This window comes from Metapseudomonas resinovorans (genome assembly GCF_002003485.1).
GTDB classification, from domain to species: domain Bacteria; phylum Pseudomonadota; class Gammaproteobacteria; order Pseudomonadales; family Pseudomonadaceae; genus Metapseudomonas; species Metapseudomonas resinovorans_D.
The window spans coordinates 55,217-98,660 of the sequence record NZ_BDMA01000081.1; the positions used below are offsets into that span (position 1 = coordinate 55,217).

The 43,444-nt window shown below is 62.7% G+C and carries 46 protein-coding genes (1 of these 46 only partly in view); 22 read left to right on the forward strand and 24 right to left on the reverse strand.

Going from position 1 to position 43,444, the window contains the following annotated elements; genetic code table 11:
- Window positions 1–906, reverse strand: the 5' end (the start) of a protein-coding gene (locus tag MnOB_RS22220) for an LTA synthase family protein (RefSeq protein WP_077526395.1). The gene continues 1,428 nt to the left of window position 1, outside the view; only the first 906 of its 2,334 coding nucleotides appear in the window; its start codon is at window positions 904–906; its stop codon lies beyond the left edge, outside the window.
- Between the two features lie 269 nt (window positions 907–1,175).
- On the opposite strand from MnOB_RS22220, the gene MnOB_RS22225 reads away from it, so the two are divergent.
- Complete coding sequence (locus MnOB_RS22225; protein ID WP_077526396.1) at window positions 1,176–2,012, forward strand: CvfB family protein; 837 nt, start codon at window positions 1,176–1,178, stop codon at window positions 2,010–2,012.
- Between the two features lie 256 nt (window positions 2,013–2,268).
- Window positions 2,269–2,529, forward strand: coding sequence for a DUF3509 domain-containing protein (locus tag MnOB_RS22230; RefSeq protein WP_077526397.1), 261 nt, complete (start codon window positions 2,269–2,271; stop codon window positions 2,527–2,529).
- A 46-nt stretch (window positions 2,530–2,575) separates the two neighbouring features.
- On the opposite strand, the gene MnOB_RS22235 is transcribed toward MnOB_RS22230, so the two are convergent.
- Entirely contained in the window at window positions 2,576–2,899 is a 324-nt protein-coding gene (locus tag MnOB_RS22235; protein WP_077526398.1) for a hypothetical protein, read from the reverse strand.
- A 284-nt stretch (window positions 2,900–3,183) separates the two neighbouring features.
- Here MnOB_RS22235 and MnOB_RS22240 point away from each other — a divergent pair, with 284 nt between their 5' ends.
- Complete coding sequence (locus MnOB_RS22240; RefSeq protein ID WP_077526399.1) at window positions 3,184–4,098, forward strand: c-type cytochrome domain-containing protein; 915 nt, start codon at window positions 3,184–3,186, stop codon at window positions 4,096–4,098.
- 34 nt (window positions 4,099–4,132) lie between these two features.
- Here MnOB_RS22240 and MnOB_RS22245 read toward each other — a convergent pair whose 3' ends face one another.
- Complete coding sequence (locus MnOB_RS22245; protein ID WP_077526401.1) at window positions 4,133–5,068, reverse strand: DMT family transporter; 936 nt, start codon at window positions 5,066–5,068, stop codon at window positions 4,133–4,135.
- 127 nt (window positions 5,069–5,195) lie between these two features.
- Here MnOB_RS22245 and MnOB_RS22250 point away from each other — a divergent pair, with 127 nt between their 5' ends.
- Window positions 5,196–6,119, forward strand: a complete 924-nt coding sequence (locus tag MnOB_RS22250) for a LysR substrate-binding domain-containing protein (RefSeq protein ID WP_077526403.1) — start codon at window positions 5,196–5,198, stop codon at window positions 6,117–6,119.
- A 61-nt stretch (window positions 6,120–6,180) separates the two neighbouring features.
- Here MnOB_RS22250 and MnOB_RS22255 read toward each other — a convergent pair whose 3' ends face one another.
- The 3 genes from MnOB_RS22255 to MnOB_RS22265 all read right to left on the reverse strand — a co-directional run bounded on the left by MnOB_RS22255 (window position 6,181) and on the right by MnOB_RS22265 (window position 7,408).
- Window positions 6,181–6,735, reverse strand: coding sequence for an NAD/FAD-utilizing enzyme apparently involved in cell division (locus tag MnOB_RS22255; protein ID WP_077526405.1), 555 nt, complete (start codon window positions 6,733–6,735; stop codon window positions 6,181–6,183).
- Between the two features lie 190 nt (window positions 6,736–6,925).
- Window positions 6,926–7,105 (reverse strand): hypothetical protein, encoded by a 180-nt coding sequence (locus MnOB_RS22260; RefSeq protein ID WP_028626729.1) that lies wholly within the window; start codon window positions 7,103–7,105, stop codon window positions 6,926–6,928.
- 93 nt (window positions 7,106–7,198) lie between these two features.
- Window positions 7,199–7,408: a cold-shock protein gene (locus MnOB_RS22265; protein WP_069082902.1), complete on the reverse strand. Its 210-nt coding sequence runs from the start codon at window positions 7,406–7,408 to the stop codon at window positions 7,199–7,201.
- A 637-nt stretch (window positions 7,409–8,045) separates the two neighbouring features.
- Between MnOB_RS22265 and MnOB_RS22270 the strand changes: the two genes are divergently transcribed.
- Window positions 8,046–9,119 (forward strand): GGDEF domain-containing protein, encoded by a 1,074-nt coding sequence (locus MnOB_RS22270; RefSeq protein WP_077526407.1) that lies wholly within the window; start codon window positions 8,046–8,048, stop codon window positions 9,117–9,119.
- Here the strand turns inward: MnOB_RS22270 and MnOB_RS22275 are convergent.
- On the reverse strand, window positions 9,107–10,021 hold the full coding sequence (locus MnOB_RS22275) for a LysR family transcriptional regulator (RefSeq protein ID WP_077526409.1): 915 nt from the start codon (window positions 10,019–10,021) through the stop codon (window positions 9,107–9,109). The genes MnOB_RS22270 and MnOB_RS22275 overlap by 13 nt on opposite strands.
- 129 nt (window positions 10,022–10,150) lie before the next feature.
- Between MnOB_RS22275 and MnOB_RS22280 the strand changes: the two genes are divergently transcribed.
- Both MnOB_RS22280 and MnOB_RS22285 read left to right on the forward strand, forming a co-directional pair.
- Window positions 10,151–10,909 (forward strand): SDR family NAD(P)-dependent oxidoreductase, encoded by a 759-nt coding sequence (locus MnOB_RS22280; protein WP_077526411.1) that lies wholly within the window; start codon window positions 10,151–10,153, stop codon window positions 10,907–10,909.
- A gap of 236 nt (window positions 10,910–11,145) precedes the next feature.
- A complete protein-coding gene (locus MnOB_RS22285; protein ID WP_158713846.1) occupies window positions 11,146–12,018 on the forward strand; it encodes a universal stress protein in 873 nt (290 codons plus the stop codon).
- Window positions 12,019–12,077: 59 nt separating this feature from the next.
- On the opposite strand, the gene MnOB_RS29390 is transcribed toward MnOB_RS22285, so the two are convergent.
- Window positions 12,078–12,209, reverse strand: a complete 132-nt coding sequence (locus MnOB_RS29390; RefSeq protein ID WP_265093694.1) for a hypothetical protein — start codon at window positions 12,207–12,209, stop codon at window positions 12,078–12,080.
- Between the two features lie 251 nt (window positions 12,210–12,460).
- On the opposite strand from MnOB_RS29390, the gene MnOB_RS22290 reads away from it, so the two are divergent.
- The 3 genes from MnOB_RS22290 (at window position 12,461) to MnOB_RS22300 (ending at window position 15,678) form a co-directional block, all read left to right on the forward strand.
- Window positions 12,461–13,228, forward strand: a complete 768-nt coding sequence (locus MnOB_RS22290; protein ID WP_077526415.1) for a PP2C family protein-serine/threonine phosphatase — start codon at window positions 12,461–12,463, stop codon at window positions 13,226–13,228.
- A gap of 2 nt (window positions 13,229–13,230) precedes the next feature.
- Window positions 13,231–14,760 (forward strand): serine/threonine-protein kinase, encoded by a 1,530-nt coding sequence (locus tag MnOB_RS22295; RefSeq protein ID WP_077526416.1) that lies wholly within the window; start codon window positions 13,231–13,233, stop codon window positions 14,758–14,760.
- A gap of 75 nt (window positions 14,761–14,835) precedes the next feature.
- The gene (locus tag MnOB_RS22300; protein WP_077526417.1) at window positions 14,836–15,678 is read left to right on the forward strand and encodes an FHA domain-containing protein; all 843 of its coding nucleotides are present in this window, start codon (window positions 14,836–14,838) and stop codon (window positions 15,676–15,678) included.
- A gap of 181 nt (window positions 15,679–15,859) precedes the next feature.
- Here MnOB_RS22300 and mdaB read toward each other — a convergent pair whose 3' ends face one another.
- Window positions 15,860–16,450 (reverse strand): NADPH:quinone oxidoreductase MdaB, encoded by a 591-nt coding sequence (gene mdaB / locus MnOB_RS22305; protein ID WP_077526418.1) that lies wholly within the window; start codon window positions 16,448–16,450, stop codon window positions 15,860–15,862.
- A gap of 159 nt (window positions 16,451–16,609) precedes the next feature.
- Here mdaB and MnOB_RS22310 point away from each other — a divergent pair, with 159 nt between their 5' ends.
- Window positions 16,610–16,924, forward strand: a complete 315-nt coding sequence (locus MnOB_RS22310; RefSeq protein WP_077526419.1) for a putative quinol monooxygenase — start codon at window positions 16,610–16,612, stop codon at window positions 16,922–16,924.
- Window positions 16,925–17,063: 139 nt separating this feature from the next.
- Here MnOB_RS22310 and MnOB_RS22320 read toward each other — a convergent pair whose 3' ends face one another.
- Window positions 17,064–17,828 (reverse strand): alpha/beta hydrolase, encoded by a 765-nt coding sequence (locus MnOB_RS22320; RefSeq protein ID WP_077526461.1) that lies wholly within the window; start codon window positions 17,826–17,828, stop codon window positions 17,064–17,066.
- Between the two features lie 135 nt (window positions 17,829–17,963).
- Between MnOB_RS22320 and MnOB_RS22325 the strand changes: the two genes are divergently transcribed.
- Entirely contained in the window at window positions 17,964–18,287 is a 324-nt protein-coding gene (locus MnOB_RS22325) for a carboxymuconolactone decarboxylase family protein (RefSeq protein WP_077526420.1), read from the forward strand.
- Window positions 18,288–18,446: 159 nt separating this feature from the next.
- On the opposite strand, the gene MnOB_RS22330 is transcribed toward MnOB_RS22325, so the two are convergent.
- Complete coding sequence (locus MnOB_RS22330; protein WP_077526421.1) at window positions 18,447–20,294, reverse strand: ABCB family ABC transporter ATP-binding protein/permease; 1,848 nt, start codon at window positions 20,292–20,294, stop codon at window positions 18,447–18,449.
- 124 nt (window positions 20,295–20,418) lie between these two features.
- The gene (locus MnOB_RS22335) at window positions 20,419–20,856 is read right to left on the reverse strand and encodes an Lrp/AsnC family transcriptional regulator (RefSeq protein ID WP_077526422.1); all 438 of its coding nucleotides are present in this window, start codon (window positions 20,854–20,856) and stop codon (window positions 20,419–20,421) included.
- 175 nt (window positions 20,857–21,031) lie between these two features.
- On the opposite strand from MnOB_RS22335, the gene MnOB_RS22340 reads away from it, so the two are divergent.
- Window positions 21,032–21,886, forward strand: coding sequence for a DMT family transporter (locus MnOB_RS22340; protein ID WP_234358314.1), 855 nt, complete (start codon window positions 21,032–21,034; stop codon window positions 21,884–21,886).
- Window positions 21,887–21,981: 95 nt separating this feature from the next.
- Here MnOB_RS22340 and MnOB_RS22345 read toward each other — a convergent pair whose 3' ends face one another.
- Together MnOB_RS22345 and MnOB_RS22350 are read right to left on the reverse strand one after the other, a co-directional pair.
- Complete coding sequence (locus MnOB_RS22345; protein WP_077526424.1) at window positions 21,982–22,233, reverse strand: hypothetical protein; 252 nt, start codon at window positions 22,231–22,233, stop codon at window positions 21,982–21,984.
- Window positions 22,211–22,915 carry a YebC/PmpR family DNA-binding transcriptional regulator gene (locus MnOB_RS22350; protein WP_077526425.1) on the reverse strand — a complete coding sequence of 235 codons (705 nt, stop codon included), beginning with the start codon at window positions 22,913–22,915 and terminating at the stop codon, window positions 22,211–22,213. The genes MnOB_RS22345 and MnOB_RS22350 overlap by 23 nt, the downstream gene beginning before the upstream one ends.
- A gap of 194 nt (window positions 22,916–23,109) precedes the next feature.
- Here MnOB_RS22350 and MnOB_RS22355 point away from each other — a divergent pair, with 194 nt between their 5' ends.
- Window positions 23,110–24,870 carry a sensor domain-containing diguanylate cyclase gene (locus MnOB_RS22355; RefSeq protein WP_077526427.1) on the forward strand — a complete coding sequence of 587 codons (1,761 nt, stop codon included), beginning with the start codon at window positions 23,110–23,112 and terminating at the stop codon, window positions 24,868–24,870.
- Between the two features lie 295 nt (window positions 24,871–25,165).
- Entirely contained in the window at window positions 25,166–26,017 is an 852-nt protein-coding gene (locus MnOB_RS22360; RefSeq protein WP_077526428.1) for a CAP domain-containing protein, read from the forward strand.
- Window positions 26,018–26,028: 11 nt separating this feature from the next.
- Here the strand turns inward: MnOB_RS22360 and MnOB_RS22365 are convergent, their stop codons facing one another.
- Entirely contained in the window at window positions 26,029–27,351 is a 1,323-nt protein-coding gene (locus MnOB_RS22365) for a hypothetical protein (protein WP_077526429.1), read from the reverse strand.
- 120 nt (window positions 27,352–27,471) lie between these two features.
- Complete coding sequence (locus MnOB_RS22370) at window positions 27,472–28,254, reverse strand: NAD(P)H-dependent oxidoreductase (protein ID WP_077526430.1); 783 nt, start codon at window positions 28,252–28,254, stop codon at window positions 27,472–27,474.
- Window positions 28,255–28,340: 86 nt separating this feature from the next.
- Between MnOB_RS22370 and MnOB_RS22375 the strand changes: the two genes are divergently transcribed.
- Window positions 28,341–29,234: a LysR family transcriptional regulator gene (locus MnOB_RS22375; RefSeq protein ID WP_077526431.1), complete on the forward strand. Its 894-nt coding sequence runs from the start codon at window positions 28,341–28,343 to the stop codon at window positions 29,232–29,234.
- Window positions 29,235–29,490: 256 nt separating this feature from the next.
- On the opposite strand, the gene MnOB_RS22380 is transcribed toward MnOB_RS22375, so the two are convergent.
- The 3 genes from MnOB_RS22380 to MnOB_RS22390 form a co-directional block, all read right to left on the reverse strand.
- Window positions 29,491–30,327 carry a bifunctional allantoicase/(S)-ureidoglycine aminohydrolase gene (locus MnOB_RS22380; protein WP_077526432.1) on the reverse strand — a complete coding sequence of 279 codons (837 nt, stop codon included), beginning with the start codon at window positions 30,325–30,327 and terminating at the stop codon, window positions 29,491–29,493.
- Between the two features lie 189 nt (window positions 30,328–30,516).
- Window positions 30,517–31,401: a LysR family transcriptional regulator gene (locus MnOB_RS22385; protein WP_077526433.1), complete on the reverse strand. Its 885-nt coding sequence runs from the start codon at window positions 31,399–31,401 to the stop codon at window positions 30,517–30,519.
- 134 nt (window positions 31,402–31,535) lie between these two features.
- The gene (locus MnOB_RS22390; RefSeq protein WP_077526434.1) at window positions 31,536–32,045 is read right to left on the reverse strand and encodes a YkgB family protein; all 510 of its coding nucleotides are present in this window, start codon (window positions 32,043–32,045) and stop codon (window positions 31,536–31,538) included.
- A gap of 365 nt (window positions 32,046–32,410) precedes the next feature.
- Here MnOB_RS22390 and MnOB_RS22395 point away from each other — a divergent pair, with 365 nt between their 5' ends.
- On the forward strand, window positions 32,411–33,142 hold the full coding sequence (locus MnOB_RS22395; protein WP_077526436.1) for a hypothetical protein: 732 nt from the start codon (window positions 32,411–32,413) through the stop codon (window positions 33,140–33,142).
- Here the strand turns inward: MnOB_RS22395 and MnOB_RS22400 are convergent.
- A complete protein-coding gene (locus tag MnOB_RS22400; protein ID WP_077526438.1) occupies window positions 33,137–33,367 on the reverse strand; it encodes a hypothetical protein in 231 nt (76 codons plus the stop codon). The two genes, MnOB_RS22395 and MnOB_RS22400, sit on opposite strands and share 6 nt — an antisense overlap.
- 102 nt (window positions 33,368–33,469) lie before the next feature.
- On the reverse strand, window positions 33,470–35,236 hold the full coding sequence (locus tag MnOB_RS22405; protein WP_077526440.1) for a SulP family inorganic anion transporter: 1,767 nt from the start codon (window positions 35,234–35,236) through the stop codon (window positions 33,470–33,472).
- A 201-nt stretch (window positions 35,237–35,437) separates the two neighbouring features.
- Between MnOB_RS22405 and MnOB_RS22410 the strand changes: the two genes are divergently transcribed.
- From MnOB_RS22410 to MnOB_RS22430, 5 genes are all read left to right on the forward strand, one after another.
- Window positions 35,438–36,097 (forward strand): dioxygenase family protein, encoded by a 660-nt coding sequence (locus tag MnOB_RS22410; protein WP_077526442.1) that lies wholly within the window; start codon window positions 35,438–35,440, stop codon window positions 36,095–36,097.
- A 3-nt stretch (window positions 36,098–36,100) separates the two neighbouring features.
- The gene (locus tag MnOB_RS22415; RefSeq protein WP_077526444.1) at window positions 36,101–36,856 is read left to right on the forward strand and encodes a TIGR01458 family HAD-type hydrolase; all 756 of its coding nucleotides are present in this window, start codon (window positions 36,101–36,103) and stop codon (window positions 36,854–36,856) included.
- A 414-nt stretch (window positions 36,857–37,270) separates the two neighbouring features.
- Window positions 37,271–38,149, forward strand: a complete 879-nt coding sequence (locus MnOB_RS22420; protein WP_077526446.1) for an alpha/beta hydrolase family protein — start codon at window positions 37,271–37,273, stop codon at window positions 38,147–38,149.
- 483 nt (window positions 38,150–38,632) lie between these two features.
- A complete protein-coding gene (gene tenA, locus MnOB_RS22425; RefSeq protein ID WP_077526447.1) occupies window positions 38,633–39,298 on the forward strand; it encodes a thiaminase II in 666 nt (221 codons plus the stop codon).
- 272 nt (window positions 39,299–39,570) lie between these two features.
- Window positions 39,571–41,136 (forward strand): methyl-accepting chemotaxis protein, encoded by a 1,566-nt coding sequence (locus MnOB_RS22430; RefSeq protein ID WP_077526449.1) that lies wholly within the window; start codon window positions 39,571–39,573, stop codon window positions 41,134–41,136.
- A 231-nt stretch (window positions 41,137–41,367) separates the two neighbouring features.
- On the opposite strand, the gene MnOB_RS22435 is transcribed toward MnOB_RS22430, so the two are convergent.
- The 3 genes from MnOB_RS22435 to MnOB_RS22445 form a co-directional block, all read right to left on the reverse strand.
- Window positions 41,368–41,901: an REP-associated tyrosine transposase gene (locus MnOB_RS22435; RefSeq protein ID WP_077526451.1), complete on the reverse strand. Its 534-nt coding sequence runs from the start codon at window positions 41,899–41,901 to the stop codon at window positions 41,368–41,370.
- A 157-nt stretch (window positions 41,902–42,058) separates the two neighbouring features.
- On the reverse strand, window positions 42,059–42,655 hold the full coding sequence (locus MnOB_RS22440) for a Swt1 family HEPN domain-containing protein (RefSeq protein WP_077526453.1): 597 nt from the start codon (window positions 42,653–42,655) through the stop codon (window positions 42,059–42,061).
- On the reverse strand, window positions 42,656–43,297 hold the full coding sequence (locus tag MnOB_RS22445) for a DUF5343 domain-containing protein (protein WP_077526455.1): 642 nt from the start codon (window positions 43,295–43,297) through the stop codon (window positions 42,656–42,658).
- Window positions 43,298–43,444 lie beyond the last annotated feature (147 nt).

Consider the following 43,444-nt stretch of genomic DNA (forward strand, 5'->3'; position numbering starts at 1 on the left):
CAGTTCCAGGCCCTTGGGCGTGCCCGAGTCCAGCTTGCTGTAGTCACCGCAGAGCATGGCGTACAGGCCGCGGATGGTCTGGTGACTGTGCAGCACGTAGTCGGGCGTGGTCATGGCGCGCTCGGCCCAGGCACTGAGCTTGGGCATCAGCGAATCCTGGTAGCTGCTGTTGATCGCGGCGCGGTTGGCAGCGATGTAGGCACCGGGGATGCCTTCCAGGGTGATCACCAGGACGTTGCGCGCACGGCCGGGGCCCGAGAGCAGCGGCGTGCCGTCGAGGTCCAGGCGCGCCAGTCCGGCAATGTCCGGCGGAACGTCGGGCTTGTCGCCGTCGAGCCAGTCCTCGACGGCCAACTGGCCGACATTCACTGCGCTGGCCATCAGCTTGTGCGGCAGGTTGAATTGTTTCCACTGGTCGGCGTCGCTGGGCTGCACGGACTGCAGGGTGACGTGCCCCATCAGCAAGGCGGCCGGCGTGGCGAACCACTTCCAGTTCAGCGGACGGTGCCGGCGCCGCCAGCACAGCAAGCAGGCCAGCAGGCTGGCACCCAGCGCCAGGCCCAGGTACGGGTGGGTGATGCCGCCACCCTGGGTCGAGTGGCTGACGAACTGCGGGTCGAGCAGGTATTTGAGGTCACTGGTTTCCGGCATGCGCCCCACGGCGCCGATCAGCTCGGCATTGCCGAGGATCATCGCGCTCCAGAGCAGCATCAGCGGGAGTGCCAGCAACAGCGAGCGACCGTAAAGCAGCACGATCAGGAAACTGCCGAATGCGAGGTCGGAGAGGTAGCCGAAGGGATTGGACCAGCCCAGCCAGTAGCGGCTGGTGAGGGGAATCACCAGGAAAAGCACGCCAAGTGTTGCGAGCGAAAGGGACTGCGACAGCCAACGGCTGAATGGGCGCACAGGAACTCCTGAGATGTGACAGTGAGAATCCATCGATTGATGCCGGAATACATGGATCGCGCTTGCGAAGACATGATTCTGAAACATCGTTGTGCTAGCGACCAGTAGACAGTTTTGCAGAATGAAAATTCAGGACGCCCTCTACAATGCATCGGGCGATGAAAGGCTGTGTTCCCGAGCTTCGTGGTATCTGCTCCAGGCTGCGGCACTCGTGGTCCGCAGGTCAGCCAGCAGGTAGAATGCCGCCTCGACTTACAGAGGTTGCGAAGATGGCACTTATCGGGCGTTTCAATTCACTTCAGGTGGCCAAGCACACCGACTTCGGTTTGTACCTGGACGGCGGCCCGGACGGCGAAATCCTCCTGCCCAAACGCTACGTGCCCAAGGACGAACCCACCGAGGTGGGCGACTGGCTGAATGTCTTCCTCTATCTGGACAGCGAAGACCGCCCGGTGGCGACCACCCTCAAACCCAAGGTGCAGGTCGGCGGTTTCGCCAGCCTCAAGGTGGTGGAGATCAATCGCGTCGGCCTGTTCCTCGACTGGGGCCTGCCCAAGGACCTGCTGCTGCCCCACTCGGAAGAGAAGCGCCCGCTGCAAGTCGGCGACTACGCGGTGGTGCACGTCTACCTCGATAAACGTACCCGCCGCGTCACTGCCACCGCGCGCCTGGATCGCTACCTGGACACCACGCCACCCCACTACAAGCCGGGCCAGGAAGTGGACCTGCTGGTGGTTGAGAAGACCGATCTGGGCTTCAAGGCCATCATCGATGGCAAGCACTGGGGTCTGCTGCACAAGAACGAGGTCTTCAAGTTCGTGCGCAACGGCATGCGTGAAAAGGGCTACATCCGGGAGATTCGCCCGGATGGCAAGATCAGCCTGAGCTTGCAACCGGTGGGGGTGGAGGCTGTCAGCGGCCTTGGTGAGCAGATCATCGCGGCATTGCGCGCCGAAGGCGGGGTCCTGAAGCTTTCCGACAAGAGCCCGCCGGAACTGATCAGCCAGCGCTTCGGCGCCAGCAAGGGCAATTTCAAGAAGGCTATCGGTGGCCTCTTCAAGCAGGGTCTGATCCGCATCGAAGACGATCGCATCGAGCTGCTCTGAATACCCTGGAGGCCGCGTCTGCCGCGGCCTTGAATACAAAACCCCCGGTTCGGAGTTCGCTCCCGCCGGGGGTTTTGCATTTCAAAGTTCTTGCAAGTTGCACGCTGCAATTCCCCCAGATCGTGCGCAATGCATGGAAAAATCTGTTCAAAAATATTGCAACCGACTGATTTATTTGGCGTTTCCGTTGTCATAGCGCTGGCATGCACGCTGCAAACTGGGGTGCAGGAGCAATCATTTTTCTGGGAGAGAAGACATGGATCTGGATTTTGACAAGCTGATCGGCGCCTTTCCGGAATACGAATTGAGCACCAAGCCTCGACCCGATGGGGGCTTCGTGTTGACGCTCGAGCGCGAGGGGAAATTCTTCCAGCGCGTGGTGGCGGCGACGGCGCAACTGGATTGGCTGGTCAGCACGCTCCAGCGCGACCTGGCACTGGAGCACGGCGAAGTTCCGCCGGTGGAGTCATTGAAGGTGCTTCACAGAAAGCCCTTGCCGCGCTATCTGCGCGCCTGAGGCCGGTAGGCCGCGACAGGGAAATCGCGGCCGAACTCGCCAGGGATCAGGTCTCGACGCCGGAGGGTGGCAGCATGGCGTCTTCTTCCTGGCCCTCATTCCTGTTCGATGGCGCGCGCGGTTGCTCGTCGCGGGCTTCGTCCTTTTTCGGTTCTCCCAGCAGCTCCTTCGCCGAGGCCTGGGCCTGGTCCACTTGCTTGTTCAATTCGTTTACCGCTTCGCCGATGGCTTCCCGGGCGATTTCCTGGGCGGCCGCCTCGGCTTTCTCCGCCAGCTTGTTGGCGGATTCCTCGGCCAGGTCGCAGCCGGCGAGGCTGGCCAGCAGGCCGGCGCCAAGCAGCAGGGCGGTGAGGCGGGGGGCAGGTTTCATGCGATGTTTCTCCAGTTACGACACGCGGCCGCCATCATTGCCTACGGCAGGCTCTGAGGAAACCAGCCAATCAGGCAAATCTGTATACGGACGTTTCTGACCTTTCGCGCAGGTGAAAGCCCCGGGGTCCACAGCGGCGACTGAACAGAGCCCGGGGCTTGGGGTCGGCACACGCCGGCCTCGAATAGACTGACCGGCGGATTGGGGCGGGGTTCCCCGCGACAGCGTAATGAACGTTGTTTCACTAGGCTTAGCGAGGCAAGCCATGCTGATGCGAGGTCGAAATGGGCAAGGTCCTGGGGCTGGTCAAACTCTGCTCGCTGATGCTGGCGCCGGCCTTGGTCCTGGCGCAGGATGTGAGCTTCGACGATATCCAGCCCATCCTCCAGGCGCGCTGCGTGATGTGCCATGCCGGCGATGCGGCGCCACTCGGCCTGCGCCTGACAAGCCTGGACGAGCTTCTCAAGGGCAGCAGCATCCGTCAGGTGGTGGTCAGTGGTGATCCCGCCAACAGCGAGCTGATCCGGCGTCTCAAGGGACAGAGCCAGCCGCGCATGCCGATGACCGGGCCGCCTTTTCTGAGCGATGCCGAGATCACTCTGGTCGAGGACTGGATAGCCGGTGGATTGCAAGCCGGCAGCCGGCCGGCGGATGCCACCGCCAGGCCTGCGCCATTACTGCGCCCATCAGAGGGGCAGCCGGTGACCTACGAGCATGTGGCGCCGATCTTCGCCAGCCGCTGCGTCAAATGTCATTCCGCCTACGGCCTGATGGGCTCGGCTCCGGAAGGCCTGCTGCTGAACTCCTACGCCGCCATCCTCGATCGCCATGAACGCGTGCGCGTGGTGCCCGGCGCTTCGGGCGCCAGTGAGCTGGTGCGGCGTATCCGTGGCCAGTCGCAGCCGCAGATGCCCTATGACGGGCCGCCCTTTCTCAGCGATGAGGAAGTCCAGTTGATCGTCGACTGGATCGATCAAGGTGCCCGCGATGACACCGGCCAGCCGGCGCCCAGCCCGGTGGGGTCGCGGGTTCGGCTGCAGGGTGTGCTGGGGGAAGGTTGGACCTTGGATTCGCTACAGCTGGTGGTCGGCCCCGGCACCCGGATCGACAAGTCGCCGGGCGTCGGGGACGTCGTGGAAGTGCGCGGGCGCTGGGGACAGGATGGACGGGTGCTGGTCGATCGTATCCGTCGGCGCTGATCACCGTCTCGCAGTTGCGTTACCCCTCGATCGATCAGGCCTCGGAAGGCGTCGATAACTTGCGCTGCCGGCGACCGCGCAGCAGCTCCGCTCCGCTGACCAGCACGATGCCGCCCAGCACCAGGGTGGCACCGATGGCAAATGACAGGTCGATCGTCTCTCCCAGTACCAGCACGCCGAAGGTCACGCCGAACAATGGGGTCATGAAGGACAGCACCGACAGACGGGTGGCCAGGTAGCGGCGCAGCAGCCAGAACCAGGCGAGGTAGCTGATGAGCGCGATCACCACCACCTGGAAGGCAAGGCTGATGACTGCCTTCTGGGTCAGCTGCATGTCGGTCTTGCCGGTGCTGAAGGCCACGACGGTCAGCAGCAGGACTGCGCCGAACAACTGGTAGAAGAGGGTTTTCACCGGGTTGGCCTCGGACAGCGACGAACCACGGATCACCAGGGTCGTGGCACCCCAGGCTGCGGCGCCGCACAGGGCATATGCATCACCCAGCAGTACGTTGCCGGGTGCGTCGGAGGGCTGGCCGAGGAAGGCGGTGGCAATGCCGCCGAAGGCCACCATGACGCCGAGCCATTGCACGGGGGAGAGGCGTTCCTCCGGCAGCATCAGGTGTAGGCCAAGGGCCGCGAACATGGGCGCGGTATAGAGGAACACCGACAGGTGCGAGGCGCTGGTGTGGTTGAGGCCTTCGCCGATGAACAGGAATTCCAGCGCGAACAACGTGCCGACGGCGATGCCGGGCAGCAGGGTTCCGTCGGTGAAGGCGCCGCGACCTTCTTTCCACAGCACCAGCGCGCCCAGCACCAGGGCCGCTCCGCCGGAGCGGACGGCCAGCTGCAGGATGGAAGGCACGTCGTCGATCGTCAGCTTGATCGCCACCTGCTGGAAACCCCAGCAGATGCAGAGGACGAACATCAGTCCGCAGGCGAACCAGTCCAGGGGAAGGCGGGAGGGTTTCATCGTTCGACTCGCAAGGCAGAGGGGCGCGGCAGAGGCCGCCAATGGGCGCAGGATCGGTCCTTCGGCGCCTTGCATTCAAACGATGATTTGTCATCATGCTTTGACTAGAACTCAAAGCGAACTCGCCATGCGTCTTCCTTCGCTCATCGCCTTGCGCACCTTCGAGGTCGCCGCCCGCAGCCGCAATTTCACCGAGGCCGCCCAGGAGCTTTCCGTGACCCCGGGAGCGGTGAGCCGCCAGATCCGCCTGCTGGAGAGCGAGCTGGGCGTGACTCTCTTCGACCGCACGCGCAACACCGTCACGCTCAATGACAATGGTCATCGCCTGGCCGCCACCGTTACCCAGGCCTTCGAGTTGCTCACCCGCGGTGCCGACGAACTGCGTGGCCAGGACGAGGGCCCTATCCACATCACCTGTGCGCCGTCGATTGCCAGCCATTGGCTGATGCGTCGGCTCAACCAGTTCGCCGCCAGCAACCCGGACATCACCCTCAGCCTCGAGGCCACCGAGCAACTGGTGGACCTCGAGCGGGGCGAGGCCACCCTCGCCATCCGCTTCACCACTACCGAAACACCCATGCCCGCCAGCGAGTTGCTGTTTCTCGAGGAGTTTTTCCCCGTCTGCAGTCCGACGTACCTGGAACAGTTCGGCCCTATACGCGAGCCACGGGACATGCTGGGCGCACGACTTATCCACACCCACTGGAAAAACACCGCCAACCTGCATCTGCCGAGCTGGGAAGACTGGTTCGCCACCTTTGTCGGCGAGCCGGGGCCGGTCAGGGGAGGGATGCGTTTTGGCCTGATCGGCCATGCCATCCAGGGGGCGGTGAGCGGGCAGGGGTTTGCCCTGGGATCAACGGCCCTGGCCTGCGACGACATTGCCAACGGGCGGCTGGTGCTGCCCTTCGGCGAGGGGTGTCGCCTGCCGACGCCCTGGGCCTATCGGCTGGCATGGAGCCGCCGGTCGCCACCGCCGGAAAAGGTGCGTCGCCTGATCGACTGGTTATTGGCTGAGGCGCGAGCCAGCACCGTGCCGGATCAGGGCTGAAGGGAAGTGGTGTGAAGCGGCGGATGACGCTGGGCGTTGCATCCGCCGCCGCGAGGTGCTGCTACATCATCTTGCGCAATTGATGAAGGCGGTGTTGCAGGTTCTCGGCCCAGTCTGGCGTGGCCTGGCCCATGCCGGCGGTCCTGAGCATCGGATGGTGGCTGACGACGCGGGCGAGAATCGGTTCCTGGGTAGGCTTCACGTCGACGAAGAACACATGCTTGCCTTCCTCCAGCGTGCGCTGGAAGCGTTTCACGACGGCATTGGGTGTCTGTATCCCGAACAGGCTGCCTTCCCAGACGCTGAAGCCGAACAGGGCGATCGCGAGGAAAATGAAGGGAATCCAGCCGGCGGCGGTACCGGTCCAGCCGCTGAACCAGGCCACCAGCATCACCATGGCCGCCAGGGCCACGCCGATGCCGACGCCGATCATTCCGGAATGCACCATGTCGCGCTTCATCACGGAGGAGACGTCGTGGAGCTGGTAATGCTCGACGTCGGCATCGCGATCACTGAGCACATGGATCTGCTCGTGGTCGATGCCTTGGGCTTCGAGCTCGTCTTCGACCCTTTCCAGGTCTTTGAGATTGTCGCTTATGTAGTAGTGCCGCTGCATGGGACACCTCCCAGCTGGCTGACGCCGGCCCCCATCCGACCGTTACCCCCGGTTTCCGGCCGCATTCGGCCTGTGGGGAAGTTTAGTCGGGCGAGATTCATTGCAAGCGGCATCCGCCCATCGGCAGGACGGAGCGGTGACGCCGGGCGGCAGGTCTGGCACCTGTCCGCCCCAGGGCGCCCAGAGGGACTTACTTGTTGCCGATGCGGATATGGCGGCTCGGCGCGACCTGGGCGCTGACGCCCTTGGCGATTTCCTGGATCTCGCCACCCTTGTTCAGGAAGGCGGCAATCTGCGCTTCCAGGGCTTCGCTGCTGGTGGTGGCTGCCGGCGGCTTGGGGGTGCTGCTGTGGGAGGTCTTGATGCGCATATCACTTCTCTGTACGTGATGGCCGAAGGTCGGCCATTTGGAACGACTGAAAAAAAAACCGGCCCGAAGGCCGGTTCTTTTATCGGCTTGTGCTTACAGCACTTGCACTTCGTCGGCTTGCAGGCCTTTCTGGCCCTGCACAGCGATGAAGGAGACCTTCTGGCCTTCCTTCAGGCTTTTGAAGCCGGCGCTTTGGATAGAACGGTAGTGAACGAACAGATCGGGACCGTTATCGGTGGTAATGAAGCCGAAGCCCTTTTCATCGTTGAACCACTTGACGGTGCCGGTTTGGCGCTCGGACATTGGAATGTCTCCTAGAAACTGAGTTATTGCTGGGCTGGAACGTTCCAGCCTGTCACTGAGTGCAGAGAATCGGCAACCGATGAAAAAGGGACCGCTAAAGTACAGACCGTTTTCCGGTGACACATGCATCACAGCGCTCGACACAATACCTGTGCTTTCGAGGAATGCCTAACCTTTTATTCGCCAGCCGTCCGATCAGGACGTCCGGGCAACCCATCCGTAATGACGCAAGGATCGGCCGACGAATGGTGCGGCGCCGCCGCACACCCATCACTCCACGCCGGGAAACTCCGCATAGGGCTTCTGCGGCGTCTGGCCCGGCGGCACATAGGCCGGCGCCATGCGGCGCATGGTTGAACTAGGACATGGCCGGGCGCGAGCCCTCTCGTGCCATGGGCTGCCACCCGGACGCGGTCTTCTTCTTCCGTTACCGTCCCTGGGGCAAACCTTGCTCACGCCTTGAAAGGCGATACCGCAACCCATCTGTAGGAGCGAGCTTGCTCGCGAACAGCCCGGTGCAAGGCTTTTCGCGAGCAAGCTCGCTCCTACCATTCGGGCTCCCGAGAGGAGGTCGATTTCCGCGCTATCGCCTTTCCACGGCTGAACTAGGCTGCTTAAGTCGCCATCGGAGGGCCCCATGTTCCGCGCCGTCGAATCCCAGTTATCGCATCTGGCCGTTACGGCCGAACTCAAGGCCGAGTTCCAGCAGTACGACTTCGAGCGACTGCGCACGTTCTGCGTGCTGGTACTGGGCGTCAGCATCGTGCTCTGGTTTCTGTTCGACCTGGTGGTGAGCTTCGAGGGCGGGCAGGGCTTCACGTTCAGGTCCATTGCGCTGCTTGTCGTGCTCATCGGCCTGACCGCGTGTGTCCCGCTGATTCGCAAGGCCTGGCATTTCTACGTGCTCAATCTGGTCTACGTGACCCTCTACTGCGTCAGCGCACAGCTGGTGATCGAGGGCATTCCTGATGACCAGCAGCCGCTCTGGCTGACCCTGACCGCCTCCAGCGTGGTCTTCTTCGCCGCGGTGCTGCCGCACAACAATTACAGCTTCTTCTTCGTGCAGGCGCTGACCTGGGTACTGCTCAATCCTTTCGCCGGTGGCATTCCGGTGCTCGAACTGAAGGGCACGTTGATCCTGTTCTACGTACTCTTTTTTGCCTCGATCACCTCGTACACATACGTGCGTCTGCGTCAGGGCAAGCTCCACAACTACCTGATGGCCAAGCTGTTGATGGAGCAGGCCTATATCGACGCGTTGACGCAGATCCCCAATCGACGCGCCTTCATGACCCGTACCGCCTCCCGCCTGGAGGCGAGCGCCGCCGACCAGATGCGCTACCTGGCCATGGTGGATATCGACTACTTCAAGAAGGTCAACGACAGCTACGGGCACGACATAGGCGACGAAGTGCTGCAACGGGTGGCCGGCAATATTCGCGAGGTGCTGGGTGAGTTCGAATTCGCCCGGCTGGGTGGCGAAGAATTTGGTGTCTACCTCTGGGACATCACGCCCGACGAGGTCCAGCGGCGCATGCAGGTACTCCTGGCAACAGTGCGGGAAGCCCCGACGGCCCACCCGGTGACGATCAGCATCGGTCTGGGCAGGTTGGATGCCGGCGACAGTCTCAACCAGGCCCTCATCAAGGCCGACCAGGCCCTCTACGACTCCAAGCACAACGGCCGCAACCGCTGTACCTACTCTCCCTGAGAGACGGGCGCGGTCTGGCCCTCAACCACCTGTTCCAGCCAGTCCATGAAGGCGCGTACGCGTCGGGGTAGCCGGCGGTGAGCATAGAGCAGGGTCACTTCCAGTGGCGGCGCCTGGAACTGGGGCAGGAGCGCCACCAGTTCGCCGCTTTCGAGGAGTTCGCGCACGCCATGCAAAGGCACCTGGATCAGCCCCAGCCCGCCCAGGCAGGCGGCGCTGTAAGCCTCGGCATTGTTTACCGTCACACTGCCGGCCATGGGCAGGTAATGCAGCCTGCCGCTGGCCAGGTACTCGAAGCCCGCTGGCCGGCTGCCCAATACCGACACGTAGTGCACCAGCCGATGGTGCGCCAGATCCTCCAGCGAGCGCGGTACACCGTGGGCGGCGAGGTAGGCGCGGCTGGCGACATTGACCATCGGGAATGCTCCAAGGGGGCGCGCCACTAGCGACGTGTCCAGCAACGGTCCAACGCGCAGCACCAGGTCGAAGCCCTCGCGCACCAGGTCCACTCGTCGGTCCGTGCTGCTGACTTCCAGTTCAACGCCCGGGTGCAGGCCGGTGAATTCTGTCAGGCGTGGCATCACCACCTTGCGCGCCAGGACGGTGGGCATGTCCACCCGGATGCGGCCGGACAACGCTGTGACGTCCTGGCGGAACAAGCCCTCCAGTTCATCCATCTGCGCCAGCAACTCGCGGCTACGCTCATACAACAACAAGCCGTCCTGGGTCGCCCGCACCTTGCGCGTGGTGCGTTGCAGCAGGCGCGTACCGATGAGTTCCTCCAGCGCCTGAATCTGGTCGGACACGGTAGAGCGGGGCAGGCCGAGGCTGTCGGCGGCCTGGGTGAAACTTGACAGCTCGCTGACCCGTACGAAGGTTTTCAGTAGCTCCAGCTTGTTCATCCGTGTGGCGCCTCCCTCCGGATTGTTCGTTATGGGCGATCAGTAATTCCGATTACAGATTATTTATCGGTATTTGTCCGGACAATAAGCTCCTCACCACATCCACTACCTGCAACCAGGAGCACTGCAATGACCCGCAAGATCGCACTCATCACCGGCGCCAGCCGCGGCCTCGGCAAAAGCATGGCGCAGCACCTGGCGGCCCAGGGCATCGACATCATCGGCACGTACCACAGCAAGCTGGAGGACGCCGAATCCCTCAGCCGCGAAATCATGGACCTCGGCGGACATGCCGCCATGCTCCAGCTGGACGTGAGCAAGAGCGCCACCTTCGACGCCTTCGTCGCCAGCCTGGGACGCCTGCTGAAGGCCGAGTTCGGCCGCGACGATTTCGACTTCCTGGTGAACAACGCGGGCATCGGCATCCATGCCAGCTTTGCCGAAACCACCGAGGAGCAGTTCGACCAGCTGGTGAACGTCCAGCTCAAGGGGCCGTTCTTCCTCACCCAGAAACTCCTGCCGCTGATCGCCGACGGCGGACGCATCCTGAATATCTCCACGGGACTGGCGCGCTTCGCACTGCCGGGCTATGCCGCCTACGCGGCAATGAAAGGCGGCATCGAAGTGCTGACCCGCTACCAGGCCAAGGAGTTGGGTGCACGCGGCATTTCCGTGAATGTGCTGGCACCGGGTGCCATCGAGACCGATTTCGGCGGCGGAGTGGTGCGTGACAACTCCCAGGTCAACGCCTTCATCGCCGGCAATACCGCCCTGGGCCGCGTAGGTCTCCCGGAAGATATTGGCGCAGCCGTGGCCATGCTGCTCTCCGACGCGGGTCGCTGGATCAACGGGCAACGGGTGGAAGCTTCGGGCGGGATGTTCCTTTGAGAGTAAGCCGGCCGCGTTTCGACGGCAGTCAGGCATTGAAGGCTTATGCCTTCTCGGACTTGGCCAGGAACCAATCGGACTTTGCTCTGCGATGACCTGCCTTGCCGGGTGAGGGAGGGCGGTCATACTCCTAAGCCGTGGCGGCTACGGCGGCTGGGCTGCCACACGTTCGTCCCATGTCCCGGCTGTTAGAGATCAGTCCGCACTGGCGTTTCAGCAACAGGAGGACGATTGCCATGCGTTCGGTAAAGAAGATCCTCGTTGTCATCCCCCTGGACTCCGAGTCCGAGGCCCTTGAGCGGGGACTGCAACTCGCCCAGAAGCTCGGCGCCGCGCTCCACCTGCTGCTGTGCGATCCCAGCGACAGCTCCTCCGGGGTGCTCGACCAGTACCTGGTCGGGCTCCTGCGCTCGGGTGTGCATGCTCGGGGGGCGGTGGCTCGGGTGGAATTCTCGCGCGCGAGCAATGCCATCCTGGAAACCTGCCGTGCCCAGTTGTGCGACCTGGTGATCAAGCAACACCGCCCCGCTGGACGCCTGAGCCAACTGTTGATGACCCCCGACGACTGGCACCTGTTACGACAGGTTCCGACGCCGCTGCTGCTGATTCGGGGTGGTCGGGTCTGGGAAGGCGGCACCGTGCTCGCCGGCATGGATGTCGAGCACCAGGACACGGCACACGTCGCGTTGCAGGGCAATGTCATGGAGCACGCCAACTTCCTCAGTGGACTGTTCGGCGCCAGCCTGCATGTGGTGAGCGCCTATTCACCGACCCTGCTGCCCCAGGCCGATCCGCAGCAGACCCTCGATCAGGTCATCGCCGGCCATTGCCATGAGCAATGCCGCTGGTTCATGGAGGAATACGAGCTGCCCGAGCACTGCCTGCATCTTGGCGAAGGCCCTGCCCGCAGCTTGATACCGCGGATTGCCAATGAACTCGGGGCCGGACTGACCGTGCTGGGGACTGTCGCCCGCCAGGGCTTGGCTGGGGCGCTGGTGGGTAACACCGCCGAAGCCGTGCTGGATCGGCTGGAGGGTGATCTGCTGGTCATCAAAGCGAATGCCGCTCTACAGGAAGAAACGGCGCCCGACGGCCATCGTGCCGCTTGATCGAACCCGAAAAGACGACGCCCTCCATTGAGGAGGGCGTCTTCGTTGCGCTGGGTGACTCAAGGATTCGGTGCATGGGCGCCGAGCAGGCCACCGCCGGTTTTCTTGCTGCGCTTGGCAGATCGTTTTTCCAATAGGGTCTTTTGCGGCTTTTTCTTTGCCGCGCGTTTTGCATCGAGACCTTTGCTCATGATGGTTACTCCGCTAGAGGGTGAATGGATCAGCGCATCCCTGCCTTGAAGCGCTCAATGGCCATTACCACCTCCTGGGCTGCACGAGCCTGTTGGTTTACGGAACCGATGAAGTCAGCATAGCCGCCTGGCGGGCCATTGCATGGCCGGACAAATGCTCGACTGCTTAACACTTCATCCACCGGGCGGTGACAGCGACCGGCCGCCGCCGCATCATGCGGGACCAACGCTGGCCGGCAACCGAGAGCCCAATGCCCGAACGACTGGGATACGCCGCGCAGTCCATCACCGGCTGCGTGCGTGAACACAACGAAGACGCACTGCTCTGCGCCCCGCAACTGGGGCTCTGGGCCGTGGCCGACGGCATGGGCGGCCACCAGCGCGGCGAAGTGGCCAGCGCGGTGGCGGTTTCCACGCTGCGGGACGCGACTGCCGCCGGGCAGGACCTCGAGGCTGCGGTGCAGCTCGCCCACGCGGCCGTCGTCGCGGCGGCAGGTGGCTCCGGTATGGGCACCACCCTGGTCGCGGTGAAGTTCGACGGCCCCGCGTTCGACCTGGTCTGGGCTGGCGACAGCCGCGCTTATCAGGTGAGTGCCGCTGGTATCGTGCGCCTCAGCCATGACCACAGTCTGGTGCAGGCCCTGGTGGACGCCGGCGAACTGACCCCGCTACAGGCTCGCCAGCATCCCCGGCGTAATGTCGTGACCCAGTGCCTCGGCCAGGTCCACCAGGACCTTGAAGTTGGTCGCGTGCATGGCACCCTGGCGCCGGGCGAATTGCTGCTGCTGTGCAGCGACGGCTTGAGTGGCGAACTGGACGACGAACAGATCCAGGCCCAGTGCGCCCGCGCGGAAACCCTCGACGACCTGGTGGCGCAATTGCTGGAACAGGCTTGTGATGCCGGCGGTCGGGACAATATCTCTTGCATCGTGATCGGCCTGATGCAGCCGGAAACCTCTTTGCCGGCAAGCAGGTCCAATTCGTTCCTGAGCCGGTTGCTCAAATCCCGAAGACCCTGAACATGAACGACAACCTTCTCGATATCCCCGGCTATCTCGTGCACGGACGCCTGGGCAAAGGCGGGATGGCCGAGGTCTACCTCGCCACCCAGGAGTCCCTCAATCGCAAGGTCGCGGTGAAGGTGCTGGACCGGCTGGACGACGAAACGCTGGTAGACCGTTTCGTCAGGGAGGCGCGCACGCTGGCGTCCTTGCACCATCCGTCCATCGTCACCATCCACGCGATCGACCGCCTGCCCGACGGACGGCCCTATCTCGCCATGGAGTTCCTTTCCGGTGGCGATCTCGGCCGCCACAAGGGCCACGTGCTTGAGCCCCTCGAAGCCCTGCGCATCGTCCGGCAGATCGCCAGCGCCCTGGCAGTGGTCCACGACAAGGGGCTGATCCACCGCGACATCAAACCGGCCAACATCCTCTTCCGCGACGATGGCACGGCGGTGCTCACCGATTTCGGCATCGCCAAGGACCTCGAACTCGACACCGAACTGACCCAGTTCAACGTCGCCGTCGGCAGCCCGGCCTACAGCAGCCCGGAGCAGGCCCAGTGCCAGCCGCTGGATGCCCGCAGCGATATCTACAGCCTGGGGGTGATCCTGCTGGAGCTGCTGACCGGCGAGAACCCTTATCGCGGCGCCAGCTACGCCGATACCGTGCTCAATCACGTGCAGATGGACCCGCCCTTGCTGCGCCGTGGGTTGTCCGACTACCAGCACCTGATCGATCGCATGCTCGCCAAGGAGCCGGAAGAGCGCTTCGCCGATTGCCGGGTGCTGCTGGAAAGCCTGACGGAGCTGTGCGACCTCGACCTCGATTTCACCCGCATCGCACCCGCGGTGCAGCTTGACGCGTCGGCGAAACGTTCAGCGGCGGGCCGTAGCTACCGTGGCCTGCTTTGGGGCCTGGCCGGCCTGATGCTACTGGCAGTTTCCAGCGGCGGCGGCTACTACGTGGTGCTGCGCATGAAGATCGCGGACCTGCTGGAACTGGGGGAACAGCGCCTGGCCGAAGGCAGGCTGATGGAGCCGGCAGCCGACAATGCCGACTTCTATTTCCATGAAGTGCTGCGCCTGGACAACGACAATGCCAAGGCCGGTGATGGCTTGCAGCGTGTGCTTGCCGCGCGGGTCGCGCACATCCTGGCCCTGGCCGAACAGCGCCTGGCCGAGGACCAGTTGATCCAGCCCGAGCAGGACAGCGCGGTGTTCCACTACCAGCAGGCGCTGATCCTGGAGCCGGGCAACGAACAGGCGCTGGCCGGACTGGAGAAGGTGGCACAGCGCTTCGTCGAGCACAGCGAGGAGGCTTATGGCCGCCGCGAATTTTCCCTCGCGCTGGAATACATCGATGCCGGCCTGCAGGTTTCGCCGTCGAACCCGACCTTGCTCGAACTTCGTGCGGTCCACGAACAGCGCGTACGCAAGGCCAAGGCCGCGCGGGTCGCGGCGACCCGCCAGACTCGACCGCAACAGCAGGCACGGCAGCAGGAAGAGAGCAACCCCATCAAGAAATTCTGGAACCGCCTCTTCAATTAACTGCCAACTCCAGCAAGGTCAGGGTTGCAGGCACATAGCTATCATTGCCGTGTGCCCTGCCTCCAAGGACCCCAAATGCTACGGATTCACTTCGCGGATAACCGCCAGGCGCCCATCTGGCTGGTGGAAGAGCGCTTCACCATCGGCCAGGACAGCCGTAATAGTCTGGTCCTGACCGAACCGGAGATCAGCCTGTTCCACGCGGAAATCCGCCAGGACCACGGCCAGTACTATCTGAGCGATTGCGGTACGCCCGGCGGCACCTTCGTCAATGGCGAGCGCATCGGTGCACGCTTCCAGCTGCGCTCCGATGACGTCGTGCGCATTGGCTCGCTCGAGCTCCTGCTGGTGGACCCGGCCAAGGCCCGCCCCAAGGCGCAAGCGTCGGCACGCTGGTTCCTGCAGGTGATAAAGGGCGAGAACGAAGGGCAGAAATACCACGTCACCGGCTCCCTGACCTTCGGGCGCTCGGTGAAGTGCGAGCTGTGCTTCAGTGACCAGGAGCTGTCGCGCCGGCACTGCGAGTTCTTCCTCAAGGACGATGTGCTGGAGGTCAAGGACCTGGCCTCCGCCAACGGTGTTTTCGTCAACCAGCAGAAGGTCAGCACCGCCGTGTTGCAGCCGGGTGACCAGATTCGCATGGGTTCGGTAACCCTGCTGGTGATCGGTCCCAAAGTGGCGGCACCCCAGGCGGTGGACGAGGACGCCACGCTGTTCATGCCCGTCGCGCAGATTCCCAAGGCCGCGGTGCCTCGCCCGGCGGCGCGCCAGCCTGTGGCCAATCCGCTCCGCGCAGCAGCACAGCAACATGCCGCGCCCACGGAAACCGCTCGGCAATCGCCGAACAAGGTGCTGATCGGCCTGCTGGTGCTGGCGGTCGCTGCAGCGGCGGCCTATGCCCGAAAAGCCCTTCTGTAGGGGCGAATTCATTCGAGCTTGTGACGATTCGAATGCTCGGGCTAGCAGGATGAGGCCGATGGCGTAGGGTGCGCCGTGCGCACCGGCGGTTTGACCGGGTGCCGAAGAAGTCGGTGCGCACAGCGCACCCTACGGTCAGCCCGGGCTAAAGAGGTCGGCGTTGTGCTCGGCCCCGACCGATCTACTTCTGAGTTCCAAACACCTCAGCCAGGTGCGCTTCATAGCGCTTCACATCCGCCTCGATGTTCGGCTGCTTTATCACGTCCACGCAGAGGAAGGTGGGCAGGGCGCTCATGCCGAGGAACTGATTGGCCTTGTGGAAGGGGAAGTACACGGCGTCCACGCCCTTGGCCTCGAAGAAGTCGGTAGGGTCGTCGAAGGCCTGCTGCGGCGCGTTCCAGGTCAGCGACAGCATGTATTGCTTGCCGTGGATGAGGCCACCGCTACCGTATTTCTGCGAGGCATCCGAGCGGGTGCGGCCGTCGTTGGCGTAGAGGCTGCCGTGACCTTCGGTGAAGACTTCGTCCAGATAGCGCTTCACGGTCCAGGGGGCGCCCATCCACCAGCCGGGCATCTGATAGATCACCACGTCGGCCCAGAGAATTTTCTGCACCTCTTCGGCAATGTCGTAACCGGCGTCGATCTGGGTTTCCTTGACGTCGAAGCCGGCGCGGTCGAAGAAGGCCAGCGCGGCATCGTGCAGGGTGGCGTTGTAGCGGCCGTCCGAGTGGGCGAATTTCTTGCCGCCGTTGAGCAGAAGGACCTTTTTCATGGCAGTAGCCTCCGTAAGTCGATGTGGGGGCAGACTACCGGTCGCACCCTCGCGGAAATACCGGTCGGGGAGCAATTGATACTTGCGGGAAAGTCATGAATTGATAGCCATACTTTGCGATAGGGTTGATAAAACTCACATCACTTGCGAGGCAATACCGTGACCCAGCCCTACGGCTTCATCCTGCATGCCCACACCCGTCCCGAGAAAGCCAACGAGTTCGAAGCGCTGTTCCGCGCCTATGTCGAACCCAGCCGGGCAGAGGAGGGCTGCGTCGAGTACCACATGCTGCGCGACGCTCAGGACACGGGCCTGTTCATCTTCTATGAGGTCTGGCAGAGCCGCGCCGCCTTCGAGAGCCACTGCGCGCTGCCGCACATGCGTCGCTTCCACGAGAACCGCATGGATTACCTGCAGCGGGACTTCGATGTCCGCGAAATCCACATGCTCAGCCCCTCATCCGCCAGAGCGTAGGATTTGTACGAAAAGTCGTCGAGCGAAGGTCAGGCAAGGCGAAATCGGCCGAAGAAGCGCAGTTTACGTATTGTAAATGAGCATTCTGAGGGCGATTTCAACGCAGCATCACCGAGCGCAGGCACTTTTCGTGCAGATCCTAGATTCCGCTTCGTAGCAAATTCAGATACTCCGGCCGGCCGCCAATGTCGTTGTGGCCGGTCCCGGGGATCACCTCTCGCCGCGCCACTCCCGCACGGAATTGGGCGAAGAGCTTCTCGCTGCTCCAGCGTGGGATCACCTCGTCATGCTCCGCGACGATCAGCAGGGTGGGCACGGCAATGGCCGGTGCGTAGCGCCAGGACTCGTACTTGTCCTGGAGCATCCAGCGCACCGGGAACATGGGGAATTGCCGTTGGGCCAACTCCAGGATGCTGTTGTAGGGGGTGACCAGCACCAGCCGCGCGACCTGGCGCTGGTTGGCGAGGTGTATGGCCACGCCGCTCCCGAGGCTGCGGCCGACCACGGCCACTTCGCTGTGCAGGGCGCTGACCTTGTCGAACAGCTCCAGGGCGTCCTGCAGGATCGCGGCTTCGGTGGGTTGGCCGGTGCTGTCGCCGAACCCCCTGTAATGCAGCAGGTAAAGCGCGTGATCGGGAAAGGCCTTGGCGAAGTCCGGCAGGCTGCGTGACACATCCTCGGCATTGCCACCGAAGTAGATCAGCGCCTTGGGGCTGGCCAGCGGTCGCACCGTGACGGCGATCTGCTGGTCCGTCACCGGCAACATCAGGAGCCGGTCGGGGCCGCCGATGGCGCGGGGCTGCGGAAAATAGAGCAACGAGCGCTGGAATGCGAAAAGCAGTGCGCCCGCTCCCAGGTAGAGCGCAATGGCCAGCAGCACGACGCCGATCAGGCTACGCGTCATGCTGGGGCCGGACAGCGGTCGGTGAGGCGGCTTTCGAACAAGGTGGATGTCCTCGTTGCGGGGGAGCGGGTTCATTCACCTTAGTCGAGGCAAGCTTGCCTAAGCTGAAAGGGCATGCCCACGCGAGGTATCCCCATGGAACGCAAACACGCTCTCGAAACCTACAAGCACCTGAAGAAGCAGCACCCGGCGTATTTCCAGGCGGTGGAGACCCTCGGCGCCGTGGTACGCCAGGCCGGCCCCCTGGATGAACTCAGCCTGCAATTGATCCAGCTCGCCGCGGCGGCGGCGAGCCATTCCGAAGGGGCTGTCCACAGCCATACGCGACGGGCGCTGGAGGCCGGTGCCAGTCCTGCGCATATCCACCATGCGTTGCTCGCGCTGACCAGCACCATCGGCTTTCCCACGGTGGTCGCCGCCCTGAGCTGGGCGGGCGATGTGCTGGAGAGTGAGGAGTAGGGGCTTCTCGGGCGCCGGCTGGCGGGTAGGGTGCGCCGTGCGCACCGGTGTTTGGACGGTGCCCGGTATCGATCCCGCGGTCGGTGCGCATAGCGCACCCTACGGTCAAGTTCTGCACGGGGTGGGTGGATTCGTAGTATCGATGCGTTCCATCGCGCTCTACGGCGAGCCCGCCACCTCCGGCTCCTGCTGCTGCAGCATCCACATCTGCGCATAGGTGCCGCCGGCTTCCAGCAGCTCGCGGTGTGTGCCTTTCTCGAGCACGCGGCCAGCATCGATGACGAGGATCTGGTCGGCATCCATTACGGTGGACAGGCGGTGGGCGATGACCAGCGTGGTGCGGCCGACCTGGATGCGGTCCAGGGCAGTCTGAATGGCCTTTTCCGATTTGGAGTCCAGCGCCGAGGTGGCTTCGTCGAAGATCAGGATGGCCGGGTTCTTCAGCAGGGCGCGGGCGATGGCCACGCGCTGCTTTTCGCCGCCGGACAGCTTGAGGCCGCGCTCGCCCACCGGAGTCTCGTAGCCGTCGGGCAGGCGCAGGATGAAGTCGTGGATGTGCGCTGCGCGGGCGGCGGCTTCCACCTCCTCGCGGCTGGCGCCGGGGCGGCCGTAGCTGATGTTGTAGTAGATGCTGTCGTTGAACAGCACGGTGTCCTGCGGAACGATGCCGATGGCGCTGCGCACCGAGCCCTGGGTCAGCTCGCGCAGGTCCTTGCCATCGATGCGGATGTGTCCGGAGTCGATGTCGTAGAAGCGATAGAGCAGGCGGGCGAGGGTGGACTTGCCCGAGCCGGAATGGCCGACCACTGCCACCGTCCCGCCCGGCGGAATCTCGAAGTCCACGCCGTGGAGGATTTCCCGGCGTGGGTCGTAGCCGAAATGCACGTTCTCGAAGCGCACGCGAGGTTGGGTGGTCTGCAAGGGAACGGCATCCGCTGCGTCGCGCACGTCCTGGCGTTCGTCCAGCAGGCCGAACAGCCGTTCCATGTTGGTCAGCGCCTGCTTCACCTCGCGGTACATCATGCCGAGCATGAACAGGGGAGCGGAAAGCTGCAGCAGGTAGGTGTTCACCAGCACCAGGTCGCCGATGGTGAGCTCGCCCGCGACCACCCCGGCGGCAGCGCGCCACATCATGGCGGTGACGCCGATGGCGACGATGGCGGTCTGGCCCAGGTTGAGCAGCGCCAGGGACTTGGTGGCCTTGACCCGTGCGTTCTCCAGGAAGCGCAGGTTCTCGTCGTAGCGCGCCGACTCGTGGGCCTCGTTGTTGAAGTACTTCACCGTCTCGTAGTTGAGCAGCGAATCCACCGCGCGCTCGTTGGCGCGGGTGTCCGCTTCCACCGATGCGCGGTAGAAGCGGGTGCGCCATTCGGTGACGGCGAAGGTCCACAGACCGTAGGCCACCAGGGTGCCGAGGGTGATGAAGGCGAAGCCCCAGTCATAGGCCCAGACCAGCACCGCCGTCACCAGCAGCACCTCCAGCAGGGTCGGGACGATGGTGTAGAGGGTCCAGTCCAGCAGGTCGGAAATGGCGCTGCCGCCACGCTCCACATCGCGGGCGACGCCGCCGGTGCGACGGCTGAGGTGGAACTTCAAGCTCAGCCCATGCAGGTGCTGGAACACCTTCAGGGTGATCTGCCGCGAGGCCCGGGCCATTACCCGGGCGAACACTACCTGGCGCAGTTCGGTGAACAGGGTGACGCCGATACGCGAGGCGCCGTAGGCCACCAGCAGGGCTACCGGCAGTACCACCAGGCTCGGTTTGACGTTGAGCTGGTCGACGATCTGCTTGAGGGCGATGGGAATGTAGAGGTTCGCCAGCTTGGCCGCGACGATCAGCCCCAGGGCCAGGGCGATGCGGCCCACATACGGCCGCAGGTAGGGCAGCAGCGTCGTGATCACGGCGACATCGCCACGAGAGCCGGTCTTTCGCGCGATGGGGGCCGCGCCGTCTTGTTTGTCGTCGGCCGCATCCTGCGGGGCCGGGTTGTTATCCAGGGCTGCCATCGCCCACCTGCCTTCTGTTATCGAGATGTGGCGACCTTACTCCAGAGGCGTACGCATCGCGACGTTTCCTGGGCGATACAACTCATCGGCGTAGTCGATATCGAGGGCTGCCCAGCCGGGCGCCTCAGGCCATCGGCGGCAGCCGGCGTTTCACCGGAGTCTTCTTGACGATGGCGGTGTTGGTTTCGGCGTAGACGTTGATTCGGTCCAGCAGGGTGTCGAGTTGCTCCATCGAGCGCACGCACAGCCGGGCGATGAAGCAGTCTTCGCCGGTCACCTTGTCGCACTCGGTGAATTCCGGAATGTCCTGGATGCGGCGTTCCACCTCCTGCAATTGGCCGGGCAGGGGGCGGACGCGCACGATGGCCTGGAACTGGTAGCCGAAGGCCTTCGGGTCCACGTCCACCGTGTAGCCCTTGAGCACGCCGCGCTCTTCCAGCTTGCGCAGGCGTTCGGCGACGCTGGGGGAGGAGAGGCCGCTGATTTGCGCCAGGGCCTTGAGGGAGCGGCGGGAGTCTTCCATCAGTGCGGCAAGCAGCAACTGGTCGATGTCGTCGGTCATGGATGCCTCGTTAGGTGAGCGGACGAAAGTGCCTTGATAGTAAAGGTAGATCGTTATCCGGGCCTTCGCTTTCGCATGGAATCGTCCCGATGTGGCTCGGCATACTGTGCTCCATGCAGAGGAGCCACATCATGGACAATCGATTCAACGCGGTTCGCTGGAAATGGTCGCCGCCATGCTCATCTCCGGCACCATTGGCTGGTTGGTGATGCTGTCGGGGCAGTCGGTGCTGGATGTGGTGTTCTGGCGCTGCCTGTTCGGCGCACTGACCTTGCTGGTCATCTGCGCGGCGATGGGCTTCCTGCGTCCCGGCTTCCTGACCCGTGCCACCTTCCTTCTGGCCGTACTCAGCGGCGTGGCCATCGTCGGCAACTGGGTACTGCTGTTCGCCTCTTATTCGCGGGCGTCCATCTCAATCGGCACGGCGATCTACAACGTCCAGCCGTTCATGCTGGTGGGGCTGGCAGCACTGTTCCTCGGCGAGAAGATCACCGCGCAGAAGCTGGCGTGGCTGGCGGTGTCATTTGTGGGGATGTTGGCCATCGTGAGCGCCCACGGCGGGCAGGGCGAAAGCGGCAGCGATTACCTGGCGGGCATTGCCCTGGCCCTGGGCGCAGCGCTGCTTTATGCGATTGCAGCGCTGATCATCAAGCGGCTGAGCGGGGTGCCTCCGCACCTGATCGCGCTGATCCAGGTCACCACCGGGGTTTTGTTGCTGGCGCCCATGGCGAACCTGTCCAGCCTGCCGCAGGGCACCGATACCTGGTCCATCCTGCTGACCCTTGGGGTGATCCACACCGGCGTGATGTACGTGCTGCTCTATGGCGCCATCCAGAAACTGCCGACCGCACTGACTGGCGCGCTGTCGTTCATTTACCCGATCGCGGCGATCTTCGTCGACTGGATCGCCTTTGGCCGACACCTCGAACTGCTGCAATGGGCGGGCGTGGCGGCGATCCTGATTGCGGCGTTGGGCATGCAGCAGGGGTGGGGATTCAACCTGCGCCGGGCGGCACAGGTCCAATCGTAGGTTGGTGCCAAGCGAAGCGCGGCCCAACGCATCGGCCCGATTTCCGCATCGTTGGGCTTCGCTGTGCTTAGCCGCAACCTACGGGCGCGGTGCGCTCAATGCACTTCTTTCGATGCCTGGCTGAACTGGAGGTCCGCCGTATTCAGGCGTTCCAGTTCACGGCGCACCATGTTGGCGAAGGCCGACGGCTTGAGGTGGTACAGCTCGGTGGCTACCCAGGCGAGCCAGCGCGGGCCCATGGCTTCGCGCTGCGCCAACAGGCGCAGCGCTTCGTCACGTGCCTGTCCGGCATGCTCCTCGTGGAACTGCCGGCGGCTTGCCGGATCAGTTGGCTTGCAGGCCGACATAGACGTTCTGCACGTCGTCGTGGTTGTCCAGGGCTTCGAGGAAGGCTTCCACTTCTTCCAGTTCGGCACCGGACAGGCTGACCGGGTTCTTCGCCTTGTAGCCCAGGTTGGCCGACTGCACGGTGAAGCCGAAGTCCGGCAGCGCCTTGCACACGGCGTCCAGGTCGGTCGGTTCGGTGTAGAACAGCGCGGTGCCTTCGTCGTCGGCTTCGAAGTCCTGGGCACCGGCCTCGATGGCGGCCAGTTCCACGTCGGCATCGGCGTTGGCGGGTTCCGCCTCGATCATGCCCAGGTGGTCGAAGTCCCAGGAAACCGAGCCGGAGGTGCCCAGCTGGCCCTTGCGGAACAGCACGCGGACTTCAGCCACGGTGCGGTTCAGGTTATCGGTCAGGCACTCGACGATCACCGGCACGCGGTGCGGAGCGAAACCTTCATAGAGGGTGCGCTCGTAGTTGACCACTTCACCGGAAAGGCCAGCGCCTTTCTTGATGGCGCGCTCCAGCGTGTCTTTCGGCATGGAGGCCTTCTTGGCCTGGTGCACGGCGAGACGCAGCTTGGGGTTCATGTCCGGATCGGCGCCGTTACGCGCGGCGATCATGATCTCTTTCACCAGTTTGCCGAAGATCTTTCCTCGGGCATTGGCGGCGGCTTCTTTGGGTTTGGCTTTCCACTGGGCGCCCATGGCGGCTCTCTCGCTGGTTCATCGGGGAAACGGGTGGCGATTCTACTGGGGCGGCGGGGGAGGCTGCCAGCCAACTCGTCAGCCCGCCAAGCCTTGCGGAGAATCTGGCACCAACTGGCCATTATGGTTAGATTGCATCTCACCAGGCCAACAGGCGCCAGGCGGCGTAATCGCCCCTGCGAGGTGGAGTCCGAATGCAGTTGCCCAGCAGTTCCAACGCGCCGGAAGGTGTCAGAGATGAGCGATTCAACGGCCTGGTCCGCATGGCCAGACGGCACTTCGATGTCAGGGCCGCCCTCCTGATCACCGGCGACAGCGACCTCCAGCGGGTCCGCGCCTGTGACGGCTGGACACTGGCAGCCCCATTGCCGAATGGCCTCCTTCCCCCTTTCTTCGCCGCCCACGGTGATGCCCTGCTCGTGTTGCCTGATATCAGCACGGACGAGGAACTGTGCAATCACGAACTGGTGAGGGCCCTGCCCGATCTGCGCTTTTTCGCCGCCTGCCCCTTGCCCGGGGTGGATAGTGCCCCATTCGGCACGCTCTACCTGCTGCACGACCAGCCCCGGGATCTGGATATCGATCAGCAGCAGGGGCTGCGTGACTTCGCCGAACTGGCGGCCGGCGTGCTGGCGCGGGAGGAGTCGGATCGGCGGGAACTTGAGCGCCTGCGGGAAAGCGAGCGCCGCCTGGCACCTGCCATCGCCGGAAGCGGAACTGGCATCTGGGACCGCAACACGGTCACGGGCGAAATCCATTACTCCACGGGCTGGAAAGCGCTGCTGGGGTACGCCGACCACGAGGTCGGCAATCGCATCGAGGAGAGTTACACCCGCGTCCACCCGGATGACCTGGCGTACGTGCAGGCGACTATCCAGGCCCATTTCGAGCGGCGCACCGAAGCCTACGAAGTGGAACACCGGTTGCGTTGCCGGGACGGCAGCTACAAGTGGGTGTGCAGTCGCGGCAAGGTGGTTGAGCGCGACGAGAACGGGAAACCGCTGCGCATGGTGGGCACCACCACCGACATCACTGCCATGCGCGCCCTGTCGGAAAAGATGCAGCAGACCGCCGCGCTGATGACCGACCTCACCAACGAGATTCCGGGCATGGTCTTCCAGTACCGGCGACGGCTGGATGGGCATTCGTACTTTTCCTATGTCAGCGCCGGGGTCCGCGAAATCTACGGACTGACGCCGGAACGGCTTGAGCAGAGCGCCGACGCGTTGCACGCGATCATCCACCCGGACGATCTCGCGCTGTACCTCGGTTCCCTCGAAACCTCCGCGCGTGACCTCAAACCCTGGCATCTGGAGTACCGGGTGCTGTTGCCGGATTGCGGCGCGTCCTGGCGACAGGGCGATGCGCGGCCCAGGCCACTGGCGGACGGCAGCGTGCTCTGGCACGGCTTCATCACGGATATCACCGAGCGCAAGCTGATCGAGGCGGAACTGCAGGTGTTCGCCACCACCGACTCGCTGACCCAGCTGTCCAACCGCCGGCATTTCATGCAGCAGCTCGAGGGTGAACTGGCGCGTGTGCAACGCTCGGCCGGCTACTGCGTGGCAATCCTGATGTTCGACCTTGACCACTTCAAGGCCATCAACGATCGCTGGGGCCATTCCGTGGGGGACCTCGCACTGCGACACTTCTCGTCGATCCTCTGCGCTCAGCTGCGTCGGACCGACGCCGCCGGGCGCATGGGCGGCGAAGAGTTCGCGGTGGCGCTGAGCAATGCTTCAGTCGAGGAGGCCACGATCTTCGCCCAGCGTGTGCAGCAGGAACTGAGCAGCACACCACTGCCACATGGCGACGAGCACCTGGCGCTGGCCGTCAGCGTCGGTATCGCCACCATCCATCCCACCGACTCCAGCGCCGAGGTCACCCTGTCACGCAGCGACATGGCGCTGTATCGCGCCAAGCGCGGCGGTCGCAATCGCATCGAATGCCATTGAGTGAGCCAGGTTGACGCGGCGGCCATGATCCTGGCTGACCGCTGAAACCGGCCTCCTGAATTCGTCTACCTGGATGGGTGCGGCCAGGCTTCACGTTCTGAAACTGACGCGCGACTGGGTGGAAACGGGGGAACCGGACGGCGGTAGCTGATAACAAAACCTAATCCAGGGTGTTGCAGGGCGAAGCCGCGCGGCGGATTTTCTTTCACCTGCGCGCCGCAAATTGCCACGGAGAGTGCACAGGATGGGGTGGAATCGCGCATCATTGAGCGCAGTCAGCTTGAGGGAGGTTTCCATGGAGGTCATGTCATCCGTTCTACGCCTTGGCGCACTGTCGGTGGGACTGGCGGTGGCCAGCGTCGTGGTGGCGAGCGAGGAGACGCAACTGGTCGAATCCATCAACGCCTATCGCGGCCAGGTGCAGCCTTGTGCCGGCCAGGCGTCGATGGAGCTGCCCCCGCTCAAGGCTGATCCGCGTCTGATCCTGCCGGCCGGCAGTATTGGCGACCTTCAGCAAGCGCTTTCCCGAACGGCTTATCCGCTGGTGAATGTGCAGGCCATCAACCTCTCCGGCCCGCGTGACGCCCAGGCGGCCATGAAGGCCCTGCAGGAAAGCTTCTGCCAGGTGGTGCTCGACCCGCAGTTCGTCGATGTCGGCGTGAGCCGCGAGGGCCAGGACTGGCGCATCGTGCTGGCCCGGCCGCTGCTGGCTGGCGGCCTGGGCGACTGGCAGGCGGAAGGGCAGAAACTGTTGGCGCAGATCAACAGCGCTCGCAACCAGGCCCGTCAATGCGGTACCCAGTCGTTCCCCGCTGCAGCGCCGCTGACCTGGAATGCCACCCTGGCCGGCGCCGCCCTGGAGCATACCCGCGCCATGGCGAACCAGAATTTCTTCGACCACAAGGATCGCGACGGCCGCACCCCCGGTGACCGTGCCGAGCTGGCCGGTTACTCCGCGCAGCTGATCGGTGAGAACATCGCCGCCGGCCTGGATACCTCCAGCAAGGTGGTGGATGGTTGGCTGGCCAGTCCCGGCCACTGCGCCAATCTCATGAACCCGCAATTCCGTGAACTGGGCGCCGCCTACGCGGTGGACCCGAAGAGCGATGCGGGCATCTACTGGACGACGATGTTCGGGGCGCAGTAAGCGCGGGGAAATCAGTCCAGCCCGTTCTTGACTCGCTCACCAAGAATGAAGGCCTTGCCCAGATCGGGGGCGACCACGACCGGGAGCAGTGAATAACTGCCTTCCGGATAGTTGCCACCGCCACCGGCGCCGTACTGAATGACCAGCATCACCTGGTAACGGCCGTTCACGCCGTCCTCTTTCAGATCCGAGCCATCGGGCGCCTTGGCTATCCAGGCGGTGATGGGAATTTCCGGGTCGCCGTGGGGCTGGAACCTACTCGCCCTGTCGCCGTCATGGATGCGGATCACCGGCTCTCCGTCACCCTCGTACTCGTAGGTACCCTTGATTGGCGCCGGAAGGCTGGGGCTCACGCTGTAATCCACACCGTTGACCGTTTTGGTGAGCAGGCCATTGGCTGCCGGGGCCGAGGCTTCCGTGCTCGCAGGCGCGGGTTGGCTGGCAGCGTTCTCTCGCTCGATCTGGGCCAATATCTCGGCCGCCTGAGCGTTCACTTCCTCCTCGATGCCCGCCTCCTGGATCATGGCTTTGTGCTGGGCCATCAAGGCCTCTACCTGGGCGTCTTGTGCTGCGCTGTCCGGGCTGGCGACGGGAGGATTGTCCTGGGGCCCGGCGGATACCGACGGAGCGGATTCGACGACGGCAGTCTTGGCGGTCAGCGCCGAATGGACGTGCTCAGCGGAAGGTGCCGATTGGCCTGTGGCGGTCACGGCCGGTGACGGGGCAGCTTGCTCAGCGGTGGGTTGCTGCGTGGCAGGTGTCGGCGGAGCGGTTTCGGCAATCGTCTGCGTGGGGGCGTTCTCTTGCGGATAGGGCGTGGAGAACAGGACTTTCGTCACCTTGCCATCAGCGCTCGCTTCGACAATCTCGTGCACATAGGCGCCATCGGGGGACTGGCGGATGCGGTAGGGCGCGATGCCGAGAAAGAGCACGGAACCATCGGCTTCGAGCGTGCCCACCCATTCGACGCCGTTCAGGTTGCTGATCAGTTGGCCCGGACGAGCGCCGCGGCGAATGGTGCGGCTGAAGAGCACGTCGCCGCCTTGGCTTCGAGCCGTTTCACGGATTTCCTGGCCCGGTGTGCTCCAGGAAATGTCGTAGCCTGGCACGTCCTGCTGTTGGGGCGTGAAGCGATGACCCACGAGTGAGGCGTAAGCCCCCCATACGGCCGGCTCTGCGTTGAAGCGGATACTGAAGTCCGCTGGCGGCACCGCTTGCGTGTAGCCGGACTGGGGCGGCACGGGCACACAGCCGGCCAGCAGGCTGACCATGAGGGCAAGGCTGGACGCAGCATGGGGCCGGCGGCCGGTCCATGGCGATATCGTGGTCTTCATTGTTGTTATTCGCTCCTGTCCTTTGTCGGTCGTGCTCCACGCAATCCGAATGTTTTTACCGGAAGCACCGATGGTTTGACAGGGGCCGTTCGGGGCGCAGTAAGCGCCCCTTGCCGCGCTTCAGTCCTGGACGAGATGCGCTGCGAAACCGCTGTCGCTCGGGGCGAGATCAGGGCGCAGGGTGAGGGCGGGAATTTCGTAGTCGCCGGCGTTCTGCTTGCGGTAGGGGACGGGCGGCGTCTGCCAGAACCTGTCCAGGCGCTGGCCAAGCTCTTCTCGCACGGCGGCGAAGCGGGATTCGTCCATACGGCTGGTGCGATAGACCAGGAAGGGCGGCAGCACGTCAAAACCGGGGTAGTGCAGGATGCCGTGCTGGATGGGGAACAGCAGGTCGTCGATGGGGCCGTTGATGCCGCGCGAACTGTAGTGAGAGTCCCAGCCGCCGGTGGTGACGATCAACATGGCGCGCTTGCCGGCCAGGTTGCCCTCGCCATAGCGATTGCCCCAGCGGCTGTCGGAGTGCTCGCCCACGCCGTAGGCGAAACCATAGGCGTAGACGCGCTCGACCCAACCCTTGAGGATCGCCGGCATGGTGAACCACCACATCGGGAACTGCAGGATCAGCGCATCGGCCCAGCGCAGCTTTTCCTGCTCGCGGGCAATGTCCTCGCTCTGCCGGCCATTGGCGAAGGCCTGCTTCGAATCCCCGGACGGGGAAAAGGGCGCGCCCGGCTGGTAGTCGAGGTGGTCATCGGCATCCAGCGTGGCCTTCCAGCCCATCGCATAGAGGTCGCTGACCTGAACCTGATGGCCGGCGGCTTCCAGGCGTTGCACGGCGAAATCCCGAAGGGCGCCGTTTAGGGAGCGGGGTTCGGGGTGGGCGAATACGATCAGGACATTCATGGGGAAAACCTCCAGTGCGGGATGGGCGCAGGATGGAATTCCGCCAGGTATATTGGAAATGAATATCCAATATTCCAGGTATTGCAATGAATAATCTCAGGCGGCTGGACCTCAACCTGCTGGTGACCCTGGACGTGCTGCTGGCCGAGCACAACGTGACGCGCGCGGCGGAGCGGCTGAACTTCTCTCAGCCTTCGGTGAGCGTGCATCTCGCGAAGTTGCGCGAAGTCTTCGACGACCCGCTGCTGTTGCCGGGGCCACGCGGCATGCGCCCAACCGCGCGCGCCGAGGAGTTGCGCGAGCCCCTCCGCCAGGCGTTGGAGGCGTTGGAGCGGGCGGTGGCGCCGGCCAATGCCTTCGACCCGGCCGAGGCGCAACAGACCTGGCGGGTGGCCGCCACCGACTACGGCGAGTCATCCATTCTGTTGCCGGCCCTGGCTGGACTGCGGGCGCGGGCTCCGGGCACCCGACTGGCCGTGGTGGAGATGGCGCCGGCGCGCATCGCCCGGCAGGCGGAGCAGGGAGAAATCGACCTGGCCTTCCACACGGTCGAAGGCTCCCCCCACAACCTGCGGCGACGCACCCTGTTTGCCGAGCGCTACGTGCTGGCAGGCCGCGTCGGCCATCCGGGGCTGAAGCGGCGACCGACCTTGAAGCAGTTCTGCGCGCTGGAGCAGGTGATCGTCTCGCCCGATGGAGGCGGCTTCCACGGCATTACCGACGAGACCTTGGCGGAGCATGGGCTGGAGCGGCGGGTGGTGCTGTCCGTGCCGCATTTCCTCTTCCTGCGCTCGGTGCTGGAGAGCACCGACCTGGTGGCCATGCTGCCCGAGCGACTGGTACGCGGCAGCGCCTCCCTGCAAGTGGTGGAGGCCCCGCTGGAGATACCGGGCTACGAGATGGCCATGCTCTGGCACGAACGCTCCCACCGCGACCCGGCGCACCAATGGTTGCGGGAGCAGATCGTTCAGGCGGTTTGAGGGTAGCGTCGGTGCACGGACAGCCCCCTCTCCCTCTGGGGTGAAGAGGCACGCTTTCGGAAGCACGGCTTCCGGTGCCGATGAACGCCTGAGCGCGAAGCGATCAGGCTGGGGCGCAAAGCGGGGGTGGGGTGAGGGGAGCAGGCCGGCTCGGTGCCTGCCTATTTCGCGAATGAATTCGCTCCCACAAGGGAACGTGGTGTAGGAATGTCAGAAACGACGACGGGAGCCCTTGGGCTCCCGTCGAGGTGAATCATCAGTGCGGCTGGTTCAGGGTCAGGCGCATCTGGCGGTTCACATCCTTGTACAGCAGGTAGCGGAAGCGACCAGGGCCACCGGAGTAGCAGGCCTGCGGGCAGAAGGCGCGCAGCCACATGAAGTCGCCGGCTTCCACTTCGACCCAGTCCTGGTTCAGGCGATAAACCGCCTTGCCTTCCAGCACGTACAGGCCGTGTTCCATCACGTGGGTTTCAGCGAAGGGAATCACGCCGCCCGGCTCGAAGTTGACGATGTTGACGTGCATGTCATGACGCATGTCGGCCATGTCGACGAAGCGGGTGGTGCTCCAGCGGCCTTCGGTGTCCGGCATCACCCTCGGCTCGATGTCCTGCTCGTTGGTAACGAAGGCTTCCGGCAGCGGTACGCCGTCGACTTTCTGGTAGTGCTTGCGAATCCAGTGGAAGCGGGTGTGCTGACCGGAGGTGTTGCGCACCTTGTAGTCGGCACCCGGCGGGATGAAGGCGTAGCCGCCCGGCTGCATGGTGTGGACCTGGCCTTGCAGGGTCAGGCTCAGCTCGCCTTCCACGATGAACAGCACAGCTTCGGCGTTGACGTCCTGCTCGGGCTTGTCGCTGCCGCCGTTAGGGGCGAGTTCGACGATGTACTGGGAGAATGTTTCGGCGAAACCGGACAGCGGGCGGGCGATGACCCACATACGCATGTTGTCCCAGAAGGGCAGGTGGCTGGTGACGATGTCACGCATCACGCCCTTGGGGATAACGGCATAGGCTTCGGTGAACATGGCGCGGTCGGTGAGCAGCTCGGTCTGTGCCGGGTGCCCGCCGTGCGGCGCGTAATAGGTGGATTTGGACATGGGGCATTTCCTCATTGTTGTCATGCTGCCTGGCGCTCATGGCGCCGAGGCGACAAACCGTGCAGATCGGTGCGCCAGGGGGAGGGCGCGGCCGTCGCTGAAAGCCACGATATCCAGCGGCGATTTCATGCACAAATTAAATGTTGGAATCCGCCGTATTCATTTTTCGAATGTGAGTGCGGCTGACGCTCAGCCCCGAGTGTCCTGGGCCAGGACCCGTGTCAGCACGCGCGCGAGCTCTTGCACCATCGGATCCGCCGCAGGGCGATGGAGCAGGGCCACTTCGAACATATCCACAGCGGGCAGACCGGTGTTCTTCGGCACTACCGCGTGGCCTGCCGTGACCGCGCGCAGCGGCAGCAGGCCGATGCCCATGCCGTCGGCGATGGCCGACTGAATGCCGGAGAGGCTCGAACTGGTGAAGCTGATGTGCCAGCGGCGTCCCACGGATTCCAGGGCGCTGATCATCTCGTCGCGGTACACCCCGCGCGGCGGGAAGGTGACGATCGGTAGCGGGTCGAGGTCGATGCAGGGGTTGTTGGCGCTGTCCACCCAGCGCGTCTTCTCCGGCCAGCAGGCCACCGCCTCTCGGCTGTTCTGGCGTTGTTTGAGCAGCACCAGATCCAGTTCGCCCCGGTCGTAGCTGGCACTGAGGTCACGGCTGAGGCCGCTGGTGACCTCCAGCTTCACTTGCGGGTAGCGCCGGTTGAAGGCGGCCAGTTGCTCGGTGGTGCGCCCGGTAGCGAAGTCGTCCGGCACACCGATGCGTACGGTCAGTGCCACGGTGGCACCGGAGAGCGCCTCGGCCATTTCGTCATTGAGGGCCAGCAGGCGCCGTGCATAACCCAACAGGGTTTCGCCGGCATCGGTGGGCAGCACATCGCGATTGCCGCGTTCCAGCAGGCGATGCCCGGCCATTTCTTCCAGGCGGCGAATCTTCTGGCTGATGGTGGATTGGGTTGAATGCAGGCGGGTGGCGGCGGTGGTGAAGCTGCCGCAGTCGGCCACCGTGACGATGGCTCTCAGCAGGTCGAGGTCGAACAGCCGGCTATTCGATTTTTCACTTTCGCTCATGGCGGTATCGGTTTCATGAATGACCCTTCAGCTTTTAGCAGCTCACCTTCGCCCCGGCAATCCGGCCGTGTCGAGTGCCCGGAAACGAGTAGGCCTGGGACACCGCGGTGCCCCAGGCCCTGGTTTCGGCAATCTCAGCGGGATTCGATCCTGCTCAGCGAGTGGCCGGCGACGAAGATGGAAGCGGCGAGCAACCCCAGGTCCTTGAGGAGGAACTGGCCCGGCGCAACGCTGATGCCGGGGAATCCGACGCTGGGCTCGATCACGCCAGGGGTCGAGAACATGAAGCTCAGCGTGGTGAAGAACAGCCCAGCAGAAAGGGCACCTCCCACCAGCGAAAGCTTCGGCGACAGCACGCGTCCCGCAATCAGAAGGCCGATGGACACCTCGAGGAACCCGAGCAGGGTGGAGAAGGTCCGCACGCTGAACAGGTCATAGAGCCAGCCTAGCAGTGGGCTGTTGCTCACGAGCGGGACTAATCCCTCTGCTTCGTACTGGGTGAACTTCATGCCGCCGAACCAGAAGTAGATGACGGCGAGGGCGAAGTAGGCGCCGTAGGTTCCGACAGCGGTGGTGTAGGCCCCGAGCGACAGTCTGTTCGTTTGGGTGGGGTTGGCTTGGCTGGTGATATCGAGCGTTTTCATGGTTCTGGCTTCCCGTAACTTGGCTAAAGGCGTCCCGGCACTCTGGTTGAGTGGCCATGGGACGAAGGTTCAACGTGCAACCTGCGTGGGAAAGACCGAGTGGTCGTTCCGTGCCCCTCACGCCTGGGGCCATCAGTTTCCGATGAGTCATCTCTCCTGATCCCCCCGCGGACTGCGTGGGGTGTGGAGATAGTGTTGCCGGGTAAGCCAAGCGTTTGGGCGCATAACGTATGAGGTTTGGTGCAGATCGTCTAAGACGAGCGGGAATCCCTGCCGGCCGCGACGCTGGCGCAGTGCCCAGCCCTGGGCTTCGCTTTCCAGTAATGGGACCGGCATATCGGTCCGGCCTTGAGAGGAGCATTGCCATGAGCGGGCACGGCAGCGAACTGCTGGAGCGGGTACTGGTGGCGCATGGTGGAAGCGAGCGTTGGAACGCGTTCACCCGGGTGGATGCCAGCATCGTCACGGGTGGTTCGCTCTGGGGCATGAAGGGGCTGACGCAGGACAGCGAACCGCGCAGCATGACCGTCTGGTTGCATGAGCAGAGGGCGTCGGTGATGCCGTTTGGCGCGCCGAACCAGCGCACGGCGTACACGCCCGGCCGGATCGCGATCGAAACCACCGATGGGCACTTGCGGGCGGAACGGCTCGATCCACGGGCGTCGTTCCAGGGCCACGGGGAAACGACGCCCTGGGACCCGCTTCACCGCGCCTACTTCAACGGCTATGCGCTGTGGTCATACCTGACCATGCCGTTCCTCTTCACGCTGCCGGGCGTGAAGGTTGAAGAGGTCGCGCCGTGGGATGAGAACGGTCAGCCATGGCGGCGTTTGCGGGTTCACTTCCCGGAGTATGTCGCGACGCATAGCCCGCTACAGGACTTCTATTTCGACGAGGGCTTTCTACTGCGTCGCCATGACTACAGCGTCGACGTGAGTGGCAGATTGCCCGCCGCCCAGTACGTCCACGATTACATCGAGGCCCAGGGGCTGCGCATGCCGGGCAAGCGACGGGCGTACCGCCGCGATGCGAATAACCACGCCATCGAAGCGCAGCTGCTGGTCGCTATCGATATCAGCGAGTTGCGCTACTCATGAGAAATCGATGCTCTGGTCCCAGGGGTCGCTGCTCTTGCCGCGTCTGTTGACTTGCCGGCGGTCCTCCTCGAAGCGGATGGTCTCGCGGCGATCCCCCATCTTGCGCCGATCACCGCCTTGACGTGTTTCGATCTGGAACTTCGCCTTGCCCCGGGCGGAGGGTTCCGAGGGATCGATGGGCTTCATGCTGAGCTTGTCGAGGTTCGGTTTGTCGTTCGTATTCATCGCTTCACTCCGGTGGGACGCCAACTACCAGAGGGTAGATCGGGGATCGGCCCCACACTTGGGGGATGGAATGAACGGCCGATTGGGGCGCCTATTCGTCGCCTATTCGGTCCAGTCGACATCGTGCTCGGCGAGGTACGCATCGACTGCCGACCCTACGGTTGGGTGGAACACCTCGGTCCCGATCTCATCCAGTACGCCCAGGCGGTGCATCTTGTCCTTGACCGGGTCCTTCATCTCGGCAAAGCGCAGCTCGATCCCCCCTTTGCGTAGCCTCCGCTCCAGCTCCACCAGCATGTCCGCCGAGGTGACGTCGACGCTGGTGACCGGTTCGGCAGCCACCACCACGCGGCGAACCGGAGTGGGGGACTGGGCGATAGCTTCTTCTATGCAGCGCTGGAACTGCTCGGCGTTGGCAAAGAACAGCGGCGCATCCCAACGGAACAGCAATAATCCCGGCACCTGCCGCGCGTCTGGATAGCGCGAGATGTCGTGGTAGCCACGGATGCCGTCCACGCGTCCAAGGATGGCGTGATGAGGGCGCCAGCCGTCCCAGAGAAATTCGATCACCGCAATCAGCACAGCCAGGCCGATGCCGGGGACCGCACCGAGCACGACCACGCCTATCAGGCAAACGATGGACAGCCAAAACTCCCAACGCTGGATGCGGTGGATACGGCGCAGATCCTTGAATTCGAACAGCCCGATGGCGGAAGCAATGACCACGGCCGCGAGCGCGCTTTCCGGCAGGTGCTGCAACAAGTTGGGGCCGAGAAGCAACAGCAGCGACACGCCCAGGGCGCCAAATACGCCCGTCAGTTGGGATTTGGCACCTGCAGACTCGGCTACGGGCGTGCGTGAGGAACTGCTGCTGATGGGAATTCCCTGGAACAGTCCGGTCGCCAGGTTCGCCACGCCCAGGCCGATCATTTCCTGGTTCGGGTTCACGCGGGTCTTGGTTTTTGCCGCGTAGGTACGAGAAAGCACGCTGGTATCGGCGAAGGCTACCAGGGCCACGGCGAAGCCGCCGATCAGCACGGCGGTCAGGTCTTTCATCTCGATGAGCGGCAGGGCGAAGCTCGGTAATCCCTGGGGTACCTCACCGACCACCTTCACGCCGTGGCTGGCTTCCAGGCCGAATGCACCCACTACCAGGGTGGCCGCCACGACCGCAATGAGAATGCCGGGTACGCGCTCGAAGCGCTTGAGCAACAGGATGACGACCAGGCTGCCGGCGCCCACCGCAAAGGCGTACCAATTGGCCTTGCCGTCGAACAGCGCCTGGAACAGCCTCACCACATCACGCAGCGGACCGGCACTTTCAATGGAGATACCGAACAGCTTCGGCGTCTGGCTGATCAACACCGTCAGTGCGATGCCGTTCATGTAGCCGTAGCGAATCGGCTTGGACAGCAATTCCGTCACGAACCCGAGCCGCAACAGGCCCGCACCGATGCAGACCACGCCTGACACCAGCGCCATGGCACTGGCCAGGACGATGGCGCGCTGCGGGTCGCCTCCAGAGAGCGGCAGCACGACCGCAAGAATGATGGCGACCAGTGCCGAGTCCGGCCCGAGCACCATGTAGCGGCTGGGGCCGAACAGCGCATAGGCGAGCAGGGGAACGATGGTGGCGTACAGGCCGTAGATACCGGGAACGCCCGAGGCCTCGGCATAGGCAATGCCGACGGGAATCAGCATGGCCGTGAGGACCAGGCCGGCCAGCAGGTCCCGCGGAAGCCAGCCAGGTTGGTAGTCGTGCAGGAGCTGCAATCCCGGCACCCATCGCCGCCATCCAGTGGGCGCAGGAGCCGGGGTGCCCGGCGGTGGCTCTGGCGCAGCAGTCTTGCTGGATGGGGGCTGGTTCATGAACCGTTCCTGCCTCGTGTTGGTCTGCTGACGGAAAGCGATATGTCACGCATGCAAAGGTAGACCCCGGGGAGCAGTCTCACCTGACGGCGCGATGGGCAGTGCCTAGACTCATCAGGCACACGCCTCGTCGTATCCCCTCGGCGGGCAGTCTGGCGTGCCGTCGTCACTACAACCGGGTCATACCGGGAGGAGGCGGGCGTGAACAAGCATCCGATGGCAGGCATCTCGCGGCGGCATTTCCTCGGCGGCGGCGTGGTGCTGCTGGGTGGCGGGTTGCTGGCAAGGTCCGTCTTCGCCCAGCAAGCCTGCTCGGTGACCCAAGGCGATATTCTCGGCCCGTACTACCGCTTCGGTGCGCCGTTCCAGTCGCGGCTGGCCGGACCCGAGGAGCCGGGCGAGCGCCTGGTGGTGACGGGTACCGTGTTCAGCGCCGATTGCCGCACGCCCGTCGCGAACGCGCTGGTGGAAGTCTGGCAGGCCAACGGCGCTGGCCTGTACGACACCGAAACGCCGGGCAACTACACCGATAAGGGCAACTTCAAGTTGCGCGGCATGCTCTACACCGACGCACAGGGCAAGTACCGCATCGAGACCGTCATGCCTGGCCGCTACCCCGTTCCGCCGAATCTGCCGGGGCTGGAAAAGTACGGCGGGATCATGCGCCCCGCACATATCCACTTCCGGATCATGGAATCGCTCCACGTGCCGGTCACGCTACAGCTCTACTTCAAGGGCGACCCCTTCATCGCCGGCGATCCCTGGGCCCATGATCGCTTCACCAACACCATCGAGCTGGAGCAGGACGGCGAACTGCGCCGGGGCCTGTTCGACATCGTGCTCGCCCGCGGCTTCGGCTGAGTCATGCCCCAATTGCAGGCGGTATTGCTCGATATCAGCGGTGTGCTGTGCGATGGCGACCAGCCCATTCCTGGCGCCGTGCAGGCCGTGCGCCAGTTGCAGGACAGAGGCTACCCCCTGCGGCTGATCACCAATACCTCGCGCCAGGGCCTGACCACCATCCAAAGGCAACTCAAGGCCATGGGCTTCGAGGTGCAGCCGGAGCAACTCTTCACTGCGCCCAGGGCCGTGCGTCGCTACCTGCAGGACCACGGGCTGCGCCCGTTCTGCCTGATCCATCCGGGGCTGGAAGAGGAATTCGCCCAATGGCTCGATCAGACAGACCCGGATGCCGTGGTCGTGGGCGATGCAGAAATGCGCTTCGACTATGAACACCTGAACCACGCCTTCCAGTTGCTGATTGGCGGGGCGCCACTGATCTGCATGGGCGACAACCGCTACTTCCGTGCCCTGGGCGCCTTGCACCTGGATGCCGGGCCTTTCGTGCGGGCCCTCGAATACGCCGCAGGCACCACGGCATTGGTGCTGGGCAAGCCATCTGCGGACTTCTTCGCCAGCGCGCTGGACGATATGGGCGTGAGTGCCGATCAGGCGTTGATGATTGGTGACGATGTGGTGGCCGACATCATCGGCGCCCAGGCTGCCGGCCTGCACGCTTGTCTGGTGCGAACTGGCAAGTATCGGCAAGGGGATGAGTCCCAAGCTCCGAAGGCCCTGGTGGCCGCCGACCTGGCGGAGGCGGTGGTGCGGTATTGCTGAGCGGCAGGTTGCTATCGCGGAGCTACCGGTTGGAATTCCTGTTCATTCGTTCTGGGGAATCGGTAAGAGAATTCATGAAGTAAGGTGAGAATTCTGGGCTGGGTTGTATGAAGTTGAAGATTTTTATGTGGAATGGTCCGATTTTATTTTTTCTGTAGTCATTTGTTGAATGTGGCTGTCAGGGGATTCCGATATCTGTTGTGTTGATGGTGGTAGGTGCGTAGACCTTTGGAAATTGTCTGAGTGTGGGTTCTTGTTCGGCCTATTTCGGGTGCTCATATTCATTCGCTCTTGGAATGGAGCCAGAGCGATGAATGGTCGAGAGAAACTTCTGAAACGATTTCGGCCCGTGCGGCAAGACACAAAATCTATACGGTCTTCTCGAATTTCCGCCCACAAAGAGGAGACTGCCTGATGAAAGTCGAGAAAATTGACCTCTATGGCAATGGCAACTTTTTCGTCCGCCAGTTTCTCCCTGCTGATGAGCCCGTGAGGAACGTGGTCGTCATTTGTGGTGGCCTTGGGATTAACGCCGTTTTCTATCAATCATTCGCACGCTGGCTTGCTGAGCGAGGTTCTTGCGTAGTGACGTTCGACCATCGTGGTCTGGGTCTCAATGCGGTTCCCGAGGCGGAGATGGATCGAATAGATGTGGAAACCTGGTTCAGCCAGGATCTGAGCACCATCCTGTACCGGTTGCGCCTGAAGTATCCCGATCTATCGCTTTGCTGTATCGGACATAGCTTCGGTGGCGCGACCTTGGGAGCATGTCCTGCCATCGGCGTCGTAGATCGCATTGTGCTGGTTTCGGCACAAAGCGGTTACATGGGCAACTTCGGGCTTCGTATCAGGGCACTGCTTGGGATGTATGTCTATGTCCTGATCCCGTTGCTCGTTCCATTGCGTGGCTACTTTCCTGCCAAGAAAATTGGAGCCGGTGAGAACATTCCACGCAGGGTAATTCACCGTTGGCGGCAATGGGTGCGGGCGCCTGGGTATGTTCAGGATGATCTAAGTCTGAATCGCGAGGGTTACAGGAAGTTCAAGGGTAGCTTGGCAGCGCTGGCATTCAGCGACGATCAGATGGCGCCCTTGAGTACCGTTGTCGAGGTCGTTGACTACTACAGCCACGCCTCCCACTCAACGTTGCAAAGCATCTCCCCTGAAGAGACGGGTATGAGTGAGATAGGGTACTTCAAGATGTTTTCCCGCGCCGCTGCGGAGACCATCTGGCCACTAATACACAAGAGCCTCACCTCCGCACCTGAATGGCTTGGTGGTATCCGGCACTGATCTCTCGTGGCCATCAATCGCCGTTGGGGCACTCCTTCCTATGTGTCCTGAATGCGCACTTTGCTCCACCCAGCCTTTGGTCGAAACGCAGACTGGGTGGAGTATTTCATTGAGAAATCCGAGTCGTTGCTTGGGCTGGGGCGACGCTTGGCATCGTTTCGCTCGGACCAACATTACGGGGTGTGCTGGTCAATCCATAGCCAGGGGAGGGCGCCGTAACCTGGTGGACCCCGTCACCCTCGACGCGATGGGTTTCGTGCCTCAACCCATCCTATGTGAAGCGTGATCAGGCGTTGGACGTAGGTTGGCGCGGGCGGCGTTCCGCTAGAGCGAAGCGAAACCCAACGTGAAGTAGCTGATGCGGACGGATACCCAACCCATGTGTTGGATCGATGAAACCGTCGCGGGCTGTCACACAATTACGTAAACGTGGCGCTCGAACTCGAGTAGCTTTACGCCGTTTATGTAATCGAGAGTTGAACAATGGATATCTTCGACCGTTTGAAGGCCGCCGCGCCTGCCGACTGGAACAGCTATGTAGATCATGCATTCGTGCGCCAGATGGCAGCTGGGACGCTGCCGCAAGCTGCTTTTCAGACGTATCTGGTACAGGACTATCTGTTCCTGATCCAGTTCGCCCGGGCCTGGGCACTGGCTGCCTACAAGAGCCGCACTCCGGCGGATATTCGGGCGGCACAAGCGGGGCTGGCGGCCATCCTCGACGAGACCGACCTGCATGTGCGTTTGTGCGCGCGGTGGGGGCTTTCGCAGGAAGACATCGAGTCGGCGCCGGAGCACCAGGCGACCGTGGCGTATACCCGCTTCGTACTGGATTGCGGCGCAGCAGGGGACCTGCTGGAACTCCATGTGGCCCTGGCACCCTGCGTGATCGGCTATGCCGAGATTGGCCGCAACCTGACGCCCGATGGAGTGGCAGCACTGGGTGACCATCCCTATCGCGAGTGGATTGGCGAGTACGCAGGCGAGGCGTATCAGGGCGTGGCCTCAGCGGCACGCAAACACCTCGATGACCTGGCGGCGCGCAGCATGACGGAGCGTCGTTTCGAGGAACTGGTAGACGTGTTCGCGAAGGCGTCGCGCCTGGAAGCGGACTTCTGGCAAATGGGCTTGGCGAGCGTACAAGCCTGATCAGAAAAACGGCAGCCGCTGATACGGCTGCCGTCCGGGCAGCTTCATTCGTCTCTGACGAACCTCTCTCCTAGACACCTGTCGCGAAATGAAAAGTGCCTGACAGCTGAAGCGAAGTCGGGACGAACCGTCATTCCTAGGATCTTGAGCACCAGGCCGGGGCTGCATCACGCCGCAACCTCGCCTCTGCACACCAGTATCCCTTGGCGCCTGTCGAGGCCGGGATTCCCTGGTTCCCATAATCCGCAGCGTTGCTCGAATCAGGAATACAGATGCGCCAGAACATGCCGATCACCCAACGGGAGCGCAGCGTTCCCGATCACCAGCATCTGACTTCGGCCACCGATTGCCGCGGCATCATCACCTACTGCAATGACGAGTTCTGCGCTGTCAGCGGCTTCAGCCGCGAGCAACTGATTGGCAGCCCACACAACCTGATACGCCACCCGGACATGCCCGAACAGGTATTCGGGCAAATGTGGGACTACCTCAAGGCTGGCAAAAGCTGGATGGGCATCGTCAAGAACCGCTGCAGCAATGGCGATTTCTATTGGGTCAACGCCTATGTCACGCCGATTCTCGAGGCGGGGCAGGTGGTGGGTTACGAGTCGGTGCGGACCCGTCCTGACGCCAGGCAGGTGCGCCGCGCCGAGCGGCTTTATGCGCGACTCAATCGCGGGCAGGCGGCAAATTCCGCGGGGGAGCGGCTGGGCGTGGCGGCGCGCTTCCTGCTGCTGCCGGTGCTCGGCGCGCTGCTGGGCATGACCCTGTACGCCAACGGGCATGCAGGGCTTGGTATTGCCAGCGTGCTGTTGCTTACCTTCGCACAAACCCTGGCCACCCTGGGGTTCGTGAAGCGTGCCTTGTCGCGGGTGGCACAGGCTGCGCCCAAGGCATTCGCCAGTGACTTGGTGGCGCGCACCTATACCGATGACACCGGTGCTGTGGCCAGCCTGCAGCTGGCGTTGATCAGCGAGGGGGCGCGGATTCGTTCCGCCCTTTGCCGGCTGGGCGATTTTGCTGACCTGACCGCCAGCCAGGCCTCGCAGAACGGCCAGTTGGTGCAACAGGCCGAGCAGGCGCTGCAAGCGCAACGGGTCGAGGCAGAAATGGCGGCCACTGCCATGCACGAGATGGCGACGTCGATCGCCCAGGTCTCCAGCCATGTGCAGCAGACTGCTCAGGAAGCCCAGCAGGTCAGCCAGCTTTCGCTGGAGGGCTCGCGACAGGCGCAGCAGAGCCGAATGGTGGTCGAGAAACTGGCACAAACCGTGGACCAGATCAGCACATCGGTAACTGGGCTGGCCACCGAAGCCGAGTCGATCCAGCAGGCGGCGGACATGATTCGCGCCATCGCCGAGCAGACCAACCTGCTGGCCTTGAATGCGGCCATCGAAGCCGCTCGTGCTGGCGAGCAGGGACGTGGCTTCGCCGTGGTCGCCGATGAAGTGCGCGCCCTGGCGTCCAAGACCCAGGAGTCCACCGAGGCCATCCAGCGCATTATCGTTAACTTGCAGAATGTGGCCGGTAAGGCCGTGACGGTCGCACGGCAGGGCAGCAGTGAAGCGCGTAGCGGGGTAGAGCGGGTAGTCGAGACGGAAGCCGCCCTCGATGGCATCACCATTGCGGTCGAGCGCATCCACCTGATGGCCGAGCAGATGGCCAGCGCAGCCGGGGAGCAGAGCCAGGTGGCCGAGGATATCTCGCGGCAGATCGGCACTATCTCCCAGGCCGCCGAGCACAATGCTGTCATCACCTCGCGCTCCTCCCAGCTGGGTAGCGAGCTGGCAACCACCGCGCATTCCCTGCACGCGTTGGTTGCGCGTTTCAACACCTGACGAGGCATGGAACATGCGCGCGTGCCGACCTGTGCAACGGGGTCTGCACGCGCGTGTCGTAGGTTGGGTAGAGGCACGAAACCCAACGATGCCGGAGCCCCGACCAGGCTCCGGCATTCAGCGTTACCTGCACCAACCTACAGATGCGTAATCGATCACCTGCGGCGGGCGCTGTAGTCAAGTAGGGTGGATGACGCTCTTTTCATCCACCAAACTGAGCCAATCCCTCGCTCACTCGCCCCAATTCCCCGCCTCGTTCTCCAACGCATTCCCCGCCCAAACCACCGGATAAATCCCATTCCTCACCGCCCGGTGAAAGCTCGAGTACGGCCAATCCCGCACGCTTTGCACGTGACCATGTTTGACCGGATTGAAGTGGATGTAATCGAAGTGCCGCTGGTAATCGAGGTCGTCGCGAATCAGGTGTTCCCAATAGCGGCGTTGCCAGATTCCCCGTTCCCCTCGGGCGTGTTGGGGATAAGTGCGTGATTCCGAATTCGCCAGCCGTTTCGAGAAGGCGAATTTGATCGCCTTCCAACGATCCGCAAATGCCATGTCGCCGGGAGGCAGCGTCCACAGGCAGTGCATATGTTCGGGTAGCACAACCCAGGCATCGATATGGAACGGGTGACGTTGTTTGACCGAGCGAACCACGGTGCGCAGCAGGTCGATTTCACGTACCAGCAGATTGTCACGACGGTCACGCAGGTTGACGGTAAAGAAGTACGTGCCGCCCGGCATCCGTGCACGGCGGTAGTTGGACATGGCTCTTCCTTGAGTCGTCTTGTAAAGCGGTGGATGAAAAGAGCGTCATCCACCCTACACAAGCCGGAGTATATGGGACACCCAGGCTACCTTGCTGAATTTACAGGCTACCTCGCTGAGAGAATAAAATGTATTGGGATTAGATTCGTTCATGGCGTTATCCGAGCAGTCGGAACCAATCTTTTACGCTGAGTTCTAGTCGAAATTTTTCATCCTCTGCTAGCATGCTGCAATGTGCTATAGGGTTCCTTAGAGTGTTTAAGTTGAACATTATTTTTTCAACGGCTTTTATGTTGTTGAATATGCTTGAAAATATCGACCAGTTGCTTTTTATTATTTCTCCGAGCTCTCCAAAGTTTGTGTAGTCTAGCTCGTTGCTAGATCGGGGGGTTATTCCAGATTCGCGCTCTCTTAGAATTCTTTTTTTGACTTCTTGGTGGATTATTTGTGGAATTACTTTGTCATTCCACCAGTCAGGGCCATTAGTAGACTCCAGTAGGTCGGAGATCTGCTTTCTTATGGTTTTCTCTAGGCAGTAGAATAGCTCATAGCTTCTGGACATCTGCTCGGCTTCTGCTCGGAGAACTTCCTCGAATTGAGGAAAGTAAGATCTTTTAATTTCCTCTTCCGTGTTATTTTCCGCTCTTTCAATGCTGCGAAGCTTAAAGTTGTGAATGGCTTCTATTTTATCGAGATCGGATTCGATCAGCATGTTGGTCATGCCAAATGATTTTATCTGGTCGTCAAATTTCATTCATGACTCCAGTAAGTGATCTTTGAGGCTTTTGAATATGGCGTTGAATACTTCGATGTCTTTGGTGGCAGGCAAATTAAGGTTGATTGTGTAGGACAGGTTTATGCTCTTTCCATTGTTGACGTGGTTTTGGGGTTGCTGGGGGATGTCATAAGGAAGTTGAACTATAGGGGGCGATGGGTTTTGAGTTTCCTCGGTCTCATTGCTTTCTTGGGTGTCAAAGTCTGAAATTCGGCGAAGCATATTAAAGGTGGCAAGGGTGTATTTGGTAGAGGCGGAGTTGCGCTCGCCACCTGTGCACTCAACGATTAGGCCAAGTACGTCTTGGTCGCTTGCGTCGTGTACATATTCGTTCATTTCATAAAGTCGTTGATAAAGTAATCTGAAAGATTTTCCTACCGCGACTCTAGATTTCTTAGGGTTCCTAAATTCTTTGTACAGATCAGTGGGCGTGCCGTCAGTTCCTACGAATCCCATTTTCTTAATGAAGGGTATGCAGGACGCCGCAGTGCCTCCTTTCATTGCTAGCTTGGTCGAAACAAAGTCCCGAGTGAATCGCTCTGGAACAGATGCTGTCTTGATTTTCTCAAGCATGTTCTCAAGCGTGCCTACAGCTGTACTGTATGGAAGGTTTTCAGCCATTTCGTAAACTCCTCGCAAAAAAAAGCCCCGCACAATGACGGGGCTTTTATCTTTCTATTGTCCCGTCCTGAATAAGGTTTACACCTTTGCCCTTATTTTCAGGAGCGCTCCATGGCAGAAGGTGTACGACGTAGCCAGCGCGATTAC

Bases quoted from the DNA above. Each gene is read 5' to 3' on its own strand.
- mdaB (WP_077526418.1), bottom strand. From the start codon at position 16,450: ATGAAAAAGGTCCTTCTGCTCAACGGCGGCAAGAAATTCGCCCACTCG.
- MnOB_RS22225 (WP_077526396.1), top strand. From the start codon at position 1,176: ATGGCACTTATCGGGCGTTTCAATTCACTTCAGGTGGCCAAGCACACC.
- MnOB_RS22375 (WP_077526431.1), top strand. From the start codon at position 28,341: ATGAATAATCTCAGGCGGCTGGACCTCAACCTGCTGGTGACCCTGGAC.
- MnOB_RS22345 (WP_077526424.1), bottom strand. From the start codon at position 22,233: ATGTCGGCCTGCAAGCCAACTGATCCGGCAAGCCGCCGGCAGTTCCAC.
- MnOB_RS22350 (WP_077526425.1), bottom strand. From the start codon at position 22,915: ATGGGCGCCCAGTGGAAAGCCAAACCCAAAGAAGCCGCCGCCAATGCC.
- MnOB_RS22255 (WP_077526405.1), bottom strand. From the start codon at position 6,735: ATGCAGCGGCACTACTACATAAGCGACAATCTCAAAGACCTGGAAAGG.
- MnOB_RS22440 (WP_077526453.1), bottom strand. From the start codon at position 42,655: ATGAAATTTGACGACCAGATAAAATCATTTGGCATGACCAACATGCTG.
- MnOB_RS22400 (WP_077526438.1), bottom strand. From the start codon at position 33,367: ATGAATACGAACGACAAACCGAACCTCGACAAGCTCAGCATGAAGCCC.
- MnOB_RS22265 (WP_069082902.1), bottom strand. From the start codon at position 7,408: ATGTCCGAGCGCCAAACCGGCACCGTCAAGTGGTTCAACGATGAAAAG.
- MnOB_RS22330 (WP_077526421.1), bottom strand. From the start codon at position 20,294: ATGGCAGCCCTGGATAACAACCCGGCCCCGCAGGATGCGGCCGACGAC.
- MnOB_RS22390 (WP_077526434.1), bottom strand. From the start codon at position 32,045: ATGAAAACGCTCGATATCACCAGCCAAGCCAACCCCACCCAAACGAAC.
- MnOB_RS22320 (WP_077526461.1), bottom strand. From the start codon at position 17,828: ATGACGCGTAGCCTGATCGGCGTCGTGCTGCTGGCCATTGCGCTCTAC.
- MnOB_RS22285 (WP_158713846.1), top strand. From the start codon at position 11,146: ATGCGTTCGGTAAAGAAGATCCTCGTTGTCATCCCCCTGGACTCCGAG.
- MnOB_RS22435 (WP_077526451.1), bottom strand. From the start codon at position 41,901: ATGTCCAACTACCGCCGTGCACGGATGCCGGGCGGCACGTACTTCTTT.
- MnOB_RS22365 (WP_077526429.1), bottom strand. From the start codon at position 27,351: ATGAAGACCACGATATCGCCATGGACCGGCCGCCGGCCCCATGCTGCG.
- MnOB_RS29390 (WP_265093694.1), bottom strand. From the start codon at position 12,209: ATGAGCAAAGGTCTCGATGCAAAACGCGCGGCAAAGAAAAAGCCGCAA.
- MnOB_RS22395 (WP_077526436.1), top strand. From the start codon at position 32,411: ATGAGCGGGCACGGCAGCGAACTGCTGGAGCGGGTACTGGTGGCGCAT.
- MnOB_RS22300 (WP_077526417.1), top strand. From the start codon at position 14,836: ATGCTACGGATTCACTTCGCGGATAACCGCCAGGCGCCCATCTGGCTG.
- MnOB_RS22275 (WP_077526409.1), bottom strand. From the start codon at position 10,021: ATGAACAAGCTGGAGCTACTGAAAACCTTCGTACGGGTCAGCGAGCTG.
- MnOB_RS22270 (WP_077526407.1), top strand. From the start codon at position 8,046: ATGTTCCGCGCCGTCGAATCCCAGTTATCGCATCTGGCCGTTACGGCC.
- MnOB_RS22355 (WP_077526427.1), top strand. From the start codon at position 23,110: ATGCAGTTGCCCAGCAGTTCCAACGCGCCGGAAGGTGTCAGAGATGAG.
- MnOB_RS22340 (WP_234358314.1), top strand. From the start codon at position 21,032: ATGCTCATCTCCGGCACCATTGGCTGGTTGGTGATGCTGTCGGGGCAG.
- MnOB_RS22245 (WP_077526401.1), bottom strand. From the start codon at position 5,068: ATGAAACCCTCCCGCCTTCCCCTGGACTGGTTCGCCTGCGGACTGATG.
- MnOB_RS22370 (WP_077526430.1), bottom strand. From the start codon at position 28,254: ATGAATGTCCTGATCGTATTCGCCCACCCCGAACCCCGCTCCCTAAAC.
- MnOB_RS22385 (WP_077526433.1), bottom strand. From the start codon at position 31,401: ATGAGCGAAAGTGAAAAATCGAATAGCCGGCTGTTCGACCTCGACCTG.
- MnOB_RS22250 (WP_077526403.1), top strand. From the start codon at position 5,196: ATGCGTCTTCCTTCGCTCATCGCCTTGCGCACCTTCGAGGTCGCCGCC.
- MnOB_RS22280 (WP_077526411.1), top strand. From the start codon at position 10,151: ATGACCCGCAAGATCGCACTCATCACCGGCGCCAGCCGCGGCCTCGGC.
- tenA (WP_077526447.1), top strand. From the start codon at position 38,633: ATGGATATCTTCGACCGTTTGAAGGCCGCCGCGCCTGCCGACTGGAAC.
- MnOB_RS22335 (WP_077526422.1), bottom strand. From the start codon at position 20,856: ATGACCGACGACATCGACCAGTTGCTGCTTGCCGCACTGATGGAAGAC.
- MnOB_RS22230 (WP_077526397.1), top strand. From the start codon at position 2,269: ATGGATCTGGATTTTGACAAGCTGATCGGCGCCTTTCCGGAATACGAA.
- MnOB_RS22430 (WP_077526449.1), top strand. From the start codon at position 39,571: ATGCGCCAGAACATGCCGATCACCCAACGGGAGCGCAGCGTTCCCGAT.
- MnOB_RS22380 (WP_077526432.1), bottom strand. From the start codon at position 30,327: ATGTCCAAATCCACCTATTACGCGCCGCACGGCGGGCACCCGGCACAG.
- MnOB_RS22290 (WP_077526415.1), top strand. From the start codon at position 12,461: ATGCCCGAACGACTGGGATACGCCGCGCAGTCCATCACCGGCTGCGTG.
- MnOB_RS22240 (WP_077526399.1), top strand. From the start codon at position 3,184: ATGGGCAAGGTCCTGGGGCTGGTCAAACTCTGCTCGCTGATGCTGGCG.
- MnOB_RS22420 (WP_077526446.1), top strand. From the start codon at position 37,271: ATGAAAGTCGAGAAAATTGACCTCTATGGCAATGGCAACTTTTTCGTC.
- MnOB_RS22415 (WP_077526444.1), top strand. From the start codon at position 36,101: ATGCCCCAATTGCAGGCGGTATTGCTCGATATCAGCGGTGTGCTGTGC.
- MnOB_RS22405 (WP_077526440.1), bottom strand. From the start codon at position 35,236: ATGAACCAGCCCCCATCCAGCAAGACTGCTGCGCCAGAGCCACCGCCG.
- MnOB_RS22445 (WP_077526455.1), bottom strand. From the start codon at position 43,297: ATGGCTGAAAACCTTCCATACAGTACAGCTGTAGGCACGCTTGAGAAC.
- MnOB_RS22235 (WP_077526398.1), bottom strand. From the start codon at position 2,899: ATGAAACCTGCCCCCCGCCTCACCGCCCTGCTGCTTGGCGCCGGCCTG.
- MnOB_RS22360 (WP_077526428.1), top strand. From the start codon at position 25,166: ATGGAGGTCATGTCATCCGTTCTACGCCTTGGCGCACTGTCGGTGGGA.
- MnOB_RS22295 (WP_077526416.1), top strand. From the start codon at position 13,231: ATGAACGACAACCTTCTCGATATCCCCGGCTATCTCGTGCACGGACGC.
- MnOB_RS22325 (WP_077526420.1), top strand. From the start codon at position 17,964: ATGGAACGCAAACACGCTCTCGAAACCTACAAGCACCTGAAGAAGCAG.
- MnOB_RS22260 (WP_028626729.1), bottom strand. From the start codon at position 7,105: ATGCGCATCAAGACCTCCCACAGCAGCACCCCCAAGCCGCCGGCAGCC.